This window comes from Synechococcus sp. ATX 2A4 (assembly GCF_024346375.1).
Lineage (GTDB): Bacteria > Cyanobacteriota > Cyanobacteriia > PCC-6307 > Cyanobiaceae > MW101C3.
In genome coordinates, this window is sequence record NZ_JAGQCV010000003.1 from 113,399 (window position 1) to 168,298 (window position 54,900).

Consider the following 54,900-nt stretch of genomic DNA (forward strand, 5'->3'; position numbering starts at 1 on the left):
CGCTCAACCAGGAGCTGCTGGGCGCCCAGGCGCCGCTGGCCCTGGTGCCGAAGCTTCGGCGCTTTGCCTTCAGCGTGATCGCCAGCACGGTGCTGGGGCTCGACGCCGTCGATCGCGAGGCCCTGTTCGTGGATTTCGAGATCTGGTGCCAGGGCCTCTTCTCCCTGCCGTTTTCCCTGCCCGGCAGCCCGTTCGCCCGCGCCCGTCAGGCCCGTAAGCGCCTGTTGCTGCGCCTGGGCGCCGTGCTCCAGAACGCCCAGGCCGCTGCTGCTGCCGGAGCGCCCCCCGCTGCGGGCGGCCTCGATCTGCTGGCTGGAGGCCTCGATGAAGCCGGTCTCCCCCTGGCCGACGACGACGTGGCGGAGCAGTTGCTGCTGTTGCTGTTCGCCGGCTACGAAACCACCGCCTCCTCGCTCAGTTGCCTGCTGTTGACCCTGCTGCAGCATCCAAAGGAGCTGGCCTGGCTGCAGGAAGAACTCGACGGCTTGCCTTGGCCACCTGCAGCTGCAGAAGCCGTGAGCGCCTACGACGCCCTGCGGGCACCGCGGCTGGATGCGGTGGTGAAGGAGGTGATGCGGCTGACCCCGCCGGTGGGGGGCTTCTTCCGCCGCACCCGGGAGCCCATTGCCTTGGCGGGTGTGCTGGTAGCGGCGGAGCGGGTGGTGCAGGTGAGCATCAGCGCCAGCCAGCGCCACGGCGCTGACCCTGAGGATCTGGCGGCCTTTCGGCCCCAACGGCATCTGGAGGGAGACGAAACAGTGACCCTGCTGCCCTTTGGCGGCGGTGAACGGGTGTGCCTGGGCAAGGCGCTGGCGGAGCTGGAAATTCGGCTGCTGGCGGTGGGGCTGCTCAAGCAGCTGGGCCTTGCCTTGGAGCCCGATCAAGACCTCACGCTCGTGGTCATCCCCAGCCCCACCCCAAAGCAGGGCCTGCTGGTGCGCGCCAGCCGCCGGGGAGCGGCAGGCCAAGCCAAGGCTGGGCCGCCAGACGCGCCAGAAGCTCAGGCTTGACTGGTACAGCCCTGAGCACCCCGCCGCGGCCCAAAAGCCGCATCTGTTCAAATTCCGCAACAGTCTGTTACAGTTCTCTCATCACTCCCGAGAGCCCCCATGGCCCAAGCCACCGCCACTGCCCCCACCTCCACCACCGCCCTTGACCGTGCCTCCATCCGCGGCGCCACCGTCACCACCGAAGACGGCGGCCGCCTCAATGCGTTTGCCACCGAGCCCCGCATGGAAGTGGTGAGTGCCGAGAGCGGCTGGGGCTTCCACGAGCGCGCCGAGAAGCTCAACGGCCGCATGGCCATGCTCGGTTTCGTTGCCCTGCTGGCCACCGAATTCGCCCTGGGCGGCGAGGCCTTCACCCGCGGTCTGCTCGGCATCGGTTGAGCCCACGGCCGCGATTTGCTTCTCACACTCCAACAGGTATTCCCATGAGCCAATCCCTTTCGGTCAGCAGAGAGTTCTTCGTAGAAGCCCACTCACGCGCGATTGACAACTGCACAGAGCTGGAAGACCTGCGCAAGGTTTCCAAAACGCTCTTGAAGGCCTGGCAGATCCAAGCGATGTTCAGCGAGCATTACGGCGCCCAAGCGCTCGGAATCAAGCGCCCCTGAGCGTCTGAGCCTGAGGGTGGCGTGCATCGCCTCCAACCTTCACGGACCTCTGCACGAGATTTGCTCGGGCAGAGGTTTTTTCTTGGCGCAAAACTACTTGGCGCTGAGCCACTTATCGCTGAGCGGCTTGGCCCTGAACCGCCTGGCAGCGAGCCAAACGAAGCCCACCATCCGAAGCCCACCACCTGAAGGCAGCAGCGGTGAGGCCCAACCCCAGCCCTGCCCCCCTGTCCGCCCGGCGCCGCCATCATTCGTGGATGCTCTGTCAGGACAACCCGAGGCGATGCCGAGCCTGAACTCCCTGCGCCGCAGGGAACGGATTCCTGAAGTGATGGATCAGCCGGGGATCGATCCGGGCGACCACGCCCAGGCCCTGGCGGGGCTGCGGCGCATCAATGCCCTGAGCCGTTGCTCCGCCGGTCTGTTCGCGCCGATCCAGGCGCTGGCGTCACGTCAGCCAGGCCAGCCGTTGCGGGTGCTCGACCTGGCCTGCGGCGGCGGCGACACCGTGATCGATCTGGCCCTGCTGGCGGGGCGCAGCAACGTTCCGCTGATCGTGGAGGGCTGTGACATCAGCGCCAGCGCTGTGGCGATCGCCCGCGCCAATGCCGAACGCCGCGGCGCCACGGCGCGCTTTTTTCAGGCCGATGCCCTGGGGGATCCCATGCCCTCCGGCCCGGACGGAGCCGCGCCAGCTGGCTATGACGTGGTGGTCACCTCCCTGTTCCTGCACCACCTGGGCGACCATGACGCCGAGGTGGTGCTGGCCCTGATGGCCCGCCGGGCCCGCCACCTCGTGCTCGTCAACGACCTGATCCGCAGCCCCCTCGGTTACGCCCTGGCCTGGGCCGGCACCCGGCTGCTCAGCCGCTCCTGGATCGTCCACACCGATGGGCCGCTGTCGGTGCAAGGGGCCTTCCAGCTCGCAGAGGTGGCGGCCATGGCCGATCGGGCCGGGCTGGCCGGCGCCAGGATCCAGCGCTGCTGGCCGGAGCGTTACCTGCTGAGCTGGTCCCGTGGTTGAACCGCAGCCGGGCGAGCCCTGGGACGTGCTGGTGATCGGGGCCGGGCCCGCCGGTGCCCTGGCCAGCCTGGATCTGGCCCGCCGCGGCCTGAAGGTGCTGCTGGTGGAGAAGCGCAGCTTTCCGCGCTGGAAAGTGTGCGGCTCCTGCTTCAACGCCCAGGCCCAGGTGGCCCTCGCCGCCGTGGGCCAGGGCCACCTGCTCGAAAGTCTGGGCGGGCGGCCCTTGCGGCGGCTGCGGCTCGGCCTGGGCGGCCGGGAAACCACCTGCGCTCTGCCGCCGGGGCGGGCCCTCTCCCGCAGCCGCTTCGATCAGGCGCTGGTGGAGGCGGCCGTCAGCGCCGGCGCTGTGTTCCGCCCGCTCACCACGGCGCAGCTGGATGCCGCTGCGCCCCACCCCTGCACCCGCACCCGCAGTGTCTGCCTGCGCCAGGGACAGCAGCAGGAGCTGGTGCAGGCGGCCGTGGTGCTGGTGGCGGCCGGGCTCGCCAACCGCAGCCTGGAGCAGGAGCCCTCCGCCCACACCCGCATCAGCCCCCGCTCCCGGCTGGGGGCCGGCTGCGTGCTGGCGGGTGCCCACAGCCACTGGGAGGAGGGCACCATTCACATGGCGGTGGGCCGGCAGGGATACGTGGGCCTGGTGCAGGTGGAAGACGGCAGCCTCAACCTGGCGGCGGCCTTCGATCGCGCCCTCCTTCAGGAGTGTGGGGGTGCTGCGGCGGCAGCCGGGCAGGTGCTGGCGGAAGCGGGTTTTCCGGCCATCCCCGAGCTGGCGGAGGCCGATTGGCAAAGCACGCCGGCCCTCAGCCGCCGCACCACCCCGCTGGCGGGCCATCGCTTCCTGGTGCTCGGCGATGCGGCCGGCTACGTGGAACCCTTCACCGGCGAAGGCATGGGCTGGGCCCTCGCCGCCGCCGCCGCCGCCACGCCACTGGTGATGGAGGGCACCCGCAGCTGGCAGCCGGCGATTGAGCGCCGTTGGCGCCAGCTGCACCGGCAACGGATCGGCCGCCGGCAGCTGCTCTGCCGCGGCCTGGCCCTGGCGCTGCGCCATCCCACCAGCAGCCGGGGCCTGTTCTGGGCAGCGTCCCATCTGCCCTCCCTGCCGCAACGGCTGCTGCGATGCCCCTGACGATCCTCGGCATTGGCACGGCCGTTCCCCGCCACCGGATCAGCCCGGTGGAATCGGCGGCGATGGCCGCGCGCATCTCCGCCTCCACCCCGGAGCGGGCGGCCCTGCTGGCGCGCATCCAGCGGCGCTCCGGAGTGAACCTCCGCCACAGCGTGCTGCTGGAGTCGGCCGATCACGAGGCCGGCATCGATGGCCGCATGCCCTTCTATGGCGAGAACAGCCCCTCCACCGGCGCGCGGATCCGGGCTTTCGAAACCCATGCCGAACCCCTGGCACTGGAGGCGGCACACCGGGCCCTGGCGGATGCCGGCCTGGCGCCGGAGCGCATCACCCACCTGATCACGGTGAGCTGCACGGGGTTCCAGGCGCCGGGCTTCGACCTGGCCCTGATGGCCCAGCTGCCCCTCCACCCCGACGTGGAGCGCACCCATGTGGGCTTCATGGGCTGCCACGGCGCGCTGAATGGTCTGCGGGTGGCGCGGGCCTTCGTGGAAGCCGATCCAAACGCCTGCGTGCTGCTCTGCGCCGTGGAGCTCTGCAGCCTGCACATGCACTACGGCTGGGATGCGGAGAAGGTGGTGGCCAACGCCCTCTTCGCCGACGGGGCCGGCGCGCTGGTGGCCACGGGCGCTGCTGGAGCGGCAGGGGCCGCCGCTGACACCCCAGCGCTGCAGGTGCTGGCCTCCGGCTCCACGCTGATTCCGGGCAGCAGCGATCTGATGTCGTGGACCATCGCCGATCACGGCTTCGAGATGACCCTCTCCGCCAAGGTGCCGGCAGCCGTGGCCGCCCACCTGCGCCCCTGGCTGGAGCGCTGGCTCGGCGCCCGGGGGGAAAGCCTGCCCGCGATCGGATCCTGGGCCCTGCACCCCGGCGGGCCGCGCATCCTGACGGCGGTCGCCACGGCGGTGGAGCTGGAGCCCAGCCAGATCGAGCCTTCGGCCGCTGTGCTGCGTCAGTTCGGCAACATGTCGTCGGCCACGATCCTGTTCATCCTCGAGCGGCTGCGCCAAAGCAACGCTCCGCGGCCCTGGGTGGCCCTGGCCTTCGGGCCTGGCCTCACCGTGGAAGCCAGCCTGCTGGGCTGAATCCCAGGGCCCTGCGGCTGGGGGCGCCGGGTTCTGGCCGCACCGGGGCAGGCAGCAACGGCCCGCCCAGCCGTGCGCGTTGGTGCGGATCAGCTCGCGCCGGTGCTCGGTGATGTCCCCACAACTGGCATGGGGGTGCCGGTGGACATCCACTTCCAGCCCTCACTGCCGTTGCTCAGCAGCACCGCCAGGCTGCCGGGATGGGCGGGGGTGCCGCGTCGGGTCCAGCCGATGCAGCTGGGGTGAAGAAGGCCTTGGCTTCGATCCGCCACACCGCTTTGAAGCCGCGCTCGTGGCTGTTGTCATCGACGGCATCGAAATGCCACCAATGCCACTGCATGGCGGAAGAAGCGCCGGCGCGGACGGGGTAGCTGTCGTGGGTCCAGCTGCGGATCGGCCCCTGCCCACCGATCGGCTGGAAGCGGTTCTGGGGGTCGTAGGGGGTGGCGTTGAAGGCTTCCTCGGCATCGGCGCCGATCAGATGGTTGAACACCGCATCGGCGTACACCTGCTGCAGGCCGGCGGCAGCCAGCGCGGAAGCCTGCTGCGCCAGCCGTCGCCAATGGCCCCCATCGGCAGGGGTGTAGCAGTGAAGGGCCTGCATCAGCACGCCGTTGATCTCTGCGGGCACGAAGCTGGAGGAGAACGTCATGCGCAAATAGCGGCGGAACAGACGAGCGGCACGGAAGAGCGACGTTGCGGGGAAGGCGGGGCTCTGCAGGCCACCGCAACGCGATCACCAGAAACGTCGGCCGCAGCATGAAGGACCCCAGAACCAAAGGCCACAACATGATTGGGCGCCGCACCATCGGCAGCAGGGAGTGGCGCGGCAGGGGGACAGGAAGCTCGGCTCCGGTGGTGAGGTTGTTGCTGGAGAAGAGTCCTCAGTGGTGACACCACTTTCTGGAACTGAACAATCGAGTCTTCACCTCGCGATCAACAAATGGCAACGCAACGTTGGTTGTGGTGCCATCTCCCAAGCAGACAAGAACTGATCCGAAGGTGACAAAGGCTGCGTCGAGAGGATTGCCGGTTTGAAGATCTCCAGCTGGTCCGGACGCTGCGCCCGATCGGGCCGATGGGAGGTGGAGCGCGGTTCGTTGCCTGCCCACCGAGATCAAGCTCAGCGCAGCGCCCGGCCAGCGAAACGGCCAACACCGGAGCCAACCCAGGGGCCAGTGTTCTGCAGCCGCTCCGCCACCGACAGGATCGGGGCGTGGCGACGGCAGAGCAAGCGCAGGGGCCGCCGATGCGGCAGGGCGAGAACCACCGCCACCGCCGATGGGCAGGGGCCCCACGCCGGATCGCCGGCGGGCCCGTCGAAGCCCGCAGGAGCGGCCGTGTCGTCGAGCACGAGGCCATCGAGCAGCTGATGCTTCACCAGCTCCCACCAGTTGACGGGCGGGTGGTGGCTCAACTCCACCGCCTGCAGCTGGGGCAGGGCGGCCAGGGCCGTCTCCAGGCCGCGCCGGCAACCCACCCGCAGCAGCCCGGCCTGCCAGCGGTGCTTGTTGAGCGCCTGGCGCAACAGGCGCAGGTAAGGGCCATCGCCAAAGCGCAGGCCGGGGTCCTTGCTGGAGCGCCGCGACAGGTCCAGATCCCTGGCGATGCTCTGGTAACGGCGGCTCACGGTGGGCTGGGAGAGATGCAGCACGGCGGCGGCGCGGGTGGCTGAGCCGCAGATCTCCAGCATGTCGATCAGTTCCACATCCCGCAGCGCCTGCGGCACCACATAGCGGGCGGGTGTGGGGTTGGGGCTGTCCACAGGGGCTGGTTCGGCGGTGGACACCAGCGTGTGGGGAAGTGACCGATCGCGAATGGATCTTCCTGCGAAAGACCGCCGCAGGTGGTGGTGAACCTTGCTGGCAATGATCTGGCTTGGATGGGGATGGGCAAAGGCTGCAAAGCCACGCAGGCGCAGTCCACCAACCAACATCCCGCCCTAATCTCGCGTTTTGAACCCGCCACCCATGGCCACGGCAGGCCGAAGCCGCAACGCAGCAGCCATTGCTCAGCCCGCCGACATCAGCAGGACCGCCGCTTCACGTTTCCCGCTGGTGCACAAGTTGATCCACTTTGCGGATCTGCGTAACTTCTACAAAGACATGCGGGAGGCGCTCAAATCCGCCAACCGCCGCGCCGGCGCTCAGCAGGGGCTGGTCACCAAGGCCCGCAAGAAGATCGAGGCACTGCAGCAGGAGCTGGCGGCGGTGGAGCAGGAGCGGCTGGAGTTGCTGGCCTATCGCGACCGCGCGGAGCAGGAAGCCAGCCAACTGGCCGAATTGATGCCGCGCTTCAAGAACCGCCTGCTTCAGGTGCAGCAGATCGAGCAGGCGCTCGCCAATCTGGCCGATGTGAAAGAAGCGGTGGATCAGCAGGATCGCCATGTCGGCGTGCCCACCGAGCAATCGATGCAGGATCTCAAGCGCGCCGTGGAAAACCTGCTGGAGCGGGCTGATGCTGTCGATTTCTTCGAAGACGAACCAGAGAACAACCATGACGATCAACGCTGATTCAAGGCGTTCGAGCACGCCGATCAGCGATGGCCTTGCCTCCGACCTTCAGGCGCTCGGCTCACTGCTCGGCAGCCACATGCGCGGCCTCGATGAGCATCTGGGCCGGCAGCACGAACGCCTGGCGTTGCGCGAACACCAGCTGCTGGAGGAAAGCCGCGAGCTGCTGCCTCCAGCAGCCGTGAACCTGGAGGCGCTCAGCAAAGAAGAGCTGCAGGCCCTCTGCCGCCAGCACAAGCTCAAGGGCTGGTCAAAATTACGGCGTGGGCCACTGATTGTTTTTGTGGAGAGCGCGCTCTTTCCTTCTCAGGCAGCCACCGAACCCACCGGCCCAGCGCCAGCCGCACACCCCGCCTTGAACCCCACCGACGCCTCCCGCAGCGAACGGCTGCTGTTGCTGCTGCTTGAGCATCTGGCCGTTTCACCGCAGCGCATCGCCGAAGCCTGGGAGGGCCCTCAGCAGGCCGGTTTCGGCGGTCAAGCCGGTACCTGACCGTACGGAGCAGGGATTTCGATTGGGGATTTTCGTCCAACACCCATGGCCGGGAAAACGAACGCAACAGGCCCAGATCTTCCAACCTGACCTTAAGAGTGGCAGCGCACAAACCTTCGAGAGGCCTTCGAGAGGCCTGTGAGAACCCTGCGAAAACCCTGCGGCTACGGCGTTGCCGTGGAGGGAGCGCCAGGTTGGTGCCCCATGCTACTGAAGAAAGCATGAGACCCTGCTAAGAACGTGCTGTATTCAGAAAGGCCGATGAAAGTCTTTTCAATGCTTTCGGTCGCAACCGTTGGCCTTGGCGTTACTTTTGTGTATGCATCTAGCGCCCATGCGTTGCTGATCAACGGAGACTTCAGCTTGGGCCTAACTGGCTGGACACCCTATACAACAGCCAATGGCGTGATCGGAATGCCTGCAGTCACCAGCTTTGATGTGACGGGCCTAGGCGCAAGCCCTGCAGCAAGGCTACAGGTAGGCCAAGAAGTTTTCAGCCCTGGCCTACAAAGCGGTGGAGGCCTGTCCCAGACATTTACCGGACCAGAAGGAGATTACTCCTTCACTTATGACTTTGCTTCTCTATCCAGTGAGGGAAATAGCTCGGGCGGCCTATTTTCCTTGATTTTCAACGGCACTGTCCTGGATTCTTTTGATACTGCACTTGTTTCAGCCAACACGCCTGTTAGGGGGTCGTTGAGTGGTTTTCTGGCAGGAGTTGAAGCAGGAACCCATGAAATCAGAATCCAGTCAACACGACCTTTTACAGTAGATCCTGATATTGCTGAGCTCTTTCCGGTTCAGTACTTTGACAATGTAGTTGCAACTGCAACCCATGTTCCCGGCCCCCTGCCGCTCCTCGGTGTTGGTGCCGCCTTCGGGTTTAGCCGCAAGCTGAGGAAGCGCATCAAGGGCAGCAAGCTTCCCGTCGAGAGCACGATCAACTGAGCCGAAGATTACCCTTGCCCTAACTGTATGGGCGGGTGATTGTTTGAGCTGGCGGGGCCTATTCCATATGTGTTGTCCCTGGGATATGCGAGCAGAGTCGCTGAGACCAATCCAGAATTGGATCCACCGAAGCGGTCTAGCTGGTGCTAAAGCTGATCCACTTTGCGGATCTGCGCAACGTCTACGTCAGGGGTGGGAAAGGCTCAGCAAAGAAGAGTTGCAGGCCCTCTGCCGCCAGCACAAGCTCATGGGCTTGTCAAAGCTGCGGCGTGAGCCGCTGATCGCCTTTGTGGGCACCTCGATAAATTCGGATTCCAGCGGTACTCAGTCAATGAGACTCATTGTCTCGCCAAGGCCAGGTGTACGACGAATCTTCGAGAGAGGCTATTTTTCTGGGTGCCCTTGTATCGAGCGCGCTGTTGTCTTCTCAGGCAGCCAGCGAACCCGCCGGTGCGTCAGCGGCCGCACCTCCCGCCTTGAACCCCGCCGAAGCGTGGGAGGGCACGAAGCGGGCTTGAGGCAGGCGTGAGCGGAGTGCCAGTGGGGTAGTGGGAGGAGCAATGCAAGGGATGGAGGAGCCCAAGGGCTGGTGCGGTTCCGCTCACCAGCGCCGCCGGCGTCGTTGTGGGATGGTGCAGAGCCTGAAGGGCGACTGATCCCGTCTTCATGGAGTAGGAATCACCTGCCCTTGAACATGGGACGGGATCAGATGGTCAAAGTCCTTGTCCGTCGTGAGCAGGAAGGCATCAGCAGCAACAGCAGTGGCGGCAATCCATAGGTCGTTTTTCCCCATCCTGCGAGCCCCCTGTGGATGAGCCCGGGCATGAAGATCAAGTTTCACATAGGCATCGATCACTCTGGGATGGTTGATGTTCACAATCGTGAGCGAGTGGAAGGCTGCGTCCAGAGCATTGCGCCTGGGCTCTCCCCAGCCATTGGTTTCAGCCAGCACCCGCATCTCAGCCAGGCTCACCACACAGACCAAAGGCCGTGGCTGACAGTGGAGCAAGTCATAGGTGTCACGAATGTGATTTCCGAGTTCCTTCCCCCGCACGAGATGGAGAATCACGCTGGTGTCGAGCAGGTAGGGCCTGCCGGCACTTGCTGCCGCCGTCATCGAATGGCGGAGAGGGCAGCCGTGAGGTCTTCGTCAGACTCTTCCCCCGGCCAGGTGCCGAAGAAGGACGCGACGCCGGATCCAGGCTCCTGAATGGCCGGCGCAAATAGAGGTGTCGAACCCCAGGCCCTTGGGGTTTCGCTGAACAGCTCGTCTTCTGCCGCAGCCAGGTGGATCTGACTGATGGCAATCTGTTGCACACGTCCCGAAGGGCGGTAGTGGCCGATGCCGGCCACCATCACGCGTTGATCAAACAGGGTTCGCAATTCCTCGGTGGAGACGCTGCCGGGAAGCCGGGCCAGGATCTTCTCGCCGTCATCACTGAGCAGGGTGACCGACGGCTTGGTGGAGGAGATGGTGTCGAGCTTGGCGGTGAAGCGGATGGCCTGGGGAAAGGGTATCTGCTCCACTAAGGCCTCAATGAGGGGAATGTCGGAGGCCTTGAGGGTCACGGGCGGGCCCTCGCCGTCGATGGGCCCGAGGCTGATGCCGCTGAAGGATCCAACGGGCACGCGGGCAAAGCGAAGGCAACCCTCCAGCAAACCCCGATCAGCCTTGAGGGTGGAGCCATCCCCCTGCTGAATCTGCCGGAGCACGGCCGCAAACAGCTCCAGGGCTGTGCTGCCTGGTGGAACGGGGGGCTCCTCCTGCTCCAGCAGGCTGATCTGGCCGCCCATCGGGAAGGTGTCCGGCGCGGCCTGCTCCAGGGTGGGTGCCTCAAGCTCCAGCACCGCAGAGCCGGCACTCAAGCTTGTGATCACGTGTCTCGTGCAAGCCTCCAGCCAGCGGGGTCTGGGGCCTGGTTGATTGCTGATGCCCTCCGCCTGAAAGCGCAGCGCGAGGCGCGCTCCCTCCTTGAGAGCCGCCAGGAGCTCAGCGAGCTGGTCGTCGCTGATGCGAAGCGCGCCGGCATCGCCCCCCTCAAGAACCAGCCGATGACGCTTCACGGTGAAGGCCAGATGCTCCGAGTTTGCTCACCACCGTAGGCCGGGGAAAAAGCCAAAGCATCGGTGAACTTACTGAACCGTAGTGGCCATCGACGCAGGTGCCGCCTCCAGCAGCACCTGCCCAGCCTGCGCCGTTTCCCGGATCACCCCCATGCCCTGCTCCAACGCCAGCTGGGCCCGAAAGCCAGCGGGATCCAGCTCGGACGCCGCCAGCAGCGCCCGCTCACTGAGCGCACCGCATTCCTGCAGCAGCTGGGCAAGGAGATCGGGTGGAGCGGGGGCGACAGGGCGAGGGGCCTGTTCCGGGTGGGCTGCAGCCTTGCGCCGCCCGCGCCGCGAGGGTTTGCCCGCATCGGCCTCCGCCTGACGGGCCGCCCGGATCCGCTCCAGCAGCACGCTCGCGGGTTCGTCGTTGGGGTCCTGGGGCACCAGCTCACCGCGGAAGGCTTTGGCCAGAAGGCCTGATCCGCCGTCACCAGCACGCAGCCTTCGCTCAGGGCGTGGCTGGCGATCAGCAGATCCATGGCCGCCAACGGCTTGCCGTTGCGTTCGAGGTCGGCGCGCAGCCGGCCATACACAGTGGCGCACGCTTCCGACCAGGGCAGGATCTCCAGGGTCTTGATGGTGGCCTCCGCCAGCGCCTGCAACCGCGACGTTGGCGGCAGCTTCTCCAGGCCGTAGCGGATCTCTGCCACCACGATCGACGACAGGCAACAGCGTTGCTCACGCACCCAGGCATCCAGTTGTGGCGAGAGTCCTTTCAGAAAGGCGCTCACGGCGTTGGTGTCGAGCATCAGCCTTGCCTTCGCCGCAACCATCAGGGGAACTCCACCGGTTCGGCAGGACGGGTGTCGTGCAACCCCTCCAAGAAGGCATCCAGTTCGGCCCGGAAGCCAGGCTCCTGCAGCAGCGCATCCCTTTGCTCCAGCAAGGCGCTCGCCGATGGCCGCACGGGTGTGAGCACCACGGCGCCGCTCTCGGGATCACGATGCACCTCCACCTCCGTTCCCTCGAAGCGGAACTCAGCCGGTAGGCGCACGGCCTGGCTGCGCCCGTTGCGGAACAGCTTGGCGCGCATCGCTCTCGCCTTCCGGGACGGTCGATACCATGACTAGATCAGGCGTGCAGCCACGGCGCAGATCGTTGAGGCAGCCGGCGGCATCACGCAGCCCACACCTCCCGCTGGAACTGAACGAGCACCCCATCCAACTCGCCGCCGAACAGCTTGTTCAGCCGTGGCCAGCCGCCCCCCTCGCGCCGGAACAGCAGGGCGTCGTCGTCGAGTGCCTCACGATCAACGATCGTGATCGCCTTGGTCTGGTTGGCGATCCGTTGCAGCTATTGCCGTTGGGGCGTGGTCCAGGCTCGGGAGGCCAGGATCCGCTGCAGTGCATTCTCCACCCGCAGCTCATAGGGCACCAGCGGATCGCCCAGGGCCGCCTGGCGGATGTAGCCCATGATCGAAGCGGCCATGTCCTGGTTGGTGGTTTCGCGCCAGGCGGTGGCCAGGGTGGCTTCGTTGTAGCCCCGCTGATCCAGCGCCAACCTCAGCTCCCGCAGATCCTTGCGGCTGAGTTCCCAGGGGCGTTGCAGCACGGTGGTGAGCGCCGGCAGGCCGTTGCCCGGATCGCGCACAAAAGCGGTGAAGCCATCGAGGTAGTCCTCCGGGCGACTGGCGTCGCCGTAGCCCCGCTGGATCGAACGCAGGCTGTCGTCGTCATCGGAGATGAACAGGGGCTGGGCCGGGCCTTCCCACGTCCGATCCAGCAGTTCCCCCAGACCGGAGGTCGAGCCCAGCCAGCGGCGGGCCTCCGCCAGCGGCAGCTGCTGCAGCCGGCTGATGAACGCGGCAGGTTCCTCGCCGGTGAGCCGCCGGAACTCCGCCTCGACGCCTTCGCTGAGGTGCCGTTGCCTGCGGCGCAGCTTGGCGATCAACTGCTGCCGCACCAGTTCACTGTCTTCGCCCTCGGTGGCATCCAGTTCGCTGATCAGCTGGCTGAAGCTCACCTTGGGATTCACCACCACCGGCTTCATCTCCGTGAAGTTCTGCAGAGCGTCGTAGATGCCCACCGCATCGAAGATGCGGAAGCTGTCCTTGCCGATCGCCTCACACAACCGCGTGGCGCGGCCGATCATCTGGTCGTAGAGGATGCGGCTGTTCATGCGCCGCAGGAACACGATGTTGCAGATCGCCGGCACATCCACCCCAGTGCTGAGCAGATCCACCGTCACGGCCACATTGGGAAACGCTTCGTTCTTGTAGCGGCGAATCAGGTCCTTGGGTTTGTCACTGGCGCCGGTGATCTTGGCCACCGCGTCATCGGCCACACTGCCGTAGCGCTCCCGAAAGGCTTCCTTCAGCAGCTGCACCACCAGATCGGCGTGGGCATCAGTGGCACAGAAGATCAATGTCTTCTGTGGCGAGAGTGGATCCAGCTCATTCGCCAACACGTCACACACCACCCGGTTGAAGGATTCGGTGATCACCTGGCGGTTGAACGCCTCCACTTCGAAGCGCAGCTGATCAGGGGTGGTGAACAGATCGATCTGAGCGGTGCGCGGGTCGTAGGTTTTCACCTCCGCTCCGGCCGCCCAGCAGATGCCGTCGGCGGAGAGATCGGTGTGGATCAAGATCGGCGGCTCGTGGTCCACCAGGAAGCCATCCACCACCGCCTCGCGATAGCTGTACACGAACAGCGGCTTGCCGAAGATCTCCACCGTATGCAGGGCCGGGGTGGCCGTCAGGCCAATCTTCACCGCATCAAACATCTCGATCACCCGCCGATACTTCGACACGTAGTCGTTGAAATCGCGGAAGCGCAGCTCCCGTTCACTCAGCTCCCGGTCGAGCAGATAACCCCGGTGGCATTCGTCCACCACGATCAGGTCGTAGGTGTCCACCGTGGGCCTGTCCTCCCTGCTGCCCAGCAGCAGGCGCTGCACCATCGCCTGCACGGTGGCGATGTGCACGCGGGTGTCGCTGTCCGTTTCGCTCTCGTCGAGCTCCTTGATCCCGTAGATGTCGGCGAAGCTCTGCAGGCTCTCCATCCGGGTTTCCTTGAAGGCATCGGCGGCCTGGGTGCCGAGTTCGGAGCGATCCACCAGGAACAGCACCCGCCGGAAGCGGCCCGTCTTGAGCAGGCGGTAGATCAGGGCCTCGCAGGTTTTGGTCTTGCCGGTGCCCGTGGCCATCGCCAAGAGGATCTCCCGCTGGCCGGCGCCAATGGCCGCTTCGGTGGCCTCGATGGCCCGGCGCTGGTAGGGGCGCAGCGGGAAGCCGTAGCTGAAGGCTTCGCGCCGCAGTTGCCCATGGGCGCGGTCCACGTCCTGGCGCGCCAGCTCCTTGAGCCCTTCCGGTGAATACCAGCCATCGAGGGGAAGGGCGAGATTGTTTGCGCGGCGCAGATCCCGGAACCAGATGCCGCTGCGGGTGAGCAACTGCCGCAGGAACGGCCGGCCGTTGCTGGAGAACGCAAACGGCAGGCGAACCCCCCCTTGTGGGCCCCAGCCCTCGTTGCTGAGCTCCGTTTCGGCGCTGGGCTGGAAGTCGCGGCAGTAGCGCTGGGCCTGGGGCAGCACACCCGCCACATCCTTATGGACCCGCTTGGCCTCCACCGCCGCCAGGGGGGTGAGCCCCGCGAACAGCAGGTAGTCGGCCGGGCCGCTGCGGGTGGGCCACTCGGCGATAGCGAGGTTGCGGTTCTTCTGGGGGCGTGTGCCCTGGCTGTAGCGAAGGGTCTGGCTGTCGGCCTCCCAGCCGCAACGGCGCAGCTGCGCATCGATCAGCTGGCGGGTGGCTGCTTCATCCAGTTCGATCGCCCCGGCGGCGGTGCGTGCCGCCTGCCGCAGCTGGGCTCTTTCCGCCGCCGGCTGCTGGGCCGCACGCGTCTGCAGCGCCCGCAGCTGGGCGGCCAGCGCCGCCTTGTCGGCTTCGGCTTCCTCGGCCAGCCGCTCCCATTCCTGCTGGTTCTGCGTGGCCTGCAGCAGCTGGGCTTCGGCGGCATCGAGCTGGGCGGCAAGGGCGCCCTCCTGGCTCTGGAACGCCACAAGCTCGTCCTGCAGGCGGGCCAGCTCTGCCCGCAGCGCCTCGGATTCATCCGGTGGTGCCTGCGGTGGGCGGAACGGCCCGCTGCGGAATCCCGGATCCGTGACCGTGCGGTGAAACCACACCCCCAGCTGCCAGGCCACCTTGAGGGCACCGAGGGCGGTGGCATGGTCACCGTCAAGGGCGTGGGTGGCGTTGTTGCCGCGCTTGCGCAGGTGGTGAAACAGGCCAGCCACCTCGCCATCGATCAGGCCATCGCTCTGCAGCCGCCGCACCAGCGCCAGCTGGCTTTCTTCCAGCGACGTGAACATGCCGAAACGGGAGGCTAGTTGGTGCGCAAGCCGTTCGCCCAGCTGGCGCAATTTGATCAGTGCCGTGTTCGGACCATCGGGGAAATAGCGCTCCGCCAAAGCCCCCAGCCGCACCAGCTGGGGGTCGTAGATCTGCAGATGAACGAAGTTGGTGCTCACAACAACGGCAGCTGAGGATGGACCGCTCCTGCCATCAACCGCCAACTCTCGATCCGGCGGTTGGCTGGGTTTGAGCGCCAAGCCCACCGCTCACCGCAGCCTTCAGCAAGCCAATCCCCCCGCTAATCCCAAAGCCACCGCACTGCAAGCCACCCACCCAACGACCCACCGAACCAACCGGCAGTCAGATCTGCTGTTGAGGGTGGCATGAAGCCTCAACGATCCGTCGAGAGGCTGTCATTGTTCCATGCAAATCCTGAACTCCGCTGAGAATCAGTGGGTCCATCTTGAGCATTTCGCTTTCGCTGGAGCCGCGCTACCCACGCGCCCCACCCCCCTCCGCTGGTCATTCGCAGCAAGCGCCCGCCTGGCGCAGGCAAACCCACCCACGCTGATGGTCCTGAGCGCTTCCCATCAGCCATGCCCGCCTCGCCGTTGTCCTGGATCGCCGTCGCCGGCTGGGTCGCCCTGGCCGGCAGCCAGCCGCTGGTCGCCGCCGGCCTGATCGCCCTGATCGTTGCCTTGAGCTGGCGCCCGCAGGCCGACGACCTGCGCACGGTGTGGCCGCTGGCGGAGCAGCGCCGCCACCTGGAAGGCTGCTGGCAGCTCCCGCTGAACGCCAGCGCCGGCCTCCGTTCAACACACTGGGCCCAGCCCTGAACGCCGTTGCCCCCTGACGCCAGCCCCGATGCCCGCCGCTCCCCTGCGCTGCCACCTGTTGATCGGCCCGCCGGCCAGCGGTAAAACCACCCTGGCCGGGATCCTGCTGCCGTTGCTGCAAGCCAGCGGTGGGACGCCACCGGTGCTGCTCTCCACCGACCGGATCCGCGCCGAGCTGTTCGGTGATGCAGCCGTGCAGGGGCCGTGGCTGGAGATCGAGGCAGAGCTGCACCGGCGCCTCCAGCAGGCGGTGGCGGCGGGAAGCCCGGTGATCGTGGATGCCACCCATGCCCGCCGCCCCTGGCGCCTGGAGCTCACCCAGGCGCTGGCGCTGCCGGCGCCGGTGGAATGGATCGGGTGGTGGCTTTACACCCCGCTGGCCACCTGCCTCGCGTGGAACCAGCGGCGCAGCCGCCTGGTGCCCGAGCCGGTGATCCGTGAGATGGCCGCCGCCCTGGCCGATCCCCACTTCGGGCCATGCCGCGCCGAGGGGTTCGCCGCGGTGGTGGCGGTGGTGCCCACCCACCACGACGGCCTCAACGCCGCTGTGATCGCAGGCGAGCTCTCCCGCCTCGACACCCGCATCCGCGCCGCCAGCAACCGCGAAGCGGGCGTGGAGCTGCATGGCTATAGCCGGCTGCTGGATCTGGAGCGGCTGCTGTACCTGATCCGGCTGCTGAGCCAGTACCCCGATCTGTCGAGCGCCGATCCCGCCAGCCGCGCCGCCCTGGAGGCGATCGCCTCGCCGCTGCCGCAGGGGGATCTGGCCGATCGCGCCGCCGCCTTGCTCAGCCGCCTGCATGGCCGCTGCTTCGGCGATGCCCGGGCGTTGCGGACCGATCTGCAGTGGCTGCAACAGCAGGGCTTCTGCCAGACCACCACCTCCAGCGCGCCGGTGGAGCCCCCCGCAGGGCCGCCCCCCGGCAACGGCAGCGCCGGGGGCGGCGTGCCGCCGCTGGGGGAGCGGCCGGTGTTCACCCGCACGCTCACCCTGCTGCGCCATCTGCTGCAGGTGCCGTTCGATCACCAGAGCGGCACGCCGCTCGCCGCCCACCTGATCCAGCAGCAGCAGGAGATCCCCGGCGCGTACCTGCCGGGCGAGAGCGCCACGCTGCGCAAAGACCTCGAGAAACTGCTCACCCCCTACGGCTTCCGCAGCCGCAACGCCAACGTGCGGCACGGCTACGCGCTCGGCACCGCCCTGCTCTCGGCCCCGCGCCTGCGCGAGATCCATGCGGTGGTGCGCGATGCGGTGGAGCGGCTGGAAGACCCCACCGCCCAGGACCTGCTCCGTGAGCTGGAGGAACGGTTGCGCTGGGGGGGCGTGGCGGTGGAGCGGCAGCCACCGGTGCGGGCCTTCGCCAACCGCTCGATCATCAGTGCCGAGCTGGTGCGGCCCGATGCGCTGGCCAACCGGCAGCAGGCGGAGCAGCTGGAAACGGCGATCGTGGAGCGGCGGCGGCTGGTGCTGGAGCGCTACCGCCACGCCTCCCGTTTCCCCGACAGCCTGGACGGGGAGCTGCGGGTGTGGCCGCTGCAGCTGCTCTTTCACAACATCGGCTGGTATCTGGTCTACGAATGCGACGCGATCGGCCGGCCGGAGGGCCTGATCCGCTCCGAGCGGCTCGATCGCCTCGCCCTGCGCCACAGCGAAAGCCGCAACCGCCGCAGCGAGGACGTGCACGCCCGTGGCCTTGAGCGGCTGCAGCGCCTGCTGCGCGCCTGCGGTGGCATCTACTTCGGCGAGGATGTGACCGCCCAGAAGGAACTCTGCAGCGACAGTGCAGCCATCCGGCGCCGCCAGCTGCAGACGTTGCGCTTCAGCTGCCAGCCCTGGTGCTTCGCCTTCATCCGCGAGGGGCTGCAGCGCTACCCGATCGAGCACAGCCGCTTCTCCCGGCCCCTCAGCGGCGACCAGTGGTGGCACCACCCGAAGGCGCCGCACGTGCTGCCCCCCAACGACGCCAGCGACAGCCACCCCTACCCGGTGGAGCTGGACCTACCCGTCTGGACCCTGCGGCAGGACGTGGACCTGCGCAACTGGCTGTTCGGTTTCGGCGTCGGCATCCGCATCGAAAGCCCTCAGGCGCTGCGCCAGGAACTGGTGGAGCGGGCGCGGCAGGTGCTGGCGATCCACCAGGAGCCCCCCTGAGGGGGAGGTCACGCCGCTGCGCTTTTGGCGGCGAAAGTCCCACGGGCGGGTGATGCCCCCAGGTACCTGCCAGATGCCGGCGCGGCGCCGCATGGCGCGCTGCTCCGCCGCCAGGTAGGCGTTGGCGTCGCACTGTTTCAGATACCGGCGAAACACGAAGGCGTGGCCGCTCTCCACCATCGCCAGCCCGATGTTGGTGCCGGCGATCACCTCCGCCACGGTGCGGCCGAAGCGGTCCACCGTCTGCACCCGCAGCGTCACCGCCGCTCCCACCCGCAGCCGGCGGCGCAGTTCAGCGCGCGACTCCTTCCCATGGGGTGTCTGGGCGGTTTCAGGGGCATCGATGCAGGCCAGCCGAATCCTGAGCCGTTGCCCTCCCTGAAGCACGGCGATGGAGTCCCCGTCGCCGATCGACAGCACGGTGGCGGGCAGCTCGGCCTGCGCGCTGCTCACCCGGCCAGGCGCAGGGCCGCTCTGCGCGCCGGCGTCCTGCGGCAACAGCAGGCCGGCGGTGAGCAGAACGGAGGTGATCGGGGCGAGCGGCAGCGGCAACGCCCAGCAGGACAACGGCATCTGCGCAGCCTGGCAGGCCGGCGCTGCATGGCGGCGGCGGCGTCCGCGGCCTGACCCTCCGAATGGCTGCACCATGAACAGTGAGTCCACCCCCCTGCCATGGCGCCGCCTCGCCCCCAGCCGTTCGAAGGCCGCGCCGGACCCGCCGCCGACATCGAGCGCACAGCCCGCGCCCTGCTCGCCCGCATGACCCTGGCCGAGAAGCTCGGCTGCCTTGATGGCGACACGCCGTTCTGGTCGGGGATGGCGGAGATCGCCACCCAGGACGCCTCCCACCGCCACCCCTGGCCGGCCGGCGTGGTGCCGCGGCTGGGGATCGGCGGGCTGCACTTTGTTGATGGACCGCGCGGGGTGGTGCTTGAAGGCGGCGCCACCACCTTCCCGGTGCCGATCGCCCGGGGCGCCAGCTGGGATCCGGAGCTGGAGGAACGGATCGGCGTGGCGATCGGTCTGGAGGCCCGCTCCTTCGGCGCCAACTGGGTGGGAGCTGTGTGCGTGAACCTGTTGCGCCATCCCGGCTGGGGCCGCGCCCAGGAAACCTATGGCGAGGATCCCGTGCACGTGGGAGCCATGGGCGCCGCCCTCACCCGCGGCCTGCAGCGCCACACCATCGCCTGCGTCAAGCATTTCGCGCTCAACTCCATCGACGGCTGCCGCTTCCTGGTGGACGTGCAGGCCAGCCCGCGGGTGCTGCAGGAGCTCTACCTGCCCCACTTCCGCGATTGCGTCGACGCCGGCGCCGGCTCGGTGATGAGCGCCTACAACCGCGTGAACGGCGAATGGTGCGGCCAGCACCCGCAACTGCTGCAGGGCCTCCTTAAAGACCGCTGGGGCTTCCGCGGCTTCGTGGTCACCGATTTCATCTTCGGCCTGCGCGATGGGCCGCGCGCCCTGCAGGCGGGCCTCGACCTGGAGATGCCCTTCCCGATGATCCTGGCCGGCAGCCTGGGGCCGGCAGCGGGCCACCCCCTCAGCGCCGCCCAGCTTGCGCGCATCGACGATGCGGTGCTGCGCCAGCTGCGCGTTCAGCTCGCCGTGCCCGCCGGCCGCTAACCGGTCACGCTGCGCCGCCACGCGGATCACCTGGCGCTGGCGCAGGAGGCGGCCACCAAGGCGATCGTGCTGCTGCGCAACGAAGGGCCGCTGCTGCCGCTGCCCGCCACTGGCTCGCTGGCGGTGATCGGCCGGCTGGCGGCGCTGCCCAACCTGGGCGACCGGGGCTCCTCCGACACCCGGCCCGCAGCCGGCAGCGTCGTGACACCGCTGGCGGGCCTGCGGGCGGCGGCTCCCGCCATGGCGATCCGTCACGAGGAGGGGCGGAACCTGGCTGCTGCCGCCGCCCTGGCCGCCGCGAGCGAGGCCGCCGTGGTGGTGGTGGGTCTGGATTGGCGCCACGAAGGCGAGCACATCCACCCGGGCGACATCGCCCCGGTGCTCGAGCAGGTGCCGCCCCCCGCCGCGCTGGTGCGCTGGCTGGGCTGGCGGCGGCTCAGGCCGCTCTGGCGCCAGCTGACGCGGCTGATCGCAGCCTTGGCGCGGTTGGGCTCAGCCCGGCCCGGCAGTCACTTCGCCGCCGGCGACCGCACCTGCCTGGGCCTGCCTGCAGGGCAACTGCGCCTGATCCGGGCGGTGGCCGCGGCCAATCCGCGCACCGTGGTGGTGCTGATGGGCGGCGGCGCCATCGTCTGTGAGCAGTGGCGGCAGCAGGTGCCGGCGATCCTGCTGCTCTGGTATCCCGGCGAGCAGGGGGGCGCCGCCCTGGCCGATGTGATCTTCGGGCGGGTGTCCCCCTCGGGCCGGCTGCCGTTCGCGCTGCCCAGCAGTGAAGCCCACCTGCCGCCCTTCAATCCCCGGGCCCGGCGCCTCACCTACGACCTCTGGCACGGCTACCGCCGCCTGCGCCACCAGGGACTCGCCGCCGCCTTCCCCTTCGGCTGGGGTCTCTCCTATGCGGCCTTTGCCCACGAAGGGCTGGTGGCCCAGCTGGTGCCTGCTGGCCGGCAGCAGGCACGGCCGGAGGAGCCGGCGCTCGCGGTGTCGGTGGTGGTGCGCAACGCCGCAGCGGTGCCCGGCGACGAGGTGCTGCAGGTGTACGTGGAGCCACCGGGCCTGCGGCTGCCAAGGGCGGCGCGGCAATTGGTGGGCTTCCAGCGGCTGAGCCTTGACGCGGGGCAGGCGCTGCCGATCACCCTGCTGATCCCCCTGCGGCGTCTGGCCTATTTCGATGAAGCCCGCGATGCCTTCGTGCTGGAGGCGGGCTGCCACCGGGTACTGGTGGCGCCCCATGCGGAGGCGCGCGGCCTGGCGGTGGAGCTCACCTTGGGCGAACGGGTGCTGGAGGGCTGAAGCCGATCAGCCGCCACCGCCCCCATCACGGGTCACCCCCACCCCTTTCGGGGCGAACAGGAACACCATCTCGCCAAGCCTCTCCTGGTGGCCATCGAGGGCGAACACGCCACCGGCCACGAAATCCGCCGACCGCTGCGCCTCCTCGGGCGCCATTGAGGTGAGGTTGAGCACCACCGTCTTGCGTTCCCGCACCGCCTGAACGGCATCGAGCGACTCCTCGAAATGCCGGGGCTCCATCAGCAGCACCTCGGGAGGCAGGTCGGGGAACCGGTTCATGGCCACAAGCTGCCATGGGCCGGCGGCCGGTGCCAGCACGCAGGCCCCTGGCCTCGCCGGGTGCCGGATGTCATTGGCTGGGGCCGCTGGTTGCTTCCGCCTCGGTGGCCGGGGCGCCCAGGAACATGTCTGGGTCAAGGTCGGGCCGGCGCACCAGGGCAAAAACAGTGCCGGCGTTGCCGCGGCTGATGCGCAGCCGATCATCAAGAAACGTGACATCCAGCCAGGCGGGGAAACCCTGTTGAACGGCGCGGAACAGCTCCAGCCGCCGGCCCGCCAGCTCGGGCCCGCGCCAGCCACCGCGCTCGAAAGTGACGCTCACCCGCTGCCCACCGGTGACGGCGATGCGGGCCTGCACGCCGATGGCCGCCAGCGGCCCCAGGGGCCCCGCCAGGCGCAGCAGGTTCATCGCCTGGGCGCGCTGCGGCACCAGCACCTGCAGGTTCTCAAGCCAGGCGGCCACCTTGAGATAGGGCAGTTTGCTGCTGCTCCAGCGCAGTTCCCACACCCCCGTCAGCTGCTCCAGCTGGCGGCCGAGATCGGCGGGCGCCTCCTGCTCCAGACCCTTGATCAGGGTCAGCAGGGAGTCGTCGGAAAGGCATCCGGGCCGCTCAAGGGCGTCGAGAAGCTGCTCGCGGAATGGCATGGGGGGAGGGCTGGCAATGGGGGCATCGTCACCCGGCCGCGACGGGGAGGCTGGACGGACGTACGGGGCGAGCTCCTGTACGATTTGGTTGATTCCTAGATCCCTGGCCAGTCCAAAAGTCTGTTCAAGACGTCGACGGATCCGTTCAAGTTTTTTCTCAGCTCAATGACAATCTACGTAGGCAACCTCTCGTTCGATGCCGAACAGGAGGATCTCCGTGACCTCTTCAGTCAGTACGGGGAAGTTCGCCAGTGCAGCCTGCCTCTCGATCGGGAAACCGGCCGGAAGCGCGGGTTCGCTTTTGTCGAACTGGCCAATGATGCAGAAGAACAGAAAGCCATCGACGATCTCCAGAACGTCGAATGGATGAATCGCATGATCCGCGTCAACAAAGCTGAACCGCGTGGCGGCGGTGGCGGTGGTGGCGGCAACCGTGGCGGCGGCGGTGGTGGCGGCTACGGCGGTGGCGGTGGCTACGGCGGCGGTGGTGGCGGCGGCGGCGGCTACGGCGGTGGTGGTGGCGGCCGCAGCCTTTACTGATTCGCTGAACCGGCCCTTGGTCGTTTCCTGATCACCTGAATCAACCCAATCAACCTTCAAGCCCCGCTCTGTGCGGGGCTTTTTTTATGGCTGTCGCCCGCTGCATCGCTGCGGCCCGGTAAACGCCGCCCACCAAGGCCAGCAGCAACAGGGGCAGCTCGCCCCAGCGCACGTAGGGGGTCCAGTGCGTGCGGCGCTCCAACGCAAACAGGCCCGTGGCGGCGTACCCGGCGGGAAGCCGCTGGCGGATCACCCCGCTGCTGTCCACCACCAGGCTCGGACCGGTGTTGGCGGCACTGGCCAGCCAGCGGCCCGTTTCGATCGCGCGCAACTGGCTGAGTGCGGCGAACTGGTGCTGCAGCAGCAGGGGATAGGGATCGAGGTTGGCCGTGGCCAGCAGCCAGCCGGCTCCGGCGCGGCTGGCCGCCGCCAAGGCCCGGCCATCGGAGAGCTCGTAACAGATGGCCACGCCGAGCGCACCTCCCGGCCGCTGCAACAGGCGCGAGGGCGCCCCGGGCTGCACCCCGCCCACCGCCGACAAGCCGGCCCAGCGCCACCAGCGCGCCAACGGCACCCACTCACCCAGCGGCACCAGCCGGTGCTTGTCGAGGGCAGAGCTGGGCTGGAGGGACCCCGGCGAAAAGCGCAGCACACTGCTGCGCAGCTCTTCTCCCACCTGGCGGAAGCCACCGCTGAGCACCTCCACGGGCGCCATTCCTGGCAGGTCCTGCCCCAGCGCCAGGGCCCCTTCCGGCAGCACCAGCAGATCCACCTGCCGCTGCACCGCCTCCGCCTGGGCGGCCCCCAGACGCCGGCGCAGCAAGAGTTGCTGATCGGCATCAAACTTGCGGCGCGTGGGAATCGCCGGCTGCAGCACCAGCACCTGCTCCTGATTCTCTTGGGCTACGGCATGCTTGATCGCAGCGTGATTGGCCGAGCCCTGGCTCAGCCCTTGGCCCGTGCCCTGGCTCTGGACCGTGCTCTGGCTTTGGCCCTGACTCTGGCTCCGCGCCTGGCTCCGGGCCTGGCCACGGAAAGCCCTCAGCTGGCTCCAGCCGATCAGGTGCAGCAGCAGGATCGAGCTGGCCAGGAGCGCGGCGCCGCGCCGCCGCAGCAGCGGTCCGCCCGTCAGCACCCGCCACAGGCCCCAGCCAATCAGCAGCTGGACCGCCGCCACCAGGCCACTGCCGCCCAGCGCCGCCAGCCCGGCCAATGGCCGGTCACCGGGCAGGGCCGAGGCCCCCAGCCCGATCCAGAACAGCGGCCCGGTGGCCAGCGCCACTTCCGCCAGGCCCCACAGCGCGGCCGCCAGCAAGGCGGTGCTCCAGCAGCGCGGGTCGAGGCGACGCACCAGCAGGCTCCACAGCGCCACCAAGGCGGCTCCAAGCAGCGCCAACGCACCCCATAGCGCCACGCAGAGCGGCAGGCTCAGCGGCAGTGGCACCCCCACCCAATCGAGCGGATGGAGCCAGAGCAGCCAGCGGTGGCTCACCAACACCGCCGCCCCCCCCCACAGGGCCGCCCCGGCCGGCGTGGTCTGCCCCCACAGCGGCACCAAGGCCAGCCACAGCAGGGGCGGGAAGCCCCAGGGGGCGAACGTCAGTCCCGCCAGGGCCCCCGCCAGCAGGGCCGTGACAGGGGCCGTGAGCGGGCGCGAGTCCCAGGGCAGGGGCCGGTCATTGCCCATGGCTTGGCTCCAGTGCGGGAGACCAGGATGGGGCACCGAAATCTGTCGCCATGGAACGGGACAATCTGCTGCAACAGCTGCTGCTGCGTGGCCTCGGCACCAGTTCGATGGTGGCCGAGCGGTTGCGCCACGTCACCCAGTCGTGGGTGACCAGCGGCCGCCTTGATCCCAACCAGGCCACTGCGCTGGTGGACGACGTGATGCGTGCGCTGCGGGGAGACAACCCCGAGCTGGAAAAACAGGCCGGCCGCACGGTGGAACGCAACGTGGAGTCATTTCTGCAGGACGTCGGCCTGGCGCGGCAGAAGGAGGTCGACGAGCTGCGCGGTCGTATCGACCGGCTGGAGCAGGCCCTGCGCGCCCGCCGGGAGGCGGAGGACAGCAACGACTGAATGCGACCTCCGGTGGAGACCGCTATGCCCGCTGGCAGAATCGGGTCTGCCACCGTTCGTGCCTTGACCCGCCCGTCCGCCATGCGCGACATCCTGATCAGCTCGACCCTCTGCGTCGCTTTCCTGCTGGTGGCTCTTGTCAGCCAGCTGGTGGCCCCCAGCACGGTGGAGGCGGCAGGCACCAGCGCCGCGCTCGCGAATCCGGCCACCACCGCCAACGCCGTGGCCCCGGCGGCCGGCAGCGCCCTGCCTGCCGCGGCCACGGCCGTGAACCGCTTCGAACTCGACCCCGACGACCCCAACCCCACCCTCTTCGCCATGGCTCCTGACTCCAGCACCGATTCCTCCGTGGCCCAGGGAGGCGGCGCCGGCGCTCTCGGCGGCGAGATGGTGGCGGCGAAGGAACGGATCACCCCCAGCGGGCTGCGCATCGTTGATGTCTCCATCGGAGAGGGCGCCGAGGCAATCAGCGGCCAGAACGTGCTGGTGAACTATCGCGGCACCCTTGAGAACGGCCAGGAATTCGACAGCAGCTATTCCCGCAACCAGCCCTTCAGCTTCCCGCTCGGCGCCGGCCGGGTGATCAGGGGCTGGGATGAAGGGGTGGCCGGCATGAAGGTGGGCGGCAAGCGCAAGCTGGTGATCCCTCCTGATCTGGCCTACGGCGAGCGCGGTGCCGGCGGCGTCATCCCCCCCAACGCCACCCTCACCTTTGAGGTGGAGCTGCTGCGCGTCGGCGGCTGATCCGCCCCCGCACCGGCGGCATTGTGATGGGTGCGATTGTTAAAATGATCACACCAGCGGGTGGGTTCACACCGGCGGAAGGGTTCGCTCCGCGGATCGCTCCACGCGTCAGCCCGTCTCCGCTTCCCTTTTCTCTCGAACCCACCAATGGCTCATCAGCTGCCTGCGCTTCCCTACGACCTCGACGCGCTCGAGCCGCACATCTCGCGCCAGACCCTGGAGTTCCACCACGGCAAGCATCACGCGGGCTACGTGGCCAACCTCAACAAAATGGTGGAAGGCACCGATCTGGAAGGCAAATCCCTTGAGGATGTGATCCTGGCGGTGGCCGGTGATGCCGGCAAGGCGGGCATCTTCAACAACGCCGCCCAGGTGTGGAACCACACCTTCTACTGGCAGGGCCTCAAGCCCGGCGGTGGCGGAGCCCCCACCGGCACCCTGGCCGACAAGATCACCGCCGATTTCGGTGGCTTCGATGTGTTCACCGAGCAGTTCAAAGCTGCCGGTGCCACCCAGTTCGGCAGCGGCTGGGCCTGGCTGGTGCTCGATGGCGGCATCCTCAAGATCACCAAGACCGGCAATGCCGATCTGCCGCTGGCCCACGGCCAGAAGGCCCTGCTCACCATGGATGTGTGGGAGCACGCTTACTACCTGGATTACCAGAATCGCCGCCCCGATTACATCTCCACCTTCCTCGACAAGCTGGTGAACTGGGAGTTCGTGGCTGCCAATCTGGCTGCCGCCTGAGCCCCCAGCCCTCAGGGCTTCGCCCCCGGCAGCACGGCTGTCGGGGCAATCCACATGGCATCGCCATAGGAAAAAAAGCGATAGCCCTCCTTGATCGCCGTGGCGTAGAGCGCCAACAGCTGCGGGCGCCCGATCAGGGCGCTCACCAGCAGCAGCAGCGAGCTCTGCGGCAGGTGGAAGTTGGTGATCAACCCTTCCACCACCCGAAAGCGAAACCCGGGCTGAATCACCAGGGCCACCGGCCCTTGAAAGGGCCGCAGCACCCCATCCGCTGAGGCGGCGGCGGCCCCTTCCAGAGCCCGCACGCTCGTGGTGCCCATGGCGATCACCCGCCCGCCCGCAGCACGCGTGGCCGCCACCGCCGCCACCACCTCCGCGGACACCTCCACCCATTCGCTGTGGAGTTCAAGCGCGCTGAGATCTTCCGTTTCCACCGGCCGGAAGGTGCCCAGCCCCACATGCAGCGTGATCGCCACGAGGCGCACCCCGCGGGCCTTCAGAGCCGCCAGCAGCTCGTCGCTGAGGTGCAGCCCCGCTGTCGGTGCGGCCACGGCACCGGGTTTGTCGGCGTAGCGGGTCTGGTAGCGCTCGTCGTCGCTGCTGTCCTGCTGGTGGATGTAGGGCGGCAGGGGCATGCTGCCGTAACGATCGAGCAGCGCCTCGATGGCTGCCGCATCAACGCAGTGGGGCGGGAACTGGATCACCCGGCCACCGCTGGCCTGATCCACCTCCAGCACGGTCACCACCAACGGTGGCTCCACACCAGGCCGGCGTGCTGGTCCGCCCTCAGCGCCCTGCGGTGCCGGGCCATCCGCGGCCTGCAGCTCAAGCTCCAGCTCCTCTCCGGGATGGAGGCGTTTGGCGGGCCGTGCCAGACACAACCAGCGCCCTTCCCCGCGGGGTTCCAGCACCAGCAGTTCCACGGCCCCGCCGCTGCGGCGCCGAGCCGCCAGCCGCGCCTTCAGCACGCGGGTGTTGTTCACCACCAGCAGATCGCCGGGCTCGAGCTCCTCGGCCAAAGCCCACACCGTTAGATGCCGCGGCGCCGCCGGCGCCGGCTCCACGGCCAGCAGCCGGGCCGCATGGCGCGGTTCCACCGGGCGCTGGGCAATGCGCTCCTCAGGCAGATCGAAGCTGTAGCTGGAGAGCAGCGTGTCCAGATGGCTCAGCGGGCCGGCGACAGGGTTCGACGCGGCAGGGTTCGACACCGTCGGTTCAGAGCGCCAGGCTTTCGGGCCGGTGCTCGATCAGGTCGGCCAGATCCTTGAGGAAGGCCGCCCCATGGGCGCCATAGATCACGCGGTGGTCGGCGGTGAGGTTCACCTGCATCTGCCGCTTGACGGCGATCGAGCCATCGGCGTTGGCCACCACCGTGGGCCGGGAGGCCGCCACCGCCAGGATCGCGCCCGTGCCGGGCGGCAGGATCGCATCGAAGCGATCCACCCCGAACATGCCGAGATTGGAGAGGGTGAAGGTGCCGGTGCTGTATTCGTCGGGCTTGAGTTGCTTGGTGCGGGAGCGGGCCACCAGATCCGCCCAGTTGCGCGACAGGCTGTAGAGATCGGTGCGGTCGGCTTCCTTCAGCACCGGCGTCACCAGGCCGCCATCGTCCATGGCCACGGCGATCGCCACGTTGACCGCGGCGGGATACACCATGCCGGCCTCGCTCGCTGCCGCATTCACCTGGGGATGGCGCGCCAGCACCACACCCACCGCCTTGGCCAGCAGGGCCGTCATCGTGACGCCCTTGCTCTTCACCTGCTTGTAGAAGGCATCAAGCCGATCGGTGGTGATCGTGTAGCCCACGTGGAAGCAGGGCACCGTGAGGCTGGCGAGCATGTTGCGGTTCACCGCCCCCTGCAGGGTGGTGAAGGCCACTGTTTCTCCCGGGCGGCCGAAGCTCTGGCCGGCGGGAGCGGCCGAGCCGTTGGCAGCAGCGCCTGATGGAGCCCCTGCGGCAGCCGGAGCCGAGGCGGAAGCGGCGGCCGTGAAGGGGGCACTGCCTTCCGCCACCCGGGCCACCGAGGCTGGCTGGCCAGCGGCCCGCTCCACGTCCTCGGCCTGGATGCGGCCATGGGGGCCGCTGCCCTTGAGGGCTTCCAGCGTGACGCCGAGCTGGCTGGCCAGCTTGCGGGCGCGGGGGGTGGCCACCACCCGGCCATTGCCCGCTGCCGGAGCCACCGCCACCGGCACTGCCACAGGCAGGCTGGCGGCGGGAACCGCCGCTGGCGCCGCCGGTGCGGCAACAGGTGAGGGCGGGGCTGGGGCGGCCGCCGGAGCGGGTGCCGCAGCAGGCGCGCTGGGGGCACCGGCCTGGGCAGCGGCGATCTCCGCTTCGCTCTCCACGATCAGGCCGATTGTTTCGCCCACCGGCGCCGTACCACCGGCCTGCATCAGCACGGCGGCCAGGAAGCCCTCCTGGAAGGCCTCCACGTCCATGTCGGCCTTGTCGGACTCCACGACCAGGACCGATTCACCCCGCTCCACGCGGTCGCCGGGCTGCTTCAGCCACTCCACGATCTTGCCCTCCGTCATCGTGGAGCTCAGGGCGGGCATGAAGATTTCGTAGGTTGCCAAAGTCCTGGTTCCGATGCAGCCGGCGACGGGATTTTACGCGCGCCGCCGCCGCTGCCGCCCCAGCCGCCGCCCTGGAGCTCAGCCCCCCTCGATCGCCTCCACGACGCCATCGCGCACCAGCACCGCCACCTGGAGCTTCTGCACCAGGTTGTCGCCCACCTCAATCTTGCAGGCGCCTTCGATCTGGCCCTGATCCACGATCTGCTCGAACTCCAGCTCGCGCACCTGGCGCTGCTGCTCGAGCATGGCCCGCTTCTGCTCCTCCAGTTCGTTGCGCTTGGCCGCCACCTGTTGCTGCACCGAGCCCACCTGCTCCTGCACCCGTGGATCGAGCGGATTGATGCTCTGGCGGCGGATCTCATCCACCAGCTGCTGGCCCTCCTGCTCCAGCTGGGCGAGCTGCTGGTCAGTGTTGGCGACAGCGCCGCTGAGCTCTCGCTCGGCATCTTCCTTCCAGCGCGGTGTCACCACCGCCCGCACCGTGATGGTGCGCTTGATGGTCAGCGTTTGGCCGTCGGACATGGGGGGTTGGTAGCAGCCACCAGGCTGTCAGCCGGTGGAGCATGGGTCAACCGGCGTAGATGGCCTCCACCGCCGTCTGGTCCCGCTGGGTGATGCGGTCGCGCCGCTGCTTGAGCGTCTGGGTCAGCAGGCCGTTGTCGATCGTGAATGGCTCCACCAGCGCCACCCCGGCCAGCCGTTCATCGGGGCGTGAACCGGGGCGGGCTGCCAGCAACCGGTTGAAGTCGCCTTTGAGGGCACGCAGCAGCAGGGCATCGGCCTGTAAGGCGGCACCGGCACCAGCGCCGGCGGGCGCCGGCAGGCCGGCCGCCGCTGCAAAGGCCGCCAGCGGCTCGGCGCGCGGCACCACCAGGGCGCCCAGCTGGCGGCGGTCCTGCCCCACCAGCATCACCTGCTCCACCAGCGGATGGGCCACCAGGGCCTCCTCCAGCGGGCCGGGCTCGATGTTCTCGCCACTGCTGAGCACAATCGTGTCCTTGGCGCGGCCGGTGAGCACCAGGGAGCCATCGGGCAGCAGATGGCCGAGGTCGCCGGTGTCGAACCAGCCATCGGCATCGAGCACGGCGGCGGTGGCTTCCGGCTTGTTGAAGTAGCCGACCATCACCTGGGGACCGCGCGCCAGCACCCGGCCCCGTTCGCCCCAGCCCAGCGGCGCGCCGCTCTCCTGATCGACGATCTTCAAGGCGGTGTCCGGCAGGGGTTGGCCGGCGCTGCCGCGGCGGTTGCGCCACGGCCGGCGGCAGGCGAGCACCGGGCTGGTTTCGGTGAGGCCGTAGCCCACCAACAGCTCGATGCCGATCGCCTCGAAGAAGCTGTCCACGTGCAGGGAAAGGGCACCGCCGCCGCTGATCGCCGTGCGCAGCACCCCCCCGGACAGCTGCTGCCGCACCTTCGGCCACAGCAGCGCACCGGCCAACGCGTCCACCGGCCAGCTCACCGCCGTGAGCAGGGCCGCCGTGAGCCGGGCCAGCGGTGGCTCCACCTGCAGGGTGAGGCCCCTGGCGCGGCGGCGCTGCAGCCCATGGAAGCGGCTCACCGCCAGCGCCTTCTCAATCAGGCCGCGGCGCTTGGCGGGCATGGCCGCCAGCGCATCCTCGAAGCCCGCCAGAAGCGCCTCCCAGAGGCGCGGCACGCTGATCATGTAGTGCGGCTTGACCGCCTGCAGATCACCGCGCAGGTGCTTGAGCGTGGTGTAGGTCTGGCGGCAGCCGGCCGCCAGGAGGAAGTACTCAGCGGTGCGCTCGTAGGCGTGCCAGATGGGCAGCACGCTGAGCGCCCGGTCGCCGGGGCGGGGATTCACCGCCACCCCGAGGGTGCGCAACTGGTGCAGCAGGTTGGCGTGGCTGAGCGGCACGCCCTTGGGCCGGCCGGTGGTGCCCGACGTATAAAGCAGTGTGGCCAGGCGCTCCGGTGCCAGCGGTGGCAGCGGCGGTGGCGCCGCTTCGGCCCCACGGGCGCGGAAATCGGGCCAGCTGAGGCAGACAAGCCCCTCGGGCAGTGGCAGTGCGTCCCCGCCTGCCGGCTCCTCAAGCAGCACCACGAAACGCAGCCGGGCGAGCTGCTCGGGCGGCAGGGCCAGGCGCACGAGCAGCGCCGCCGACTCCACCACCAGCCCCACCGCGCCGGAATCTTCAAGGATGTAGCGCAGCTCCTCGACCGGCGCCGTGCTGCCCCGCACCGCATCGGCGGCGCCGGCCCGCATCAGCCCCTGGTCGGCGACCAGCCAGCGCGGTGAGTTCTCGGCGAACAGGGCCACCACATCGCCGGGGGCCACGCCCAGGCTGGCGAAGGCAGCGGCGGCCTGCAGGATCGCGGCATTGAGAGCGCTGAAGCTGAGCTGCTCGGGCGGGGTGGTGTGGGGGGCCTCCAGCGCCACCGCCGCGCCGTAGCGCTGGGCCACCTCCGGCCAGATCTGCTCCAGCCCGGTGATCGGGCCGAGGTCGCCCTGAGCAGCCAGTGCCTGACAGTCCTTCCGGTCACCCGACCAGGAAATTTCCGCCCGTGCTTTCACTGCCTTGCAGCCGATGGTGGCCCAGGCCTAACACCTCCAGAGCCGTTCGGTGGGCTGCGGTGGTCGGAGCGTGAGACCGAACGCCTCGGCGCACGCCCGGCTCAGCAGCGGTTGCACCAGGGCGGGGGTGATCCCGGGGCACCAGTCGCTCAGCCGCGCCACGGCCCGCCCCTTCAGGCCGCAGGGCACGATCGCTTCAAACCCCGTCAGGTCGCAGTTCACGTTCAAGGCAAGGCCGTGCTGGCTGATCCAGCGGCGCGCCCCCACCCCGATTGCCGCCAGCTTGCGCCCCTCCAGCCACACGCCCGTGAGCCCCTCAATCCGCTCTCCATCCAGCCCCAGCTCCGCCAGCACGGTGATCACCACCCCCTCCAGGGCCCGCAGATAACAGTGCAGATCTGCGCCGTGGCGCTGCAGATCGAGCACGGGGTAGAGCACCAGCTGGCCGGGCAGGTGGTGGGTCACCTCGCCGCCGCGATCGATGCGATGCAATGGTGCGGGGGGAGCCTGGGGATCGAAGCGCAGAAACGCTGTGCTGGCCCCGCGGCCGAGGGTGTAACAGGGCGGGTGCTGGAGCAGGAGCAGCGCTTCAGGAGCCGCGGGGTTGTTCAGCAGGCGCTCGCGCAGCTGCTGCTGCCAGCGCCACGCCTGGGTGAACTCCACCGGGGCTGGGGGTTCAAAACGGATTGCATCGAGAAGCGGATCCATGCGCCTGCCTTCCTATGGTTAGGGGAATCCGATCGCCAAAGGAGCGGTTCGATGAAGCTGTTGATTCACGGTCGCAATCTCGACGTCACACCAGCCATCCGGGAATACACGGAAGACAAACTGACCCGGGCGATCAATCATTTCGAGGGGCTGGTCAAGGAGGCGGATGTCCATCTCTCGGTGGCCCGCAACCCCCGGGTTCCCCAGCAGACAGCGGAGGTCACCGTGTTCGCCAATGGCCTGGTGATTCGCGCCCAGGAACGCAGCGAAAACCTCTACGCCAGCATCGACATGGTGGCGGGAAAACTCAGCCGCCAGCTGCGCCGCTACAAGGAGCGCCTCACCGATCACCACCAGAGCGAGGTGCAGGAAGCGGACGTTCTCGCAGATGGCGGCGCCGATACCACCGGTCTCACGACCGATCTGCTGGCCGGCCGCGAACCGGAACTGCCGGTGCCGGCGGTGCGGCGCAAGTATTTCGCCATGCCGGAGATGAGCCTGGAAGCGGCGCTGCATCAGCTTGACCTGATCGATCACGATTTCTACGTGTTTCGTGATGAGAAAACCGGAGGGATTCAGGTGCTCTACCGCCGCAATCATGGTGGCTTCGGAGTGATTCAACCGCGGGACTCCTGACCCCTTGCGCCACGAACGCCCCGATCTCGCACCGCTCATTGATCACGCCCTCCTCGATCCCCATCATGGGATCGAGGCCGTGCATCGCTGCTGCGACGAAGCCCTCCACTTCGGCTTCGCCGGTGTCTGCCTTGCCTCGCGCTGGCTTGCCTGCGGCCGGGAGCGGCTGGGCAGCGCCAGCCGCGTGCGGTTGATCGGGGTGGTGGCCTTCCCCTTCGGCGCCGTGCCGGCGGCGATCAAACGGGCCGAGGCGGAAGCCGCCGCGGCCGCCGGCGCCGACGAACTCGACGTTGTGCCTGATTTCGGCGCCCTCGCCGACGGCAACGGCAGTGCCGTCTACGAAGAAATCGGCGCGGTCGTGGAGCTGGGCCTGCCGGTGAAGGTGATTCTCGAGGCCGGCCGGTTGAGCGATCCCGCCCTGGCCCTGCTGGTGGAGGCGGCCATCGATGCCGGCGCCGCCTTTCTCAAGAGCGGCAGCGGCTTCGGTCCGCCGGTGAGCGTGGCTCAGGTGCAGCAACTGCGCGAGCTGGCCCGCGGCCGCGTGGCGGTGAAGGCCTCCGGTGGCATCACAGGGCTGGAGCAGGCCTTCGAGCTGGTGGAAGCCGGCGCCACGCGGCTCGGCACCAGTCGTGGTGTGGCACTGATGCAGGCGCTGCGCAGACCCGCCACACCCCCCGGCCCATGAGCAGCGGCGAGTCGCGCTTGGAGGGGCTCGTGCTCAAGAGCGGTCCCCTCGGCGAAAACGACCGCCTGCTCACCCTGCTCACCGACGCCGAGGGGCTGGTGCGGCTGGCGGTGCCGGGGGCGCGCCGGCCGCGCAGCAGCCTGGCGGCGGCGGTGCCGCTGGCCCTGCTCCAGCTGCAGGTGAGCGGTGGCCGCGGCCTGCGGCGGGTGCGGCAGTTGCAGGTGCAGCGCACCTACAGCCAGCTGGCGGAGCGGCTGGAAACCCTCGCCGCCGCCCAGGCGCTGGCGGAACTTGCTCTGCTGCTGGTGCCGGCGGGCGATGGCGTCCACGGGGTGCTGGAGGATCTGCTGATGCAGCTGGGGCGCCTCGACACCGTGGTGCGCGAGCGGCAGGAGAACGTCGAGGCCCTGGCGATCGCGGTGCAGGGCAGCGTGCACCTGCTGGCCCTGGGGGGCTATGGCCTGCCGCTGCAAAGCTGCGGCCGCAGCGGCCAACCACTGGAACCGCCGATCGGCAACTGGGAGTGGCGCTGCAGCCTGGTGCCGAGCGAAGGGCTGCTGATCGGTGCGGTGCCCGGGGCGATGCTCGTGCTCAACGCTTCCGAACTGGCGCTGCTGCAACGGCTGACGCGCCCGGCCCCACCCCGCCGCCGGGACGGGGAACTGATGGGGCCGCTGGCGGTGTGGCTGCGCCTTCTGCAGCTGGTGGAGCTGTGGACCCAGGAGCACGGCGGACGCCGTTGCCGCGCCCTGCGGCTGCTGCGCGACTGCTTCGAGCCGGGTCATGCGCTGGAGGCACCATCCCCTGAGCCATCATTGCGGCGGAACGGATAGAACCTTGAGCGGATTGTCCCGAGCCACGCCCCCGCCCCCGCCGGAGGCCGGCAGCACCGAGGAGCAGGCCGGCAGCGGCCGGGGCCAGGGGTTGCAGGCGGTGCTGGCGCTGCCCGACTTCCGGCGCCTGTGGGTGGGCCAGATCTTCTCCCAGCTGGCCGACAAGTTCTACATCGTGTTGATGGTGTTCCTGATCGCCCAGTACTGGGTGACGGACACGCCACAGACCAACGCCCTGCTGGCTGAAGCGGCCGCCAGCCTGCGCTTCGATTTCGAGACCCGCGCCCAGATGATCACCCTGTTGGCCACGGGGATTTACGTAGCCAACACCGTCCCCGCCATGGCCCTCGGCACCGTGGCGGGGGTGTGGGCCGACCGCTGGCCGAAACGCAAGGTGATGGTGGCCTCCAATGCCCTGCGCGCGGCCCTGGTGTTGCTGGCCCCGTTGCTGCTGATCCCCGGTCCCTTCTTCCTCGGCCTCAGCTGGGGCTACTGGGGCCTGGTGGCGATGACCTTCCTCGAGTCGGTGCTCACCCAGTTCTTTGCGCCCGCGGAGCAGGCGGCCATTCCCCTGCTCGTGCCACGGCCCTTGCTGCTGGCCGCCATCTCGCTGTATCAGGCCACGAGCATGGGCGCCACGATCGTGGGATTCGCGCTCGGCGATCCCGTGCTGCGCCTGCTGCGCAATGGGTTGGCCTCCGTCGGCATCGAGGGCGGTGAGTTTGTGCTGTTGCCCCTCTGTTATGGGCTGGCGGCACTGTCGATCGCCCGCATCCGCGTGGTGGAAGCCCCCTGGCAAGACCGCGGCACCTCGGTGTGGGGCGAGATCCTGGAGGGGATTCAGGTGCTGCGCGAGCGCTCCACGGTGCGCAACGCCCTGGTGCACCTGGTGCTCCTGTACAGCATCCTGGCGGCGCTCTACGTGCTGGCCATCAGCCTGGCCTCGGCGATCAAGGGGCTCGGCCCCACCCAGTTCGGCACCCTGCTGGCCATGAGCGGCCTGGGCATGGCTGTCGGGGCGCTGGCCGTGGCCCAGCTGGGCCGCGGCTTCACCCGCCGCCTGCTCTCGGCCACCGGCCTGGGCATGATCGCCTTCGCGCTGGTGCTGCTGGGCCAGGTGCGGGGCAGCCTGCCGCTCACGCTCGGCCTGTGCGTGGTGCTGGGTGTGGGCGCCGCCCTGCTGGCCATTCCCGCCCAGACCACCATCCAGGAGGACACCCCGGAAGAACTGCGCGGCAAGGTGTTCGGCCTGCAGAACAACCTGATCAATATCGCCTTGAGCCTGCCGCTCGTGCTGGCGGGCACCGTGGTGAGCCGCTACGGGCTGCAGCCCGTGCTCTGGGTGCTGGCGGGCATCACCCTGCTGGCGGCCCTGCTGGAGCGCCCCTGGAAGCGCTGCTAGCGTTTTGCCAGAAATGGGCGACAGCAGTTGGCGCATATCGCCTGGCTGGGCAAGAAATCACCCTTCTGCGGCAACGTCACCTACGGGCTCACCACCACGGAGCAGTTGCGGCAACGGGGCCACCGCATCAGCTTCATCCACTTCGACACACCCGCCACGGGCCCTGGGCTGCCCTGGGATCCGCCCAGCGTCGACGGCAATGGTCTGTCGCTCACCAAGGAGGCCCTGCGCGCCTCTCGCCGCGCCGCCCTGGCGGGCGATGAGAGCGAAGTGGCCCTGCCCTACCTGCTGAAATCACAGGTGTACACGGTCCCCGCACCTGGTGCCCAGCGGGAGTTGCGGGAATCGTTGGAGCAGCTCAAACCGGATCTGGTACACGCCAGCCTCACCCTCTCGCCGCTCGACTTCCTGCTGCCCGATCTCTGCCAGCAGCTCGGGGTGCCGCTGGTGGCCACCTTCCATCCGGCCTTCGACGCCGGCCTGCGCAACCTGGCCGGCGGCACCCAGCAGCTCACTTACCAGGTCTATGCCCCGGCCCTGGCCCGCTTCAACCGCGTGATCGTCTTCTCCGAGCTCCAGGCCGAGGTGCTCTCCCGGCTGGGGGTCAAGGACGACCGGCTGGTGGTGATTCCCAACGGCGTCGATACCGATGTGTGGAAGCCTGCGGGCTCCGAGCAGATGGGTTCCGAGCGCAGCAGTAGCGCGTTGCGCCATGAGGTCCTGGCCCGCTTCGACGGCCGTCGCTCGTTTCTGTACATGGGCCGGCTGGCCACGGAGAAGAACGTGGAGGCCCTGCTGCGCGCCTGGCGGTTGGTGCGGCCGGCGGGCTGCGTGTTGGTGATCGTGGGTGATGGGCCACTGCGGGGATCGCTGCAGGCCGCCCACGAAGACCCGGACATCCTCTGGTGGGGCTACGAACCCGAGCTGGAGCGTCGGGTGGCGCTGCTGCAGGCCTCAGAGGTGTTCCTGCTGCCGTCGCTGGTGGAGGGGTTGTCGTTGTCGTTGCTGGAAGCCATGGCCAGCGGCACCGCCTGCGTGGCCACCGATGCCGGCGCCGATGGCGAGGTGCTGGAGGGGGGGGCCGGCATCGTGATCAGCACCCAGGGGGTCACCACCCAGCTGCGCACCCTGCTGCCGGTGCTGCGTGACCAGCCGGTGCTCACCGCCGAACTGGGGCGCCGTGCCAGGGAGCGGGCACTGCAGCGCTATACGCTCACGCGCAACATCCAGGCGCTGGAGCGCGTCTACGCCGAACTGGTGCCCAGCCCCGCCCTGGCGGCCTGAGCGCCAGGTCCGGCCCCCTCCAGCTCCGCCAGCATGCGGGCGCGCAGCTCGGCCATCAGGTCATTCACTGCCTCACGGCGGCCGCTGAGGTAGCGGCCATGCCGTTCAGTCACATCGATCGGCTCCCCCACCGACAGCCGGGCCAGCCGGGAGCCCAGATCGGGCGGTTTGTCGTGGCTGGTGCCGTTGATCCAGGCGATCGCGCGCCACAGGATCTGAAGCACCTCGGTGTAGCGATCGAAGCTGGGTTTCTCGGCCACGTAGGAACCGCTGAGCGTGGAGAAGTGCTCCACCAGGCGCATGTGGTCCATGGCCAGGCGGGCCTCGGTGGCCTGCCAGTCGGCCAGGCTGCGCTCCAGGGGCGTCATCGTCTCCAGGTCGTCGCGGTAGAGGCGGCTCCAGCCCGCCTGCTCCACGCGCCGGCAGCGCTCGCCAAGGCTGCCCTTCGGGCGCAGCAGCTGCAAGTGGGTTTCCGCCACCGCCAGCGCCGCATTGCGGATCCGTTCAAGCCTGGCGATGAAGCCGTGCTCGTTGGCGGCCGTCCCCGGCGCCGGGGCCGGCAGAGGGGGCAGCTCCAAGCCATGGGCCTGGCGGTAGAAGTCCTCCATCACAGTGATCACGCCTTCGCCCAGCTGGATCAAACGGCGGTAGCGCCGCTCTTCCGCGGGGCGGCCGCCCCCCCTGGAGCCGCCTGCGCCTTCTGGGCCTGGGCTCCGGCCAAGCTGGGCTTCGAGGCGATCGAGCAACGCGTCGACCGCTGGCCAATCGAGGCCCTGCGTCACGTACCTGAGGGCGATCGGCACGATCAGCACCCGCTGCTGCCGGCCCGCGGCCGCCAGGTCGTCGCAGCACCAGAAGGCCAGCTGGGCCAGCCCTGGCTCCAGGGGGCCAAGCATCTCGCCGTGGTTGTTGGTGGCTCCCTCCGGGGCGATCGCCAGGGGGGAAGAGCCCTCGGCCAGCACGTCACGGGCGGCCTTGAGCGCTACGCGGTCGAGCTTGCCCCGCTGGATCGGGATGCCTCCCAGCGCGCCCAAAATCCAACCGGCCGCTGCTCCTGCCCACAGGGGGATGCCGCGGTCGTAGAGGAACTGGCTGTACACCGGTCTGTGCAGGCGCAGCCGCGCCGCCCGGGCTGCGCGGGGCACCTCCTCCCAGACCAGCTGGGCCATGGTGAGCGGATCGGTGGTGGTGGGGTGGCGAAAGGCGATCAACAGCCGCGCGCGGCCCTGCTGGTGCTCGGCGAACAGCTGCGCCAGCCGCTCCGCCCCCTCCACCTGTACGTCCACGATCCCCCGCGTCCGCAGCAGCACCGGCAGCGCCCAGCGGCTGAGCCGGTGCACCCAGGGGCTGAAGTGGGCGGGGAGGAAGCGCAGGCCCGGCTGGGCCGGCTGAATCCCGGCGCGGGGCATGGTCAGTCAGCAGAGCGTGCCTGCAGCATCCCCCGCTGCGGCCCACCTGTCTGCGGGCCGCAGGCCGGCAGGACCAGCGGCTGGCGATACGGGCGCCTGGTGAGAGCTGATGGGGTACGCGTGAGTCGCCCCAGCGGCTCAGAGAGCAGCAGCCAGTTCGGCGCAGCAGGCCGCGAACGCCGCCGCCGGATCGGGTGCCGCCGTGATCGGCCGGCCGATCACCAGCTGGCTGGCGCCGCCGGCGATCGCCTGGGCCGGCGTGAGCACGCGGGTCTGGTCGCCCATGGCGGCGCCAGCGGGGCGGATGCCCGGGGTCACCAGGGCGAAGGGCAGCGGATGCTGCGCCCGCAGCTCGGCCACCTCCAGCGGTGAGCACACGGCGCCGCGCAGCCCGGCGGCGGCCGCCAGCGCCGCCAGGTGGCTCACGTGGGCGGCCATTGCCACCGGCACCTGCCGCTCGGCGGCGAAGCGCTCCGCCTCCCAGCTGGTGAGCACAGTGACCGCCAGCAGGGTGGGCGACGCGGTGCCCTGGGCGGCAGCCCCCTGCTCCGCCGCCGCCAAAGCCGCCGCCAGGGCCTGGCGGCCGGCGCTGGCATGGACGGTGATCAGCTCGGCGCCCAGGGCGGCGGCGCTGCGGCAGGCGCCGGCCATGGTGGCGGGGATGTCGTGGAACTTCAGATCCAGAAACACGCGCAGGCCACGGCGGCGCAGTTCGCGCACCACCTCCGGCCCAGCGGCGGTGAACAGCTCCAGGCCCACCTTCACCCAGCGCAACTCGGGAATCGAGGCGGCCAGTGCCAGGGCGCTGCCGGCATCGGGGCGGTCGAGCGCCACGATGATCCTCTGCGCAGGATCGGCCAACGCCGTGGCGCCCCCTGTGTTGCGCTCTGTGCTGGCCATCAGGCCACCAGCCGCCGGAAGGTCTTCTTGCCGAGCTGCAGCACCTTGCCCTCCAGCTCCGCCGGGCTGCTGAATTCCAGGTTGGGATCGCTCAGCTTCTCGCCATCAAGCTTCACGCCGCCGCCCTGGATCTGGCGCCGCCCTTCACTGCTGCTGGCGCAGATCCCGATGGCGCTTAGCAGGAAAAACGCCTTGGCGGGAAAGCGCACCGTCGCCAGTGACGCCTCCAGCACGTCGCAGGCTTCGCCGCGGGGCAGGCCGCCATCTTCCCCATCAAGCCCCTCGCTTCGCCCTGCCCCCACCAGGCCGGCCGCATCGGCCTGGGCCTGCACGGCCGCCTGGTGGCCATGGCGAGTGGCGGTCACCTCCAGCGCCATCGCCTTCTGGCGCTCCCGCGGGCTGGCCGGCAGTGCCTCAAGGTCGAGGTCCGTGAGCAGGGTGAGGTAATCGTTCACTGCGGCATCGGGCACCTTCTCCAGCTTCGAATACATCGAGAGCGGATCGTCCTGGAGCCCCACGGTGTTGCCCAGGCTCTTGCTCATCTTCTGCACGCCATCAAGTCCCGGCAGGATCGGCAGCAGCAGGCCGAACTGCGGCGGCTGGCCGAAATGGCGCTGCAGATCGCGGCCCATCGCCACATTGAACTTCTGATCGGTGCCGCCCAGCTCCAGGTCAGAGCGCACCGCCACGGAGTCGTAGCCCTGCAGCAGGGGATAGAGGAACTCGTGCAGGGCGATCGGCGTGCCGCCGCCGTAGCGCTTGGAGAAGTCGTCCTTGGCGAGCATCTGGCCCACGGTGCTGATGCCGAGCAGCTCGATCACCTGCGGCAGATCGAGCGCCGCCAGCCACTCACTGTTGCGCCGCACCTCCAGCCGGCCGGGGGTTTCGAAGTCGAGCAGGGCCCGCTGCCGCGGTTGCCCTTGGCCCAGCTGCTCCAGGTAGGTGGTGGCATGGGCCGCCACCGCCTCGGCGCTCAGCTGCACGCGGGTGGCGCTCTTGCCCGTGGGGTCACCGATCCGGGCGGTGAAGTCGCCGATGATCAGCACGGCGGTGTGGCCGGCGTCCTGGAAAGCGCGCAGCTTGCGGAACAGCAGGCTGTGCCCCAGATGGATGTCGGAGCCGGTGGGATCGATGCCGAGCTTGATGCGCAGGGGCCTGCCCTGGCGCTCAGCTTCCGCCAGCCGCGCGGCCAGGGAGGTGCCGCTGCCGGCCAGCGGTCCAGCCTCGTGCGGAAAGAGATCCGCCAGGCCCCGGCTCAGCCATGCCGGCACGTCCGGCCACACGTGCGCCTGACCCATCCACCTGCCCCGTCCGTGTCACGACCCGTCGCGGCGGATCGTAGGCAGGCGTCAGCTGGAGGGGCCCAGTTCGCTCTTCATGCGCTCGAGCGTGAGATGCATCTGGCTGAACATCTGCTCGGGCGTCATGCCGAACTGGCCCAGCTGGGTGCGCAGCTGCTCGACCGTGAGCTTGGCCTGAAAATCCTCCGAGAGCTCGAAGCGCTTCATGAACACCCGGTAGCGGTCCATCAGCTCCTCCATCCGCTCAATGAAGAGCTTCTTGCCCTCCCGATCGAACTTGCCGTAATCGGAGCCCAGCTGGGTGAGCTCCTGGTAATCGGTGAACAGGCGCCGGGCTTCGTCCTGGACGATCTCGGATTCGAAGAAGCCCATCAAGCAGCCGGTCACTGAGCGATCTGATCGATTCTGCGGCGCCCGCCGGTCCGCTGGTGAGTACGGATTGGCGTATCGACCGCCCCCTGCCGCTAACTTCGGCCCAGTCCGTCGTGGCTGAAGGGGGGCCGCCATGGCCAGGGGGCACTGGTTGGATCCGCTGGCACGCCGGCTGCTGATCGCCACGGGGCAGATCGCGCCGCCGCCGCCGCTCTGCCCTGAGCCCGGTCAGCCCAGTAGGGCCGAGGCGGCCGTGGAACGCGACCTGCTGGCCTTGAAGCTGAAGCAGAACCCGGCCCTGCGGCTGCGGGATGCCCAGGAGGTGCGCCATGCCGCCGCCCTGGGCTGGCGGCTGGATGTGAACCGGGCCACCCCCGGCGACTGGCTGCGGCTGCCCGGCTGTGAGCCGCACCAGGTGGACCTGCTGCTGCGGCTGCAGGCCGGCGGTGTGCAGCTCAGTGGCGAGGACGACCTGCAACGGTTGCTGGGCCTCAGCGAAGCCCAGCTGCAGTGCTGGCTGCCGCTGCTGGAGTTCCGCTGGTATGGAGAGGCCGCGCCGCTGCGACCGGCGCCGCTGGATGTGAACCGTTGCAGCGCCGAACAGCTGGGGGCGCGGTTGCTGCTGGACCCCCCCCGCTGCCAGCGGCTGGTGCGCGAACGGGGTCGGGGGCCGTTTCAGGATCTCGCCGATCTGCAGCAACGGCTGCAACTGCCCCCCCACCTGGTGGAGGCCCTGATCGGCAAGGTGAGCTTCGGCCGCGGGCCGGTGGGGCCGGATCTGCCGCGGCCGGCAGCGGCGCCGCAGCGGCAGCGGCCCTGAGCATGGGTCTGCCGCGCCAGGGTCAGCTCAACCTGTTCGGCGCCGGGTCGCCCTCCCCGGCCAGCGAGCAGGCACCCAGCGATCTGCCGTTGGCGCGGCACCAATTGTTGCGCTGGCAGCAGGGCCTGGCCGACTTTCAGCGTCCCCTGCACCGCAGCAGAGCCGGCGTTGCGCAACGCTCGCTGTTCGGGGCCAGCGGGGCCGATGCCGCCGCTGAGCAGGCCGCCGGCTTCGATCCGCTGGCCCTGGCGCCGCTCAACCTGCAGTTCTGGCGCTGGCCCGAGCCGCCGCAGCAGGGGGCGGCGCTGTATGTGGTGATGGACCGCCAAGCCCAGCTGGAGCACCCCCTGCTGCTGTACGTGGGCGAAACGGGCTGCGCCGATCGCCGTTGGAAAGGCGAGCACGACTGCAAGACCTACCTGGCCGCCTACGACGAAGCCCTCCGCCGCTGCGGGCTGGCCAGCGGGTTGAGCATCCGCTTCTGCAGCGACGTGCCCGGGGCGGTCAAACCGCGCCGGGCCCTGGAGCAGGCGCTGATTCGCCGTTGGCAGCCGCCGTTCAACAAGGAAACGCGGCAGCGCTGGGCCACCCCCTTCACCGCCGACCCGGCCTGAGCGCCGCCGGGGGACGGGGCGGGGCGGCATGGCTACGATCGCGCCTCCAAGGTTGAAGCTCCATGGAGTTCCGCACCAGTCCCGCCGCCTTCACGCAGTGGGAAGGCGACACCCTGGCGGTGGGGGTGCTGCAGGGGGATCCCGTCGGGTGGCTGCCGCTCCTGTCGTCCCGCTTCAGCCTCGACCTGGCCGCGCTGCTGGAGCAGCGCCGCTTCAAGAGCAAACCCGGCGACTGCCTGGCCCTGCACCTGCCCGCCCACAGCCCAAGCCTGCTGGTGCTGGTGGGCCTGGGGGAGGCCGGCAGCCTCGACGGCGCCGCCCTGCGCAGCGCCGCTGCTGCCAGCGCCAAGGCCGCTGCCGCCTCCGGTGGGGCGCTGGGGCTGGCCCTTCCCTGCGAGGGACTTGATCCCGCCGCCGCTGCCACGGCCATCGCCGAGGCGGTGCGGCTGAGCCTCTACAAGGATCAACGCTTCAAGAGCGAGGCAGAGCCCCAGCCGCTGCCGGAGAGCGTCACCCTGCTGGGCCTGCCAGAGGCAGCCGGCGCCGGCCTCGCCGCCGTGGCCGCCACCTGCGCCGGCGTGGAGCTGGCCCGTGAGCTGGTGGCCGCCCCGCCCAATGCGGTCACCCCCGAGGCCCTGGCCACCGCCGCCGCCGCCATCGCCGCCGACTTCGGCCTGGAACTGAAGGTGCTGGAGCGCGACGACTGCGCAGCCCTCGGCATGGGGGCCTACCTCGGCGTGGCCCAGGGTTCGGACCTGCCGCCCAAGTTCATCCACCTCACCTACCGCCCCGTCGGCGGCTCCAGCCGGAAGCTGGTGTTGATCGGCAAGGGGGTCACCTTCGATTCAGGCGGCTACAACCTCAAAACCGCCGGCTCCCAGATCGAGATGATGAAGTACGACATGGGCGGCAGCGCGGCGGTGCTGGGGGCGGCGCGTGCCATCGCCGAGCTCAAGCCGGCGGATGTGGAGGTGCATGTGATCGTGGCCGCCTGCGAAAACATGATCAGCGGCAACGCCATTCACCCCGGCGACATCCTCACCGCCTCCAACGGCAAGACGATCGAGATCAACAACACCGATGCCGAAGGGCGGCTCACCCTGGCCGATGCCCTTGTCTACGCCTGCAACCTGGAACCCGATGCGGTGGTGGATCTGGCCACGCTCACCGGCGCCTGCGTGATCGCCCTGGGCGAGGAGATCGCCGGGCTGTGGTCGGTCAGCGACACGCTGGCAACAGCCCTGGTGGATGCCGGCGAGGAGGGCGGCGAGCTGTTCTGGCGCATGCCGCTGCATGCCGCTTACAAACAGGGCCTGAAAAGCCCGGTGGCGGATCTCAAGAACACCGGGCCACGGCCGGGCGGGTCGATCACGGCGGCCCTGTTCCTCAAGGATTTCGTCACGCCTGATCTCGCCTGGGCCCACCTCGACATCGCCGGCACCGTGTGGAGCGACAAGGGCCGGGGCCTTGACCCTGCCGGTGCCACCGGTTTCGGCGTGCGCACCCTGGTGAACTGGGTGTGCCACGGCGGCCCGGCTTAAGGTTCACCACTGACGCCGCTCGCCGACGCCATGGCCGCCAAGAAGATCCGCTGGTACATCCGCGCGCAACTGGGCGTGCTGCTGCTGCCGCTGGGCCTCTGCCTGGTGGGTGAGGCGATCAGCCGGAGAACCCTGCAGGTGATGGCGGTGCTGGTGAAAGCGCCGCCCACCGGCCCCTGGTTCTGGTACGGCACCCTGGGGCTGATCTGTGTCACGGCAGGGGTGGGCCTGATGGTGGAGAGCGGCCTGTTGAGCGGCTACCCCCGCCAGGCCCGCTAGCTCCAGGGGTCAGCTGCCGGTTCGGGCAATCCGGCCATGACAATCAGTTCAGCCAACTCGTCCAGACAAGCCAGTCCAGACAATCCAGTCCAGGCAACCAGTTCGAGCGCCCTGCTTACTGTGCTTCGGCTCTGAGGCTGCATCCATTGCTGTGTGCGTGACTGCATCCATGGCCGCGGGCATGGTCGCGCTTCTCTGCCGGGGCCCACTGCTTGATGGATTGGGCCTCAGGCCGCCGCCACCGGCGCCGCGCCGCCCAGCAGCACGGCAGGGGATTCCAGCTCGTGGATCTGCCAGCGGGCCCGGTCGCCGAAGCTCATCAACAGGCGGTCGAGGTCGTCGACGGCTTGCTTCGGGCTTTCGTAGGGGCCGATATGGCGTGTGGCCAGGCCGTCCTTGATCGTCAGCAGATACATACAGGCACCGACACGTCGCCTCTGGTCAACGTAAGCAGGCGGCCCGCTTCTGGGAAGGGCTGAAATCCGCACGGATGTGTCAGGGGGAGCCCCAGGGGGAACCACGCCGTGCCGCAGCGCCCCAACGCTCGTCGAGGCGCCGATCACGGCCGCACGACCAGCGGTAATAGGAGTATTTCGCCTTGTTGCGTTCCGCGTAATTCTGGTGATAGCTCTCGGCGGGCCAGAAGCGCTGCAGCGTCCGCACCGGCACCCGCAGATCCGCGGGCTTGCGCTTCAGTTCGCGGGCGGCAGCGGCCTGGCTGGCGCGGGCCTGCTCCTCCTGGCGAGCACCACGCACGAAGATCGCCGGTTGGTACGACTGGCCGCGATCGCAGAACTGGCCGCCACCATCAAGTGGATCCACGTTGCGCCAGAAGGAGCGCAGCAGGGCCGGGTAGCTGATCCGGTCCGGATCGAAGCGCACCAGCACGGCCTCAAGATGGCCCGTGCCTCCACCCGTCACCTCTCTGTAGGTGGGATTGGCCTGGGCTCCCCCGCTGTAGCCGCTCACCGCATCAAGCACACCGGGGAGCTTTTCGAGGTCGTGCTCCAGGCACCAGAAGCAGCCGCCGGCAAACACCGCCTCCTCCACCGCCGCCAGCGCGGGCGGAGCAGTGGCGATCAGCAGCGTGAGCGCCAGCGCCAGCGACGCCAGCCAGCGATGCCAGGGGCGCTGCAGCGGGCGCCGCGACGGCGAAGGGGGAAGGAGCGGGTTCATGCCGGTTCAGCAACGCTGCGGGTGTCGGCGGTGCGGTGGGAGGCCGCCAGACCGATCTGATCCAGGATGGCGACTGCCGCTCTGCGGGTGACGCCCGGCTCGCCCAGGATGCCGCGCAAACGGCCGTAGCCCTCCAACATGCGCTGCCGCTCGGGGCCCTGCTCCAGCAGCGGCAACGCCTCGGCAACGATCGCCTCGGCGGTGAGGTCGTCCTGCAGCAGCTCCGGCAGCAGCCGTTCCCCCAGCAGCAGATTCACCGGGGAGATGTGCGGCACGTTGAAGCCCAGCAGCCGCTTGGCGATGAAGGCGGTGGGCCGGCTGAGCCGGTAGCCCACCACCTGGGGCACCCCCCGCAGCGCCATCTCCAGGTTCACCGTCCCCGACTTTGTGAAGGCCAGAGTGGCGGCGGCACAGAGGGTGGGCTTGAGCGCGTCACAGCGGGCAGCCGGCACCACGGTGGCCTCCACCCCCGCAGCCGCCAGCCTGCTGGCCAGGGGCTGCTCGAAGCTGGGCAGGCCGGCGGGAACGATCACCTTGAGGTTGGGGCGCAGCTGCTGCAGGCGCGCGGCGGCGGCGGCCAACGGCGGCAGCAGGTAGCGCAGCTCCTGGGGGCGGGAAGCCGGCATCAGCAGCAGCAGCGGCTGATCCGGGGTGAGCCCCAGTTCACGCCGGGCCTCCACCGGATCGGGTTGCTCGCTGAGCGTGTCCACCAGCGGATGACCCACCCAGGTCACGTCGGCACCGTGGGCGGCATAGAAGCTGGCTTCCTGGGGAAAGATCGCCAGGATCCTGTCGGTGAAGCCGATCAGGCGCATGGTGCCGCCTTCGCCGAAGCGGAAGGCCCACTCCTGCGGCGCGATGTAGTAAGTGATCGGCACCCAGGGGTAGTCGCGGCGGATGCGCAGGCCCAAGCTCACGTTGGCGCCCATGTAATCGATCAGCACCAGGCCATCAGGGGGCGACTGGCGTAGCCACTGGCCCACCTTGCGCTGCAGCCGCAGGGTGGGAAGCACCAGGGGCAGGGCTTCCCAGAGGCCGATCGCCCCCATCGGTGCCGTGTTGGCAATCAGCCGGGCGCCGGCGCGCTCCATGCGTTCGCCGCCCAGGGCCACGATCTCCAGCGGCAGCTGGCGGCGTTGTGCCTCCGCGTGCAGCGCCTGGATCAACAGCCCCCCCTGCAGATCACCCGACACCTCGCCGGTGCTGATCAGCAACCGCGCCATCAGCGCTGCGGCGGCAGGGGGCCGCGGCGCCCGGGAGCGATTGAGGCCTCCAGGAAACTGCACAGCTCCTCGGCCGCCGGCAGCAGAGGCTGCTGGCGCAGCTGCCGCAGCACCTCCACCAGCACCTCATCGCCGCGATAGAGGCGATCCCACACCTCCCGCAGCTGCCGCAGCTCCGCGCCGTCTTCGCGGTCGGCAAGCCCGCTGCGGCGCAGGCCGATGCGGTTAAGCCCCCGCAGCCGGCCCGGGTGCCCTTCCACGATGGCGAAGGGAGGCACGTCGCGGTCGATGCGGCTCATGCCGCCCACCATCGCCAGCTTGCCGATGTGCACGAACTGGTGGATGCCCAGCACCCCACCGATCACGGCCCGATCCCCGATGACCACATGGCCGGCGATCGCCACGCCATTGGCCACCACGATCCGGTCGCCCAGTTCGCAGTTGTGGCCCACGTGGCTGTAGGCCATCAACAGGTTGCCGCTGCCGATGCGGGTCTGTTCGCCGGCGGCGGTGGCGCGGTTGATCGTGACGCACTCACGAAAAGAGTTGTCGTCCCCGATCACCACCTCGGTGTCAGCGCCGTTGTACTTGAGATCCTGGGGCTCGAGGCCGATGCAGGCGCCCGGAAACACCCGGTTGCGCGCCCCCATCGTGACCCGGCCATCGATCACCACGTGCGGGCCGATGGAGCTGCCGGCACCGATCTGGACATCGGGTCCGATCACAGCGAACGGGCCGATCGCCACCCCTTCGGCCAGCCGGGCGCGGGGATCCACCAGAGCACTGGGATGGATCTTGGTCGTCACGGCGGAGCTGGTCATCCCCTCAGTCCACCAAAGAGAACATGAGCTCCCCTGAACACACCAGTTCTCCATCGACGGTGACGGTGCCTTTCACTTTGCCGAAGCGCTTGCGTTTGAGGGCGATCAGCTCGCAGGTGATCCGCAACTGATCACCGGGCACCACCGGGCGTCGAAACCGCACGCCATCGATGCCGGCGAACACGAACAGCCCCTTCGGAAGTTCGGGCATCTGGCTGATGATCAGCCCCCCCACCTGGGCCATCGCTTCAACGATCAGCACCCCGGGCATCAGCGGCCGGCCCGGGAAATGCCCCTGGAACTGGGGCTCGTTGAGGGTGACGTTCTTGATCGCCACGGCCCGCACACCCAACTCCTGCTCGATCACCCGATCGACGAGGGCGAAGGGGTAGCGATGCGGCAGCAGATTGAGAATCTGGTCGCTCGTCAACAGCGAGGTCTCGGGGGGAGAGAAGACGGACAAGGGAACGTCAGGCAGTTCGGGAGAGGGAGGCCAGGGCGCTCGCCAGGGCTGTGTGCAGGCCGTGGGACCCGCGGAAGGCGAACACCTGGGCCATGGGCAAGCCCACCAGCGCCAGATCCCCCAGCAAGTCCAAGAGCTTATGGCGCACCGGTTCATCGCTGAACCGCAGCGGAGGGTTCACCCAGCCCTCGCCATCACAGACCAGGGCGTTGTCGAGAGCGCCGCCCTGGATCAGTCCGGCGGCGCGCAACTGTTCGATCTGCTCGAGGAAGCCGAAGGTGCGGGCGGGGGCGATCTCGGCCACGAACCGCTCCGGGGTGAGTTCAAGCGTGAACAACTGCTGGCCGATGGCCGCCTGGGGGTAGGCCACAGCGGCACTGAGGCGCGGCTGTTCGCTGGGCAGGGCCACGGCGAAGCTCTCGCCGTGCTGGACGGTGAGCGGGGCTGCCAGGGTCTGCAGCGGCGCGCGCGGGCCGATCTCGCATAGGCCCACCGCCGCGATCGCCTCCACCCAAGGCAGGCCGGAGCCGTCCAGCAGGGGGATCTCCTCCCCTTCCACCAGAATGTCCACGTGGCTCAGGCCCGTGCCCACCAGCGCCGCCAGCAGATGTTCCACGGTGGCCAGGCGGCCCTGGTCGAAGCGCAGCGCCGTGCACAGGCGCGTGTCGGCCACCTGGCCAGGATGGAGCGGCACCGGAGGCTGGGCCGGCTGATCCAGCCAGCCCACCGCGAAACCAGGCCGCTCGGTGGGCTCAAGGCGCACCCGCGCCACGGCGCCGCTGTGGAGGCCCACCCCCGCGATCTCGACCGGGCCCGCCAGCGTCCAGGCACGGGCGTAGTCCGCCGGCCAGGAACTCATCAGAACTTCCAGCCCACGCCGAGGTTGAAGCGCCACTCGCCGGTGAAATCACGGCTGGCCACCTCCAGGCGCAGCGGGCCCACCGGCGTGGTCACGATCAGGCCCGTGCCCACCGAGAAGCCGCTGCCGGGTTTGCCCAGCAGCCCGCCAGGGTTGCCTGGCACGTTGGCCTGGGAGCCGAAGGTGGTGCCGCCATCGATGAACAGCTCACCGCTCACCACGCTGAACAGCGGGAAGCGGTATTCGATGGTGGCTTCACCGAAGCTGCGCCCCACCCCGAGGTCGCAGTCGAAAAAGCCTCGCACCGAGTTGGAGCCACCCAGACAGAAGGCTTCGTAGGGGGGCAGCGAACCGATATTGGAACCGGCGGACACCTGGAAGGCCAGGGCCTGCTTGCAGTCAAGCGGCTCACCCGGCCGGGGCCGGCAGCCTTTGTAGAACTTCAGCCAGTTGACCGGGATGAAGTGGGAGTAGCTGCCCCGCACCCTGTTGAAGGTGGGGGAGTCGGGGCCCACCGACACGAACTGTTCGGTGCTCAGGGAGAGAAAGTTGCCGTCAGTGGGGTTTCGCGGATCGTTGAGGGTGTTGCGGGTGGCGGCGAAGCGAATCCCCACCAGCTGGTTGGTGGTGGCGCAGTTGAAGGCGATGCAGATGACATCGTCGGTGGGCGCATTACGGCCGTTGAAGTTGTTGGTGCTGACGCCGAACGGCATCGATTCGCCGGCGAAGTTGATCGGCCGGACCTCCTGGATGCTGGCACCCACCACCACGTTCCACTTGGCCCGTTTGAAGGGGTCGCCGCCATTCAGAGGCCTGGCGAACTGGAAGTTTCCTCCAATACGCTGCAACACAACTGAGTTGCCGTCAAAGTCAAACCAGCTGGTGTCAGGAAAAGCATTTTCGGCGGCATCCACCGAGTTGAATCTTCGGCCCGCAGGATTCCTTGAATCGTTGATATTGAAGGCCACATTGGTGCCTGGAGCCTTGTAGAAATCAGACGCGGTGTTGATGCTTCCGCCATCCTGCGACTGAAAAATCTGGGGCACGTCACGGCTGACGAACACGCGGGCGCGGAAAGCGGTGCGGTAGCGATCGCCCTTGATCCAGGGATCGGTGAAGGAGAGATCGGTAAGGGCCCCGAACTGCCCGTAGGTGAAGTTGAGCGCCAGATCCCAGGCACGACCGAACAGGTTGCTGTCCTGCAGCTGCACCTGGCCGAAGACGCCCTGGCTCTGGCTGTAGCCGACACCACCAGAAAGCGAGCCGGTGGATTGCTCCACGATCCCGAGCACGATCACCACTTCGCCGGGCTGGGCCGGCAGGGGCCGCAGCGTCACCTTGATGTCACCGAACAGGCCGGTGCCGTAAAGGCGTTTGATGTCCTCCTCAAGCTTGCGCCGGTTGAAGCTCTCGCCTTCCTTAATCGAGATCTCCCGGGTGATCACCCAGGGCTTGGTCTTGCCGCGGATCGGCTCGTTCTTGTCGTTGGTAGCGGAGCCCTCCTTGTTGAGGAACTGCACTTCCACGCCTTTCACCGTGCCTTCTCGCACCGTGAGCTCCACCACACCCTGCGGGCTGACGCGTCGAGGGCCGGTGATCCGGGCCAATGAATACCCCTGATCCGTGTACCACTTCTGAAGTTCATCAATGCGCCCCTTGAGCACGTTGAGGTTCAGGGTCTTGCCGAAATCAGCGGCAAAGGTGTCCTGAATCACCTGGGCAGGCAGCTTCGCGTCGGGGCTATCGAACTCCACCTGGGAGAGCACGGGATTGGCGGTGGTGATCACCACCACCTGCACGCCCAGGGGCCCGTCCTGGGGCTGAATGCGCACATCGGAGAACCAGCCGCTGGCGTAGATGGCCGCCAGATCGGTCTGCAGCTCAGAGCGGGTGACACTGCTGCCGGGTCGCACCGTCATGGCGTCGTAGACGGCCAGCTCCAGCCGCTCCCGTTCCGGATGGCCCTCCAGGCCCTCCACCACGACCTCACTGATCAACACCCGCGGCTCACTGGAGGCCGCCGGTGGGGCGGCTTCTGCTGCTGGAGCCGGTGCCGCCGCGGGAGCCTCGGCCGGGGCGAACGGGTCGGCTGGGGCCGGGCTTGCTGGAGCGCCTGGAGCGGGGCTGGCGGGGGTCTCGGAGGCCGGTGGCGTGCCCTGAGCCTGAGCCTGGAGCTCGCTGGACGGGGACGTCAGCACGCCGGCCGTGGGCGCTGCAGTGACGGCAGCAGAGGCAGTGGCAGCGGGAACCACGGCGGTGGCGGCGGCCGCGGCGGCTGTGACGGTGGCTGTGACTGCGGCGGCCGGCTTGGTTTCAGCGCTGGCAGGAGCCAGCAGGGCGACGCCACCCAGCAGCGGCAGACTCAGCGCCAGGGCCACGGAGTTGGGCCGGCGCGCCAAAACGGAGAGGAGATCGCCAGCGAGGGCGTTGCGGGGGACACCCATGGTTCTCCGGAAGAAGGCGGACGGGCCGCAAATTGGCGTGACCTTACCCGTAGACCCGGGGGGAAGGGCAAACCCCTTGGACCCGTTTGAGGACCTCCCCATAGGCCTCGACCACCCCGCCGAGGTCCTGGCGGAAACGGTCCTTGTCCAGAATCCGGTCGCTGGCGTCCTCCGTGGCACGGTCCCAGAGCCGGCAGGTGTCAGGGCTGATCTCATCGGCCACCACCAGCTGCTGATCCGCCGTGAAGCCCAGCTCCAGTTTGAAATCCACCAGTTCCAGCCCCACAGCGGCGAACAACGGCCTCAGCACGCCATTGACCCGGTGGGCGAGCGCCTCGAGGTCGGCGCGCTGCTGCGCCGTGACCAGCGCCAGCCGCGCCAGCCGCGCCTCACTCAGAAACGGATCGCCATAGGCGTCGTCTTTGTAGTAGAGGTCCAGCAGCGGCGGCTCCAGAGCGGTGCCGGGCGCGATCGGCATCTCCCGGCAGAGCGAACCGGCCGCCCGGTTGCGGATCACCACCTCCAGCGGAATCACCGCCACCGGCCGCACCAGCATCCAGCAGCTGCCCTCCACGCCCAGATAATGGGTGGGAACACCGGCGGCCTCAAGCGCCTCAAACAGCAGCGCCGAAATGCGGCAGTTGAGGGCTCCTTTTCCTTGCAGCTGCGCCTTCTTCAGTGCGTTGAAGGCGGTGGCGTCGTCCTTGTATTCCACGGCCACCAGGTCGGGGTCCTGAGTGGCATACACCCGCTTGGCCTTGCCCTCATAAAGGAGCGCACCGATCGAAAAGGCCGTCATGGCAGGGGGGATTCAGGACGTGGGGGGGTGGGGCCGGCGGCGTGCCCACCGGCGGTCCGCGGGGAGCGCAGCTCACGCTCAAGGGCAGCGGCGCGCTCCTTCGCCTGGGGATTGGCGCGTTCCAGCAACCATTCGCCATAGGCATCGTCGATGCGGCGGGCCAGCCGCAGGCGGCGATCGGCGGCAGCGCTCGGATCAGCGCCGGACGCGCGCTGCACGAACTGCTGCAGATCCAGCAACTGCGCCGCCAGCCCCCAGGCCCCATCCGCAGCCGCCTGGTTGAGGGCCAGCTCCAGCAGGGCATTGCGCTCAGCCAGCGGCACCGCCACCAGCAGGGTCACGGCCCGCTCCAGCCGCTCGGCCGCCACCGCCCCGGGCAGGCGGCCGGCCAGCAGCACCTCTGCCGCCTCCCGCGAGCGGCCCAGCACCTCCAGGTGGCCGGCGAGCACATCAAGTGCCGAGCGGGTGTCGAGGCTGCCGTCCTCGCGCAACCGCAGCGGCAATGGCAGCGTTTCGAGCTGGGCGATGCGCCCCGCCGCCAGCCGCCGCAGCGCCTCGGCGGCCCGGCGGTGATCGAGGCCGGCGTTGGCCGCGCGCCACTGCTGCACCAGCCATTGCTGGCGCTCGCGGCCCGGCCCGGGGCCGTAGCGGTCGAGCACGGTGAGCGCCGACTCCGGTGCCAGGCAGCTGATCAGGGCGTTGGCATTGACCAGGACCACGGCGAAGGGCTGGGGCGCCGGGCGCATCACCACCAGGCGCTCCCGCAGCCGGCGCAGCCGGTCGCTGCGATCGAAACGGGCTGAGTCCTGACAGGCCTGCTCCAGCACGGCGAGATCTTCGGAGCGCAGCGCGGCAGCGAAGGCTTCATCGGGCATGCCCGGCAGCACCACAGGAGCCGGGGCCTCTGGCGCCAATACGGCCTCGGCCTGAACGGGGCCACCGCCGCCGGCGGCCAGAGCGGCCATCAGCAACAGGGCCAGCCGTCGGCGGAGACCCACCGGCATGTAAAGAGGAAGGGTCACGGCAGGCGGCCACCGGGCCACAACCTAAGGGAACCGCCCCCCATCATCCGCTCCGCCCCATGCCCGCACCCCTGAGCCAAGGCCTGCCGTCTCCGCGCCGGGTGCTGGTGGTGGGGGCAGGGGGCCGCGAGAACGCCCTGGGCTGGGCCCTGCGGCGCTGCAGCGGCGTGCAGCGGGTGTGGGTGGCTCCGGGCAACGGCGGCACCGCCGGGCAGGAGGGCTGTGAGCCGCTGCCGATCGCCGAGAGCGACGGGCCTGCGCTGATCGCCGCCTGCCGGGAGCGGCAGGTGGATCTGGTGGTGGTGGGCCCGGAGGCGCCCCTGGCCGCCGGCCTCGCCGACGAGCTGCGCGCCGCCGGGCTGGCGGTGTTCGGTCCGGGGGCCGACGGCGCCCAGCTGGAGGCGAGCAAGCAGTGGGCGAAGGCGCTGATGCAGGACGCCGGCGTGCCCACGGCGGGCTACTGGGCCGCCACCAGCCGCGAGCAGGCGCTGCAGGCCTTGGAGGCCCATGGGCGGCCGCTGGTGGTGAAAGCGGATGGGCTGGCGGCCGGCAAGGGGGTGACGGTGGCCGACAGCCTTGAGGAGGCCCGCGCCGCGATCGAGGAGATCTTTGCGGGGCGCTTCGGCAGTGCCGGTGACGCGCTGGTGCTGGAGGAGCGCCTGAGCGGGCCGGAGGTGTCGGTGTTCGCGCTCACCGACGGGGAACGCATGGTGCTGCTGCCCCCCGCGCAGGACCACAAGCGCATCGGCGAAGGGGACACTGGTGCGAACACCGGCGGCATGGGGGCCTATGCGCCCGCCCCCCTGCTCGATGGGGCCGGGCTGGAGCTGGTGCGTCAGCAGGTGCTGCTGCCCATCCTGGCCACCCTGCGGGGCCGGGGCATCGACTACCGCGGCGTGATCTACGCGGGCCTGATGCTCACCGCCGACGGACCGATGGTGATCGAATTCAACTGCCGCTTCGGCGATCCTGAGTGCCAGACCCTGATGCCCCTGCTGGGCGACGAACTGGCCGAGGTGCTGATGGCCTGCGCGAGCGGGCGCCTCGATGCCGCCCCGCCGCTCACGATCTCGGGCCGCTGCAGCGCCTGCGTGGTGGCTGCCGCCGCTGGCTACCCCGGTCCGGTGCGCAGCGGTGACGCGATCACCACCAGCCTCGCGCCGGATCCAGATCTGCAGCTCTTTCATGCCGGCAGCCGGGCCGGCGCCGATGGTGTCTGCGTGACGGCAGGAGGCCGGGTGCTGGCGGTGGTGGCGCAGGCCGGCGATTTCGATGCCGCCTTCGCCGCTGCTTACGGCGGCCTGGAGCAGGTGCACTTCGAAGGCATCACCTTCCGGCGCGACATCGGTCACCAGGTTCGCCGCCCCTAGGGTGCACCCATCCGACGGTTCCGCGCGTGACCGCCGAGCTTCCGCCCTCCTCTCACCGGCCGGTGCCTGCCACTCCAGCCCCAGCCCCCACCTCAGCTCCTGCAGCTCCCGCCGGCGGCACCACCACCGCCGCCTTGCCATTGCGCTGGCAACAGCGGCTGGCTCTCTGGTGGGCCGAATTCAGCCTGCAGACGAAGCTGCTGGCGGTGGCCACCCTGGTGGTGAGCCTGATGATGACGAGCATCACCTTCATCGCGCTCAACGGCATCCAACGCGATGCGCGCATGAGCGACACGCGCTTCGCCCGCGATCTGGGGCTGCTGCTGGCCGCGAACGTCACCCCGCTGGTGGCCGAAGCCAACGACCGCGAACTGGCGGCTGTGGCGGAGCGGTTCTGGCGCTCAAGCCGCAGCCTGCGTTACATCTTCTTCGCCGATCCCGATGGGGTGATCTACCTCGGCATCCCGATCGGCGGCAGCAACGGCAGCAGTGAACTGCTGCTCAGCCGCCGGCTCGAACTGCCCGCCGATCTGCAACGCCGTTCCCAGAACCCGCTGATCCGCCAGCACCTCAGCCCTGACGGCCAGGTCACCGATGTGTTCGTGCCGATGGTGAGCGAAGGGCGCTATCTCGGTGTACTGGCACTCGGCATCAATCCCAATGAAGCGGTGCTG

At 69.0% G+C, this 54,900-nt stretch carries 55 protein-coding genes and 3 pseudogenes (2 of these 58 only partly in view); 28 read left to right on the forward strand and 30 right to left on the reverse strand.

Annotation, left to right across the window (positions count from 1 at the left end; genetic code table 11):
- From KBY97_RS03825 to KBY97_RS03850, 6 genes are all read left to right on the forward strand, one after another.
- Positions 1-1,010 carry the 3' portion of a cytochrome P450 gene (locus KBY97_RS03825; RefSeq protein ID WP_255145488.1) on the forward strand. It extends 328 nt beyond the left edge of the window, so 1,010 of the gene's 1,338 nt are visible here — the last part of the coding sequence; the start codon falls outside the window, past its left edge; the stop codon is at positions 1,008-1,010.
- A gap of 99 nt (positions 1,011-1,109) precedes the next feature.
- Entirely contained in the window at positions 1,110-1,388 is a 279-nt protein-coding gene (locus KBY97_RS03830) for a high light inducible protein (RefSeq protein WP_255145373.1), read from the forward strand.
- 44 nt (positions 1,389-1,432) lie between these two features.
- Entirely contained in the window at positions 1,433-1,615 is a 183-nt protein-coding gene (locus tag KBY97_RS03835; RefSeq protein ID WP_255145374.1) for a hypothetical protein, read from the forward strand.
- A gap of 283 nt (positions 1,616-1,898) precedes the next feature.
- Positions 1,899-2,639 carry a methyltransferase domain-containing protein gene (locus tag KBY97_RS03840; protein ID WP_255145375.1) on the forward strand — a complete coding sequence of 247 codons (741 nt, stop codon included), beginning with the start codon at positions 1,899-1,901 and terminating at the stop codon, positions 2,637-2,639.
- On the forward strand, positions 2,632-3,768 hold the full coding sequence (locus KBY97_RS03845; RefSeq protein ID WP_255145376.1) for an FAD-dependent oxidoreductase: 1,137 nt from the start codon (positions 2,632-2,634) through the stop codon (positions 3,766-3,768). Before KBY97_RS03840 ends, KBY97_RS03845 begins: the two co-directional genes overlap by 8 nt.
- The gene (locus KBY97_RS03850; protein WP_255145377.1) at positions 3,759-4,856 is read left to right on the forward strand and encodes a type III polyketide synthase; all 1,098 of its coding nucleotides are present in this window, start codon (positions 3,759-3,761) and stop codon (positions 4,854-4,856) included. Before KBY97_RS03845 ends, KBY97_RS03850 begins: the two co-directional genes overlap by 10 nt.
- A 175-nt stretch (positions 4,857-5,031) precedes the next feature.
- On the opposite strand, the gene KBY97_RS03855 is transcribed toward KBY97_RS03850, so the two are convergent.
- Both KBY97_RS03855 and KBY97_RS03860 read right to left on the reverse strand, forming a co-directional pair.
- Entirely contained in the window at positions 5,032-5,508 is a 477-nt protein-coding gene (locus KBY97_RS03855; protein ID WP_255145378.1) for a hypothetical protein, read from the reverse strand.
- A gap of 471 nt (positions 5,509-5,979) precedes the next feature.
- Positions 5,980-6,645, reverse strand: a complete 666-nt coding sequence (locus tag KBY97_RS03860; RefSeq protein WP_255145379.1) for a LysR family transcriptional regulator — start codon at positions 6,643-6,645, stop codon at positions 5,980-5,982.
- 181 nt (positions 6,646-6,826) lie between these two features.
- On the opposite strand from KBY97_RS03860, the gene KBY97_RS03865 reads away from it, so the two are divergent.
- From KBY97_RS03865 to KBY97_RS03875, 3 genes are all read left to right on the forward strand, one after another.
- A complete protein-coding gene (locus tag KBY97_RS03865; RefSeq protein ID WP_255145380.1) occupies positions 6,827-7,369 on the forward strand; it encodes a hypothetical protein in 543 nt (180 codons plus the stop codon).
- Positions 7,353-7,862 carry a hypothetical protein gene (locus KBY97_RS03870; RefSeq protein ID WP_255145381.1) on the forward strand — a complete coding sequence of 170 codons (510 nt, stop codon included), beginning with the start codon at positions 7,353-7,355 and terminating at the stop codon, positions 7,860-7,862. The genes KBY97_RS03865 and KBY97_RS03870 overlap by 17 nt, the downstream gene beginning before the upstream one ends.
- Positions 7,863-8,123: 261 nt before the next feature.
- Positions 8,124-8,810 carry a hypothetical protein gene (locus KBY97_RS03875; RefSeq protein ID WP_255145382.1) on the forward strand — a complete coding sequence of 229 codons (687 nt, stop codon included), beginning with the start codon at positions 8,124-8,126 and terminating at the stop codon, positions 8,808-8,810.
- 664 nt (positions 8,811-9,474) lie between these two features.
- Here KBY97_RS03875 and KBY97_RS03880 read toward each other — a convergent pair.
- From KBY97_RS03880 to hsdR, 6 genes and pseudogenes are all read right to left on the reverse strand, one after another.
- Positions 9,475-9,927: a PIN domain-containing protein gene (locus KBY97_RS03880; protein WP_255145383.1), complete on the reverse strand. Its 453-nt coding sequence runs from the start codon at positions 9,925-9,927 to the stop codon at positions 9,475-9,477.
- Positions 9,924-10,874, reverse strand: a complete 951-nt coding sequence (locus tag KBY97_RS03885; RefSeq protein WP_255145384.1) for a hypothetical protein — start codon at positions 10,872-10,874, stop codon at positions 9,924-9,926. The genes KBY97_RS03880 and KBY97_RS03885 overlap by 4 nt, the downstream gene beginning before the upstream one ends.
- A gap of 69 nt (positions 10,875-10,943) precedes the next feature.
- Positions 10,944-11,303: a hypothetical protein gene (locus KBY97_RS14715; protein ID WP_255145507.1), complete on the reverse strand. Its 360-nt coding sequence runs from the start codon at positions 11,301-11,303 to the stop codon at positions 10,944-10,946.
- Between the two features lie 38 nt (positions 11,304-11,341).
- A pseudogene (locus tag KBY97_RS14720) lies at positions 11,342-11,692 on the reverse strand (type II toxin-antitoxin system VapC family toxin); the annotation flags it as partial.
- A complete protein-coding gene (locus tag KBY97_RS03900; RefSeq protein WP_255145385.1) occupies positions 11,692-11,952 on the reverse strand; it encodes an antitoxin in 261 nt (86 codons plus the stop codon). The gene KBY97_RS03900 and the pseudogene KBY97_RS14720, both read right to left, overlap by 1 nt.
- Before the next feature lie 260 nt (positions 11,953-12,212).
- Positions 12,213-15,389, reverse strand: coding sequence for a type I restriction-modification system endonuclease (hsdR, locus tag KBY97_RS03905; RefSeq protein ID WP_255145386.1), 3,177 nt, complete (start codon positions 15,387-15,389; stop codon positions 12,213-12,215).
- Between the two features lie 420 nt (positions 15,390-15,809).
- On the opposite strand from hsdR, the gene KBY97_RS03910 reads away from it, so the two are divergent.
- Positions 15,810-16,049, forward strand: coding sequence for a hypothetical protein (locus tag KBY97_RS03910; RefSeq protein WP_255145387.1), 240 nt, complete (start codon positions 15,810-15,812; stop codon positions 16,047-16,049).
- 28 nt (positions 16,050-16,077) lie between these two features.
- Positions 16,078-16,497: pseudogene (locus KBY97_RS14805) on the forward strand (AAA family ATPase); the annotation flags it as partial.
- 1,551 nt (positions 16,498-18,048) lie between these two features.
- On the opposite strand, the gene KBY97_RS03920 reads toward KBY97_RS14805, so the two are convergent.
- A complete protein-coding gene (locus KBY97_RS03920; RefSeq protein WP_255145388.1) occupies positions 18,049-18,774 on the reverse strand; it encodes a thermonuclease family protein in 726 nt (241 codons plus the stop codon).
- Positions 18,775-18,873: 99 nt separating this feature from the next.
- On the opposite strand from KBY97_RS03920, the gene KBY97_RS03925 reads away from it, so the two are divergent.
- Together KBY97_RS03925 and KBY97_RS03930 are read left to right on the forward strand one after the other, a co-directional pair.
- Positions 18,874-19,827: a glycoside hydrolase family 3 protein gene (locus tag KBY97_RS03925; protein ID WP_255145389.1), complete on the forward strand. Its 954-nt coding sequence runs from the start codon at positions 18,874-18,876 to the stop codon at positions 19,825-19,827.
- Positions 19,828-19,893: 66 nt separating this feature from the next.
- Positions 19,894-21,120 (forward strand): glycoside hydrolase family 3 C-terminal domain-containing protein, encoded by a 1,227-nt coding sequence (locus KBY97_RS03930; protein WP_255145390.1) that lies wholly within the window; start codon positions 19,894-19,896, stop codon positions 21,118-21,120.
- 30 nt (positions 21,121-21,150) lie between these two features.
- Here the strand turns inward: KBY97_RS03930 and KBY97_RS03935 are convergent.
- Together KBY97_RS03935 and KBY97_RS03940 are read right to left on the reverse strand one after the other, a co-directional pair.
- Positions 21,151-21,372 (reverse strand): annotated as a pseudogene (locus KBY97_RS03935) (cell division protein SepF); the annotation flags it as partial.
- Positions 21,373-21,469: 97 nt separating this feature from the next.
- Positions 21,470-22,045: a PAP/fibrillin family protein gene (locus KBY97_RS03940; protein ID WP_255145391.1), complete on the reverse strand. Its 576-nt coding sequence runs from the start codon at positions 22,043-22,045 to the stop codon at positions 21,470-21,472.
- 165 nt (positions 22,046-22,210) lie between these two features.
- Between KBY97_RS03940 and KBY97_RS03945 the strand changes: the two genes are divergently transcribed.
- Entirely contained in the window at positions 22,211-22,585 is a 375-nt protein-coding gene (locus KBY97_RS03945; RefSeq protein ID WP_255145392.1) for an RNA-binding protein, read from the forward strand.
- A gap of 49 nt (positions 22,586-22,634) precedes the next feature.
- On the opposite strand, the gene KBY97_RS03950 is transcribed toward KBY97_RS03945, so the two are convergent.
- Positions 22,635-24,272 (reverse strand): apolipoprotein N-acyltransferase, encoded by a 1,638-nt coding sequence (locus KBY97_RS03950; protein WP_255145393.1) that lies wholly within the window; start codon positions 24,270-24,272, stop codon positions 22,635-22,637.
- Positions 24,273-24,322: 50 nt separating this feature from the next.
- Here KBY97_RS03950 and KBY97_RS03955 point away from each other — a divergent pair, with 50 nt between their 5' ends.
- The 3 genes from KBY97_RS03955 to KBY97_RS03965 all read left to right on the forward strand — a co-directional run bounded on the left by KBY97_RS03955 (position 24,323) and on the right by KBY97_RS03965 (position 26,155).
- Complete coding sequence (locus KBY97_RS03955) at positions 24,323-24,664, forward strand: phasin family protein (protein WP_255145394.1); 342 nt, start codon at positions 24,323-24,325, stop codon at positions 24,662-24,664.
- Positions 24,665-24,745: 81 nt separating this feature from the next.
- Positions 24,746-25,408, forward strand: coding sequence for an FKBP-type peptidyl-prolyl cis-trans isomerase (locus KBY97_RS03960; RefSeq protein WP_255145490.1), 663 nt, complete (start codon positions 24,746-24,748; stop codon positions 25,406-25,408).
- 147 nt (positions 25,409-25,555) lie between these two features.
- Positions 25,556-26,155, forward strand: a complete 600-nt coding sequence (locus KBY97_RS03965; RefSeq protein ID WP_255145395.1) for a superoxide dismutase — start codon at positions 25,556-25,558, stop codon at positions 26,153-26,155.
- 11 nt (positions 26,156-26,166) lie between these two features.
- Here the strand turns inward: KBY97_RS03965 and queA are convergent, their stop codons facing one another.
- The 5 genes from queA to lipB form a co-directional block, all read right to left on the reverse strand.
- Positions 26,167-27,324: a tRNA preQ1(34) S-adenosylmethionine ribosyltransferase-isomerase QueA gene (gene queA / locus KBY97_RS03970; protein ID WP_255145491.1), complete on the reverse strand. Its 1,158-nt coding sequence runs from the start codon at positions 27,322-27,324 to the stop codon at positions 26,167-26,169.
- A gap of 46 nt (positions 27,325-27,370) precedes the next feature.
- Entirely contained in the window at positions 27,371-28,732 is a 1,362-nt protein-coding gene (locus KBY97_RS03975) for a dihydrolipoamide acetyltransferase family protein (RefSeq protein ID WP_255145396.1), read from the reverse strand.
- A 78-nt stretch (positions 28,733-28,810) separates the two neighbouring features.
- Complete coding sequence (locus KBY97_RS03980; RefSeq protein WP_255145397.1) at positions 28,811-29,254, reverse strand: YlqD family protein; 444 nt, start codon at positions 29,252-29,254, stop codon at positions 28,811-28,813.
- 46 nt (positions 29,255-29,300) lie between these two features.
- Positions 29,301-31,265, reverse strand: coding sequence for an AMP-binding protein (locus KBY97_RS03985; RefSeq protein ID WP_255145398.1), 1,965 nt, complete (start codon positions 31,263-31,265; stop codon positions 29,301-29,303).
- 27 nt (positions 31,266-31,292) lie between these two features.
- Positions 31,293-31,973 carry a lipoyl(octanoyl) transferase LipB gene (gene lipB / locus KBY97_RS03990; RefSeq protein ID WP_255145399.1) on the reverse strand — a complete coding sequence of 227 codons (681 nt, stop codon included), beginning with the start codon at positions 31,971-31,973 and terminating at the stop codon, positions 31,293-31,295.
- A 51-nt stretch (positions 31,974-32,024) separates the two neighbouring features.
- Between lipB and hpf the strand changes: the two genes are divergently transcribed.
- Genes hpf through KBY97_RS04015 form a run of 5 tightly spaced genes read left to right on the forward strand, consistent with a single transcriptional unit; the run spans position 32,025 to position 36,813 of the window.
- On the forward strand, positions 32,025-32,609 hold the full coding sequence (gene hpf / locus KBY97_RS03995) for a ribosome hibernation-promoting factor, HPF/YfiA family (RefSeq protein WP_255145400.1): 585 nt from the start codon (positions 32,025-32,027) through the stop codon (positions 32,607-32,609).
- A 4-nt stretch (positions 32,610-32,613) separates the two neighbouring features.
- Positions 32,614-33,294 carry a deoxyribose-phosphate aldolase gene (gene deoC / locus KBY97_RS04000; RefSeq protein ID WP_255145401.1) on the forward strand — a complete coding sequence of 227 codons (681 nt, stop codon included), beginning with the start codon at positions 32,614-32,616 and terminating at the stop codon, positions 33,292-33,294.
- A complete protein-coding gene (gene recO / locus KBY97_RS04005; protein WP_255145402.1) occupies positions 33,291-34,127 on the forward strand; it encodes a DNA repair protein RecO in 837 nt (278 codons plus the stop codon). The genes deoC and recO overlap by 4 nt, the downstream gene beginning before the upstream one ends.
- 4 nt (positions 34,128-34,131) lie before the next feature.
- Positions 34,132-35,529 carry an MFS transporter gene (locus tag KBY97_RS04010; RefSeq protein WP_399217227.1) on the forward strand — a complete coding sequence of 466 codons (1,398 nt, stop codon included), beginning with the start codon at positions 34,132-34,134 and terminating at the stop codon, positions 35,527-35,529.
- Between the two features lie 27 nt (positions 35,530-35,556).
- A complete protein-coding gene (locus KBY97_RS04015) occupies positions 35,557-36,813 on the forward strand; it encodes a glycosyltransferase family 4 protein (RefSeq protein WP_255145403.1) in 1,257 nt (418 codons plus the stop codon).
- On the opposite strand, the gene KBY97_RS04020 is transcribed toward KBY97_RS04015, so the two are convergent.
- From KBY97_RS04020 to KBY97_RS04035, 4 genes are all read right to left on the reverse strand, one after another.
- Entirely contained in the window at positions 36,774-38,222 is a 1,449-nt protein-coding gene (locus tag KBY97_RS04020; protein WP_255145404.1) for a 1-acyl-sn-glycerol-3-phosphate acyltransferase, read from the reverse strand. The two genes, KBY97_RS04015 and KBY97_RS04020, sit on opposite strands and share 40 nt — an antisense overlap.
- A gap of 138 nt (positions 38,223-38,360) precedes the next feature.
- Entirely contained in the window at positions 38,361-39,122 is a 762-nt protein-coding gene (gene pyrF, locus KBY97_RS04025; RefSeq protein WP_255145405.1) for an orotidine-5'-phosphate decarboxylase, read from the reverse strand.
- Positions 39,122-40,420 (reverse strand): tyrosine--tRNA ligase, encoded by a 1,299-nt coding sequence (gene tyrS, locus KBY97_RS04030; protein WP_255145406.1) that lies wholly within the window; start codon positions 40,418-40,420, stop codon positions 39,122-39,124. The genes pyrF and tyrS overlap by 1 nt, the downstream gene beginning before the upstream one ends.
- Positions 40,421-40,471: 51 nt before the next feature.
- Complete coding sequence (locus tag KBY97_RS04035; protein WP_255145493.1) at positions 40,472-40,795, reverse strand: DUF1825 family protein; 324 nt, start codon at positions 40,793-40,795, stop codon at positions 40,472-40,474.
- Positions 40,796-40,928: 133 nt separating this feature from the next.
- Between KBY97_RS04035 and KBY97_RS04040 the strand changes: the two genes are divergently transcribed.
- From KBY97_RS04040 to KBY97_RS04055, 4 genes are all read left to right on the forward strand, one after another.
- Positions 40,929-41,615: a hypothetical protein gene (locus KBY97_RS04040; protein WP_255145407.1), complete on the forward strand. Its 687-nt coding sequence runs from the start codon at positions 40,929-40,931 to the stop codon at positions 41,613-41,615.
- Positions 41,616-41,617: 2 nt separating this feature from the next.
- Positions 41,618-42,229 carry a GIY-YIG nuclease family protein gene (locus KBY97_RS04045; RefSeq protein ID WP_255145408.1) on the forward strand — a complete coding sequence of 204 codons (612 nt, stop codon included), beginning with the start codon at positions 41,618-41,620 and terminating at the stop codon, positions 42,227-42,229.
- Positions 42,230-42,291: 62 nt separating this feature from the next.
- Positions 42,292-43,770, forward strand: coding sequence for a leucyl aminopeptidase (locus KBY97_RS04050; RefSeq protein WP_255145409.1), 1,479 nt, complete (start codon positions 42,292-42,294; stop codon positions 43,768-43,770).
- A 30-nt stretch (positions 43,771-43,800) separates the two neighbouring features.
- The gene (locus tag KBY97_RS04055; protein WP_255145410.1) at positions 43,801-44,049 is read left to right on the forward strand and encodes a hypothetical protein; all 249 of its coding nucleotides are present in this window, start codon (positions 43,801-43,803) and stop codon (positions 44,047-44,049) included.
- Positions 44,050-44,276: 227 nt separating this feature from the next.
- On the opposite strand, the gene KBY97_RS04060 is transcribed toward KBY97_RS04055, so the two are convergent.
- From KBY97_RS04060 to KBY97_RS04100, 9 genes are all read right to left on the reverse strand, one after another.
- A complete protein-coding gene (locus KBY97_RS04060) occupies positions 44,277-44,465 on the reverse strand; it encodes a hypothetical protein (RefSeq protein WP_255145411.1) in 189 nt (62 codons plus the stop codon).
- A gap of 79 nt (positions 44,466-44,544) precedes the next feature.
- Positions 44,545-45,225: a peptide-methionine (S)-S-oxide reductase MsrA gene (gene msrA / locus KBY97_RS04065; RefSeq protein ID WP_255145412.1), complete on the reverse strand. Its 681-nt coding sequence runs from the start codon at positions 45,223-45,225 to the stop codon at positions 44,545-44,547.
- Complete coding sequence (gene lpxB / locus KBY97_RS04070; RefSeq protein WP_255145413.1) at positions 45,222-46,448, reverse strand: lipid-A-disaccharide synthase; 1,227 nt, start codon at positions 46,446-46,448, stop codon at positions 45,222-45,224. Before lpxB ends, msrA begins: the two co-directional genes overlap by 4 nt.
- The gene (lpxA, locus tag KBY97_RS04075; protein WP_255145414.1) at positions 46,448-47,269 is read right to left on the reverse strand and encodes an acyl-ACP--UDP-N-acetylglucosamine O-acyltransferase; all 822 of its coding nucleotides are present in this window, start codon (positions 47,267-47,269) and stop codon (positions 46,448-46,450) included. Before lpxA ends, lpxB begins: the two co-directional genes overlap by 1 nt.
- 4 nt (positions 47,270-47,273) lie before the next feature.
- Entirely contained in the window at positions 47,274-47,702 is a 429-nt protein-coding gene (gene fabZ / locus KBY97_RS04080; protein ID WP_255145494.1) for a 3-hydroxyacyl-ACP dehydratase FabZ, read from the reverse strand.
- 37 nt (positions 47,703-47,739) lie between these two features.
- Positions 47,740-48,591, reverse strand: a complete 852-nt coding sequence (lpxC, locus tag KBY97_RS04085) for a UDP-3-O-acyl-N-acetylglucosamine deacetylase (protein WP_255145415.1) — start codon at positions 48,589-48,591, stop codon at positions 47,740-47,742.
- Positions 48,591-51,035, reverse strand: a complete 2,445-nt coding sequence (locus KBY97_RS04090; RefSeq protein WP_255145416.1) for a BamA/TamA family outer membrane protein — start codon at positions 51,033-51,035, stop codon at positions 48,591-48,593. The genes lpxC and KBY97_RS04090 overlap by 1 nt, the downstream gene beginning before the upstream one ends.
- Before the next feature lie 43 nt (positions 51,036-51,078).
- On the reverse strand, positions 51,079-51,834 hold the full coding sequence (gene purC / locus KBY97_RS04095; protein ID WP_255145417.1) for a phosphoribosylaminoimidazolesuccinocarboxamide synthase: 756 nt from the start codon (positions 51,832-51,834) through the stop codon (positions 51,079-51,081).
- A complete protein-coding gene (locus KBY97_RS04100; protein ID WP_255145418.1) occupies positions 51,831-52,856 on the reverse strand; it encodes a hypothetical protein in 1,026 nt (341 codons plus the stop codon). Before KBY97_RS04100 ends, purC begins: the two co-directional genes overlap by 4 nt.
- Before the next feature lie 59 nt (positions 52,857-52,915).
- Here KBY97_RS04100 and purD point away from each other — a divergent pair, with 59 nt between their 5' ends.
- A complete protein-coding gene (gene purD, locus KBY97_RS04105; RefSeq protein WP_255145419.1) occupies positions 52,916-54,226 on the forward strand; it encodes a phosphoribosylamine--glycine ligase in 1,311 nt (436 codons plus the stop codon).
- Between the two features lie 134 nt (positions 54,227-54,360).
- A protein-coding gene (nblS, locus tag KBY97_RS04110; protein ID WP_255145495.1) for a two-component system sensor histidine kinase NblS crosses the window boundary here: on the forward strand, positions 54,361-54,900 show its 5' portion. It continues 1,482 nt past the right edge of the window; only the first 540 of its 2,022 coding nucleotides appear in the window; the start codon lies at positions 54,361-54,363; its stop codon lies beyond the right edge, outside the window.

What these genes read in the sequence shown, in the direction of transcription:
- purD (WP_255145419.1), top strand. Translation starts at nt 52,916, where the DNA reads ATGCCCGCACCCCTGAGCCAAGGCCTGCCGTCTCCGCGCCGGGTGCTG.
- KBY97_RS03900 (WP_255145385.1), bottom strand. Translation starts at nt 11,952, where the DNA reads ATGCGCGCCAAGCTGTTCCGCAACGGGCGCAGCCAGGCCGTGCGCCTA.
- KBY97_RS03830 (WP_255145373.1), top strand. Translation starts at nt 1,110, where the DNA reads ATGGCCCAAGCCACCGCCACTGCCCCCACCTCCACCACCGCCCTTGAC.
- KBY97_RS03850 (WP_255145377.1), top strand. Translation starts at nt 3,759, where the DNA reads ATGCCCCTGACGATCCTCGGCATTGGCACGGCCGTTCCCCGCCACCGG.
- tyrS (WP_255145406.1), bottom strand. Translation starts at nt 40,420, where the DNA reads ATGGGTCAGGCGCACGTGTGGCCGGACGTGCCGGCATGGCTGAGCCGG.
- KBY97_RS03945 (WP_255145392.1), top strand. Translation starts at nt 22,211, where the DNA reads ATGACAATCTACGTAGGCAACCTCTCGTTCGATGCCGAACAGGAGGAT.
- KBY97_RS03870 (WP_255145381.1), top strand. Translation starts at nt 7,353, where the DNA reads ATGACGATCAACGCTGATTCAAGGCGTTCGAGCACGCCGATCAGCGAT.
- KBY97_RS04090 (WP_255145416.1), bottom strand. Translation starts at nt 51,035, where the DNA reads ATGGGTGTCCCCCGCAACGCCCTCGCTGGCGATCTCCTCTCCGTTTTG.
- pyrF (WP_255145405.1), bottom strand. Translation starts at nt 39,122, where the DNA reads ATGGCCAGCACAGAGCGCAACACAGGGGGCGCCACGGCGTTGGCCGAT.
- KBY97_RS03920 (WP_255145388.1), bottom strand. Translation starts at nt 18,774, where the DNA reads ATGCCGTTGTCCTGCTGGGCGTTGCCGCTGCCGCTCGCCCCGATCACC.
- KBY97_RS04020 (WP_255145404.1), bottom strand. Translation starts at nt 38,222, where the DNA reads ATGCCCCGCGCCGGGATTCAGCCGGCCCAGCCGGGCCTGCGCTTCCTC.
- KBY97_RS03925 (WP_255145389.1), top strand. Translation starts at nt 18,874, where the DNA reads ATGGCGCCGCCTCGCCCCCAGCCGTTCGAAGGCCGCGCCGGACCCGCC.
- KBY97_RS03880 (WP_255145383.1), bottom strand. Translation starts at nt 9,927, where the DNA reads ATGACGGCGGCAGCAAGTGCCGGCAGGCCCTACCTGCTCGACACCAGC.
- KBY97_RS04055 (WP_255145410.1), top strand. Translation starts at nt 43,801, where the DNA reads ATGGCCGCCAAGAAGATCCGCTGGTACATCCGCGCGCAACTGGGCGTG.
- msrA (WP_255145412.1), bottom strand. Translation starts at nt 45,225, where the DNA reads ATGAACCCGCTCCTTCCCCCTTCGCCGTCGCGGCGCCCGCTGCAGCGC.
- KBY97_RS04045 (WP_255145408.1), top strand. Translation starts at nt 41,618, where the DNA reads ATGGGTCTGCCGCGCCAGGGTCAGCTCAACCTGTTCGGCGCCGGGTCG.
- KBY97_RS03855 (WP_255145378.1), bottom strand. Translation starts at nt 5,508, where the DNA reads ATGACGTTCTCCTCCAGCTTCGTGCCCGCAGAGATCAACGGCGTGCTG.
- lpxC (WP_255145415.1), bottom strand. Translation starts at nt 48,591, where the DNA reads ATGAGTTCCTGGCCGGCGGACTACGCCCGTGCCTGGACGCTGGCGGGC.
- KBY97_RS03835 (WP_255145374.1), top strand. Translation starts at nt 1,433, where the DNA reads ATGAGCCAATCCCTTTCGGTCAGCAGAGAGTTCTTCGTAGAAGCCCAC.
- KBY97_RS04060 (WP_255145411.1), bottom strand. Translation starts at nt 44,465, where the DNA reads ATGTATCTGCTGACGATCAAGGACGGCCTGGCCACACGCCATATCGGC.
- KBY97_RS04035 (WP_255145493.1), bottom strand. Translation starts at nt 40,795, where the DNA reads ATGGGCTTCTTCGAATCCGAGATCGTCCAGGACGAAGCCCGGCGCCTG.
- KBY97_RS03875 (WP_255145382.1), top strand. Translation starts at nt 8,124, where the DNA reads ATGAAAGTCTTTTCAATGCTTTCGGTCGCAACCGTTGGCCTTGGCGTT.
- lpxA (WP_255145414.1), bottom strand. Translation starts at nt 47,269, where the DNA reads ATGACCAGCTCCGCCGTGACGACCAAGATCCATCCCAGTGCTCTGGTG.
- KBY97_RS03965 (WP_255145395.1), top strand. Translation starts at nt 25,556, where the DNA reads ATGGCTCATCAGCTGCCTGCGCTTCCCTACGACCTCGACGCGCTCGAG.
- KBY97_RS03980 (WP_255145397.1), bottom strand. Translation starts at nt 29,254, where the DNA reads ATGTCCGACGGCCAAACGCTGACCATCAAGCGCACCATCACGGTGCGG.
- KBY97_RS03865 (WP_255145380.1), top strand. Translation starts at nt 6,827, where the DNA reads ATGGCCACGGCAGGCCGAAGCCGCAACGCAGCAGCCATTGCTCAGCCC.
- KBY97_RS03950 (WP_255145393.1), bottom strand. Translation starts at nt 24,272, where the DNA reads ATGGGCAATGACCGGCCCCTGCCCTGGGACTCGCGCCCGCTCACGGCC.
- KBY97_RS03955 (WP_255145394.1), top strand. Translation starts at nt 24,323, where the DNA reads ATGGAACGGGACAATCTGCTGCAACAGCTGCTGCTGCGTGGCCTCGGC.
- KBY97_RS04040 (WP_255145407.1), top strand. Translation starts at nt 40,929, where the DNA reads ATGGCCAGGGGGCACTGGTTGGATCCGCTGGCACGCCGGCTGCTGATC.
- hpf (WP_255145400.1), top strand. Translation starts at nt 32,025, where the DNA reads ATGAAGCTGTTGATTCACGGTCGCAATCTCGACGTCACACCAGCCATC.
- KBY97_RS03940 (WP_255145391.1), bottom strand. Translation starts at nt 22,045, where the DNA reads ATGCCATTCCGCGAGCAGCTTCTCGACGCCCTTGAGCGGCCCGGATGC.
- KBY97_RS03910 (WP_255145387.1), top strand. Translation starts at nt 15,810, where the DNA reads ATGCCCGCCTCGCCGTTGTCCTGGATCGCCGTCGCCGGCTGGGTCGCC.
- KBY97_RS03840 (WP_255145375.1), top strand. Translation starts at nt 1,899, where the DNA reads ATGCCGAGCCTGAACTCCCTGCGCCGCAGGGAACGGATTCCTGAAGTG.
- lipB (WP_255145399.1), bottom strand. Translation starts at nt 31,973, where the DNA reads ATGGATCCGCTTCTCGATGCAATCCGTTTTGAACCCCCAGCCCCGGTG.
- lpxB (WP_255145413.1), bottom strand. Translation starts at nt 46,448, where the DNA reads ATGGCGCGGTTGCTGATCAGCACCGGCGAGGTGTCGGGTGATCTGCAG.
- purC (WP_255145417.1), bottom strand. Translation starts at nt 51,834, where the DNA reads ATGACGGCCTTTTCGATCGGTGCGCTCCTTTATGAGGGCAAGGCCAAG.
- KBY97_RS04050 (WP_255145409.1), top strand. Translation starts at nt 42,292, where the DNA reads ATGGAGTTCCGCACCAGTCCCGCCGCCTTCACGCAGTGGGAAGGCGAC.
- KBY97_RS03960 (WP_255145490.1), top strand. Translation starts at nt 24,746, where the DNA reads ATGCGCGACATCCTGATCAGCTCGACCCTCTGCGTCGCTTTCCTGCTG.
- recO (WP_255145402.1), top strand. Translation starts at nt 33,291, where the DNA reads ATGAGCAGCGGCGAGTCGCGCTTGGAGGGGCTCGTGCTCAAGAGCGGT.